Raw genomic sequence first — 57,379 nt, 5'->3', positions numbered from 1 at the left:
ATGGCCCGCGAGGCAGCCGAACAGGCCGCCGCCGCAACGGTCGAGGAGGTTGAGGCACCGCGCAGCATCGTCGCCCTGCCGACGCCTTACCGCCGCCTGCCGGTGACCACCCCGGAGTTCTCCGGTCAGGTCACCCAGGATCTCGAGGACATGATCGTCATCGTCGGTGTCGGCGAGCTGGGCCCCCTGGGCTCCGCACGTACCCGCTTCGACGCCGAGCTCAACGGCGAGCTCTCCGCCGCCGGTGTCACCGAGCTGGCCTGGACCATGGGTCTGATCCACTGGGACACCGACCCCAAGCCCGGCTGGTACGACGCCGAGGACAATGAGGTCCCGGAGGAGGAGATCTACGAGCGCTTCCACGAGGAGGTCATGGCCAAGGTCGGTGTCCGTCGCTACCACGACGACTTCGGCATGGTCAACAACCTCGCACCGGAACTGACCACCGTCTACCTCGACCGCGACCTGACCTTCAACGTGTCCGACAAGGCCACCGCGAAGACCTTCGTGGACTCCGAGCCGGACAACACCTCCGCCTACTTCGACGCCGAAGCAGGGGAGTGGACCGTGGTCCGCCACGCCGGTTCCGCCATCCGCGTGCCGCGCCGCATGGCCATGTCCCGCTTCGTCGGTGGCCAGATCCCGGAGGGCTTCGACCCCGCCGTCTACGGCATCCCGGCCGACATGATCGACAACCTCGATCGTCTTGCCCTGTGGAACCTGGTCTGCACCGTCGACGCCTTCCTCTCCTCCGGCTTCACCCCGGCGGAACTGCTCTCCGAGCTGCACCCCGCCCGGGTGTCCTCCACCCAGGGCACCGGCATGGGTGGCGTGGAATCCATGCGTTCGCTCTACATCGACGGTCTCCTGGCTGAGCCGCGTGCCAACGACATCCTGCAGGAAGCCCTGCCGAACGTCGTTGCCGCACACGTCATGCAGTCCTACGTCGGTGGTTACGGTCAGATGATCCACCCCGTCGCCGCCTGCGCCACCGCAGCGGTATCCGTGGAAGAGGCCATGGACAAGATCCGTGTCGGCAAGGCTGACTTCGTCGTCGCCGGTGGCCTGGATGACCTCTCCATCGAGGGCATCACCGGCTTCGGTGACATGGCGGCCACCGCCGACTCCGCGGAACTCGAGGGCAAGGGTGTCGAGCACCGCTTCTTCTCCCGCGCCAACGACCGTCGTCGTGCCGGCTTCATCGAGTCCGAGGGTGGCGGCACCATCCTGGTCGCCCGCGCCTCCCTGGCCGCCGACCTGGGGCTGCCGGTCCTGGGTGTGCTGGGCTTCGCCGAGTCCTTCGCGGACGGCGCCCACACCTCCATCCCCGCCCCGGGCCTGGGAGCCCTGTCCGCCGCCCGCGGTGGCATGGACTCCCGCCTGGCGCAGTCCCTGGCAGCGGTGGGTGTCGGTGTCAACGAGATCTCCATCATCTCCAAGCACGACACCTCCACCAACGCCAATGACCCGAATGAGTCGGACCTGCACGAGCGCATCGCCGCCTCCATGGGGCGTGCCGAGGGCAACCCGCTCTACGTCATCTCCCAGAAGACGCTGACCGGCCACGCCAAGGGTGGCGCCGCCGCCTTCCAGATGGCTGGACTGCTGCAGGTGCTGCGCACCGGCCAGGTCCCGGCGAACCGTTCCCTGGACTGTGTCGACCCGGTTCTGGCCCGCCACGAGCACCTGGTCTGGCTGCGCAAGCCGCTGGACCTGTCCGCCAAGGCACCCAAGGCCGGTCTGATCACCTCCCTGGGCTTCGGCCACGTCTCCGCCCTGGTCGCCCTGGTCCACCAGGGTGCCTTCGTGGAGGCCCTGCGCCAGGCCCGTGGCGAGGACGCCGTTCAGACCTGGCAGGAACGCGCCGGACAGCGTGAGGACGCCGGCCTGCGCCGCATCCTCTCCGGCATGATCGGCCAGGCCGCCCTCTACGAGCGCCCCGCGGACCGCAACCTGGGTGGTACCGGTGACGCCGTCAAGGAACGCGAGGCAGCGGTCCTGCTGGACGCGGATGCCCGCCTCAAGGACGGCACCCTGCGCACCGGTGATGAGCTGAAGTAAATTTCAGCTGTCCCCCTGTAAGCCCCACCCCGCAGTGAGAATTGGAAGGTTCTCACCGCGGGGTGGGGCTTTCCCGTCGGCTACTCCTCTTCCTGCAGCAGCGCCAGGAAATCCCTGGTGCTGCGGCTACGCACCCAGCAGTAGAAACTCTCCCCATCCGAGATGAGATCGAAGTGGGCGGGGCTGATATTCGCGGCGATCTCCGCAACCACATCCGGATCCCCATGCGGCAGATGCAGCCGGATATGGTGGGTGACCCGGCGCTGGGCGAAGGTGTAGCTCAAAGTGCCACGGCGGGTGTGGGAAAAATCCATCGTGGCACTGACATTACTGAGATACTCGGAGGTCTCCGCCGCCGAAACCGCCTCCCAGAGCAGGTCCACATAGGCATCCTCCTCCCCGGGGGCGTACACATCCGGCAGCAGCACCCGGTTGAACAGCGGCTCCAGCTCCGGGCCACGCAGCTTCAGCAGCTCCCGGCAGGGCTGCGCCATGAAACGGGCAAGCCCGCCCTGGCAGTGGTAGGCCACATATGCGATGTCGATCGGGGTGCCGGGGTGGAAACCGAACTGGCTCAAGTTCTGCAGCGTGTCACTGAGCACCTGCTCCTGCTGCTCGGTGAACACCCAACCGCGTTCCCGCGCATAAGCCTGCGCCCGGGAAATGGCGAGCGTGCTGCGTTTCTGGGACAGCAACGTGGTATCATCGCCCTGCCTGCGGCGGAAGAGTTTTCCCCAGAACCCACTCATGGCTGCCTGATTCCCCTAGATCCGCGGTTATTTCCCTGCAGATGATAGTCCCTCCGTCACACCCCGTGCTTCGGATTCCCCCGCACCGTCATGAAATGATGGACAAGTGACCTATATCGGAGTGGATCTGGTGCACATCCCCGCCTTCGCCGAACAGCTGGCACGGCCGGGCAGCACCTTCGAAAGTGTATTTTCCGCCACCGAGCTGCGGGTGGCAGCCGGAAAACCGGAACGCGCAACCCACCTGGCCGGACGGTGGGCAGCGAAGGAGGCCTTCATCAAAGCCTGGTCCCAGGCCCTCTACGGCCGCCCACCGGTGATGGGCCCGGATCAGGTGCCCTGGCAGGAGCTGGAGGTCCGCCCCGACCGCTGGGGGCGGGTGATGATGGAACCGCGGGGTGCAGTGGCCCGTGCGGTCCACGACTCCCTCGGAGAGATCCACAGCGCCCTCAGCATCAGCCACGACGGGGACTACGCCACCGCCAGCTGCCTGATCACCCTGCAGCACCCCCGCTTGAGCTCAAGCTGAGGCGACGGCGAAGAGGTAGGCGACCAGCATCCGCTTGATTTCCCCGACCACACTATTGAAACGTTCCTCATCCCGGGCCATGTCACGCACCGCATAATTCAACAATGAGGAGACGGTGTGCACCAGCAGACCGGAAAGCTGCATCCGGTCCTCATAACCGGCGTCATGGGCCAGGGGTTCCACCACCGCGGCAATGATCTCCAGCATCTGCTTCTCCGTCGCCGCCGCCGTGGCACGCGTCGCCGGAGTGGACTGAATGGCATGCCACACCGCCCGACGGGAGGGATCATCCCGCCAGAGCACCGCCAGGTGATCGATGAACTCATCGAGGATGTCCGGCCACTGTGGGGTGGGAACCCGCTCCGAGAACATGCGCAGCGCCTCCACATTCTCAGCGGTGTCCACGCGGTCCAGTTCACAGATCAGCACGTATTTATTGGCGAAGAACTGGTACAGCGTGCCGATCGGAACCTCGGCGCGCCGGGCCACCTCATCGAAGGTGAAGGACTCGAAACCGAGGTCGACCAATACCGAGCGGGCGGCGGCGAGGATCCGGTTGAAACGCTCCCGACTGCGCTGCTGGGCAGGGCGTCGCCGCGGGACCAGAATCTCCGAATGATCGGGGGATTCGGTGCCGCTGCTGTCCGCTGGGGCTGGTTTCTCCTTCGTCATGTGCGCAGTCAACCGGTCCTTTAGGGCAGGTCCCGGATGACACGGGCGACGTGTCCGGTGGCGCGCACGTTATACATCGCCAGGCTGAGGGTGCCATCGGCCTCCACCAGGAAGGTCGAACGGATCACGCCCTGCACGATCTTGCCGTAGTTCTTCTTCTCCCCGAAGGCACCGTAGGCCTTCATAACCTCCTTGGATTCATCGGAGAGCAGCGGGAAGTTCAGGTCGTGGTCCCCGCGGAACTTCTCCAGCTTGTCTGCCTGGTCCGGTGAAATACCGACAACCTTGATGCCGAGGTCATTGAGCTGGTCCAGGGAATCCCGGAAATCGCAGGCCTGTTTCGTACAGCCCGGGGTGTTGGCCCGCGGGTAGAAATAAACCAATACACGCTCACCGGCGGCAGCGAAGTCCGACAGCGAGGTCGTGCTTCCGGAGTCATTGGGCAGTGAGAACTCGGGGGCCTGGTCCCCGACGTTGAGGCGGATCGATTCAGTCATACCCACCAGCTTAGCGCCCCAAAAGCCCCGTGATCGCCGTGTGGACCTCATGCGCGGGGTGGCTGGGTTAAACTACCGTGAGGTGTGACAGACTAAAGATCACAATCTGAACTGATGAAACCGGGAGAAATTCGTGGCACGCAATATCGATGACATCCAGCGCGAGATTGAGCGCACCCGCCGTCAGCTGGCCAGCACCCTTGATGAACTGGCTGACCGCACCAAGCCCCAGAACCTGATGGATGATGCTAAGCGGCAGGCCAACAACAGGCTGCAGGATCCGAACGTACAGAAGATCCTGGCTGGTGTCGGTGCCTTGGTCGTCGGTGGCATTGTCTTCGCCGTGTTCCGTTCCCGCAAGAAGTCCAATGATCTCAAGGAGATCCAGCGCATGCTCTCCGAGCGCGTTCTCCCGTAGTCTCCCGGTGATCTCCCCCTACTTCCATGGGCGGGACGATTTCACTACTCAGCGGATGCCCACCTTTTGGTGGGACATCCGCTTTTATATTTCCGGGGGGGCTGCGGCTCGGAGCTTTCTCATTCCACCCCGCCCCACCTGTGATCTGCATTAGGCTCTACCCCAAACGTGATATATGTTACGCCCTTCTGTGAAGGGGGGCGTCGTGGAAACTGAGGGACTTTGAGTCCCTTTCGGAGAAAGGTTGAGCCCACCATGGAAACCAAGCTGATCATCGACAACCAGGCCAGAGATTCCGCCAACGGTGAAACTTTCACCAGGCAGCATCCCCTGAGTGGGGAAGTGGTGACCACCGCTGCAGCAGGCACCGTGGACGATGCCGTGGCCGCTGTGGAATCAGCTGCTGAGGCCTTCAAGGAGTGGTCACAGACCGGTCCGAGTCAGCGCCGCGCCATCCTCAACACCGCCGCTGACATTCTGGAGCTGCGGGCTGAGGAATTCGTGGCCGCCATGGTGGCTGAGGTCGGCGCGGCCGCCGGCTGGGCCCACTTCAATGTCTTCCTCAGCACGCAGTGCCTCCGGGAGGCCGCCAGTCTCGCCTCCCACATCACCGGTGAAACCATCCCCACCGATCGTCCCGGAGTCTTCTCCATGACGGTTCGGCAGGCCGCCGGTGTGGTCTACAGCATGGCGCCCTGGAACGCTCCCGGCGTGCTCGGCATGCGTTCCATCGCCTACCCGCTGGTCTGTGGCAACACCGTGGTCTTCCGCGCCTCTGAGGGCAGTCCCCGTTCCCATCAGATCATCACCGAGGTGCTCCATGAGGCTGGTCTGCCCGCCGGAGCGCTGAACTACATCTCCAGTGCCCCGGAGGATGCTGCCGCAGTTGCGGAGGCGGTCATCGGCCATCCGGCGGTGCGGCGGGTCAATTTCACCGGTTCCACCGCGGTGGGTCGCAAAATCGCCGAGACCTGTGGCCGTCACCTGAAGAAGCCCCTGCTGGAGCTCGGCGGTAAGGCACCCCTGGTGCTGCTCGATGATGCTGATGTTGACGGCGCCGTCAAGGCGGCGGTCTTCGGTGCCTTCATGTATCAGGGGCAGATCTGCATGTCCACGGAACGCATCATCGTCGATGAATCCATCGCGGATGAGTTCGTGGCCAAGTTCAGCGCCCGGGTGGCGGAACTGAAGGCGGGGGATCCCCGCCAGGATGAGGCGGTGGCCATCGGCCCGATGTACCGTGCCGAATCCGGGGAGCGGATCAACACGATGATCGATGATGCTCTGGCCAAGGGTGCGGAGCTGATCAACGGGGACAAGGCCGATGGGGCCGCGATGGCGGCCACGGTGGTGGATCGGGTCACCCCGGGGATGAGCATCTACCGGGAGGAGACCTTCGGTCCGATCACCACCATCGTCCGGGTCAATGGTTTCGAAGAGGCCATCAACACCGCCAATGACACTGAATATGGTTTGGCGGCGGCGGTTCATGGCCGGGATTCCACCCGGGCTCTGGCGGCTGCGATGCGGATCGAGGCCGGGCACGTCCATGTCAATGGTGCCACCGTGCAGAATGACGCCAATGCCCCCTTCGGCGGGGTGAAGCAGAGCGGTTACGGGCACTTCGATGGTCGTCAGGTTATTGAAGAATTCACTGAGTTAAAGTGGGTCACCATTGAATCTGCGAATCAGGATTATCCCCTGTAAATAGGGGCTTGAACATTTTTATACTGCTGTTATAGGAAGAAGTGGAACCTGAGAGGAAACTTGGCTAAGCTAAGCGAGACCTTAACCTAGCGATAACTCAAGGTGTCCCAAAGTGAAGTGTGTGTTCGCCTCAGGGTTCTTGGCCATCATGGCTGCGTTCTCTTTTTCCGCCTGTGCTGCCGAAGCTCCCATTCTGCCCGGTAGTGCTTCAAGCAGCGCTGCTGCACCCGGCATTATGGCGAACACTGCGGACCTGGAGTTCATGGTCCGGGCTCTGCCGGTCCTACATTCCTCCGTTGACCTGGGGGAGCGGATCCTGGAGGATGAGAACCTCAGTCCCGGGGTCCGGATCATCGCGGAAAAAGCTGTCGCCCGCCCCCAGGATGAGATCATCCAGCTTAATGAGCTGAAAGGACAGTGGGGAAACAGCCCCCTGGATCTGGAGACCCACGCCAAGGAGGCCATGCAGGTCACTGACCCCACCGGCGCCAAGGCGGTCCCCCAGAGCCAGGGGGATCTGCAGCACCTCAATGACAGCTGGGGCGGCGAGCATGAACTGACTTACCTGCTGCTGCTCCGGCAGCAGCTCGGTGACTCCATTGAACTGGCGGAGGAGCTGATGGCTGAGGGGGAGTCCCTGCGGCTGCGTGATATCGCCGAGCAGATGGTGCAGGTCAAGTCCAGGCGGATCAATGAAATAGACGAGTACCTCAACACCGTCAATGAGGAACCCCGCGAACTGCGCTGATCCCCGGGGATCAGCGCAGGGTGACTCCGGCGCGGGAAAGTTCCCGGAAAGTCGCCAAGCTACGTTCCTCATCCACCGGGGCACACAGCTGCCTGATCACCCGGACATTGAAACCCTCGTTGAGGGCATCCAGGGCGGTGGCCCGGACACAGTGGTCGGTGGCGATCCCGACCACGTCCACGGCGGTGATGTTGCGGGCCTCCAGCCATTCAGCCATGCTCACCCCATCGCTGATGCCCTCGAAACCGGAGTATGCGGCGTCATAGGCGCCCTTGCGGAAGACCGCGGACAGTTCCCGGCGGTGGATGCTGGGATGCAGCTGTGCACCCAGGGTGCCGGCCACACAATGTGGGGGCCAGGAATCCTGGAAATCCGGTTCCTCCGAAAAGTGTTCACCGGGATCGACGTGGTAGTCCTGGGTGGCCACCTGAAAACTATAGGCGGCGCCCTTTTCCTGTTGGTAGGCGGCGATCAGCTCCGCCACCTCATGGCCACGCTGGGTGGCCAGGGTGCCGCCGGGGCAGAAATCATTCTGGACATCGACAATGACAAGCGCTCTCATTTTTTCTCCCTGCACGATTAGAACAGCCTCTTGTCCAGTCTAGGTGGGGTGGGGTGGATCTGGGGCTGGGGGCGTCGCAAAGCGAAAGGTCCCCCGGCCCTGTGACATCACAAGGGGGAGGGGACCTTCAACGGTGCGGGGAGGAGTCAGCTGCGGAGCCAGGTGGCAGCCTCGGCGACAATCTCTTCCGGTGGGAGGGAGATGTCGAAGACCTCGCCGGCTTCCTCCGGGGCGAGCTCCTCCAGGGTGGCGAACTGGGAGTCGAGCAGCTCCGGGGGCATGAAGTGGCCCTCGCGGTGGGACATCCGCTCCCACAGCACCTCCCGGGTGCCGTGGACGTGGACGAATCGGACACCCGGGACGAACGTGCGGATCAGGTCCCGGTAGGAGCGCCTGAGGGCGCTGCAGCCGATGATCCCACCCTCCGGGTGATCGCTGAGCCAGCGCCCGATCAGCTCCAGCCAGGGCCAGCGGTCCTCGTCGTTGAGGGCCTGACCGGAGGCCATTTTGTCGATATTGGCCCGGGGGTGCAGGTCATCACCATCGGCGTAGGGCACGCCGAGTTCCTCGCTGAGGAGCTGGCCGGTGGTGGTCTTGCCGGATCCGGAGACCCCCATCACCACCACGTGGTGCGGAGTGTCGTGCGCAGGCATCAGTATCACGCTTTCTTGATCGCAGGGGACCGGTTAATCACCAGTTGTGGACGGTGCCGTCATTGAGACGGTTGTAGGGTAGGTAGGCCTGCTCGTAGGGGAACTTGGCGGCTGCTTCCTCATCGAACTCGACACCCAGGCCCGGCTTGTCGCTGGGGTGCAGGTAACCGTCCTCGAAGGTCAGGGACTCGTGGAAGACCTCCTTGGTGAGCTTGGAGTGCGGCATGTACTCCTGCAGGCCGTAGTTGTGGATGGACAGTCCGAGGTGCAGCTGGGCGGCGAAGCCGATCGGGGAGACATCGGTGGGGCCGTGGAAGCCCGACTTGATCTGGTACATCTCGGCGAAGTTCATGACCTTCTTCAGAGGGGAGATGCCACCGAAGTGGGTGGAGGCGCAGCGCACGTAGTCGATGAGCTGCTCCTGGATCAGGTCCTTGATGTCGTAGATGGAGTTGAAGACCTCACCGATGGCCAGCGGGGTGGTGGTCTGGCTACGGACGTAGCGCAGGGCCTCCTGGTTTTCCGCCGGGGTGCAGTCCTCGAGCCAGTAGAGGTTGTAGGGCTCCAGGGACTTGCCCAGCTGGGCTGCCTCCCGGGGGGTCATGCGGTGGTGGCCGTCGTGCAGCAGCGGCAGGTCGGGGCCGAACTCATTGCGGACGGCCTCGAAGACGGTGGGGACGTGGCGCAGGTAGGCGCGGGTGTCCCAGTCCTCCTCGACGGGCCACCCGCCGCGGTTGGCGGGCTCGAAGTCATAGCGCTCGCCGGAGGACTGAGCCTGGGCGGCCACGCCGTAGAGCTTCTCGATGCCGGGGACGGAGGTCTGCACGCGGATGGACTTGTAGCCCAGTTCCATCTCATAGCGGATGGAGTCGAAGAGCGACTCGGTGTCGGTGCCGGAGGCGTGGCCGTAGGCGCGGCAGCCGCGGCGGGAGGCGCCACCGAGCAGCTCATAGACCGGCATGTTGGCCATCTTGCCCTTGATGTCCCACAGGGCCATGTCGACGGCGGCGATGGCGGCCATGGTGACCGGGCCGCGGCGCCAGTAGGCGGAGCGGTAGAGGAACTGCCAGGTGTCCTCGATATTGCCGGCTTCGCGACCGACCATCAGCTGGCAGACGTGCTCCTTGAGATAGGTGGCCACGGACAGTTCGCGGCCGTTGAGGGTGGCGTCACCGATACCGACCACGCCGTCTTCGGTGGTCAGGCGGAGGGTGACGAAGTTGCGGGAAGGGGAGGTGACGAAGACCTCGGCCTTGGCGATCTTGACGCTCATGGGACTGATCCTTTCGGGAATCACGTGGGAAATGTGGTTGATCCTGGTCCGTCGGTTAAAGAAAAACCTGGGACAATGGTCATATCTTATCTCTTGTGGGTGGGGAGGGGAGGTTTTCTCCTCCGTGTCTCCCAGGGCGCCTGTGTCTTCACCCTGGTGGGGGGAGCTTTCCACCGGAATCTTGTGGGAAATATCATCTGCGCAGCTCTTCCTCCCCTGGTTCAGGATTCCCCGGCCGGCGCAGCATTCCCGGAATTCTCGGGATATTTGCTGCGGTAGGTGTCGACGATGACATTTACGATCTGCCCATAGGTCATCGAAGCGGTGTTGATCACCAGGTCGTAGTTCTCATCCCGGTTCGGGTTCCACTGGTACAGCGCCCAGGACATCTCCTGGCGCAGACGATCCTCCAGCTCACACTGCTCCGTGGCCGCTGCCGCGGAAAGCCCCGTCTTGTGCACCACCCGCTCGATCCGCTTACTCAAGGGCGCGATCAGACGGACATGGAGCGTGCCGACGACCGGACCCAGGATCAGGGCACCGTTGCGGCCCAGCAGCACCCCACCGTCGGCGACCGAGGTGAGCACCGTGGCAGTGTTGTTCTCGGCGATCTTGCGGTTGGCGGAGAGGTTGCTGGCCGCCGCCAGATCCGCATCCTGGGAGGAACCGAAGGAGACGGTACGCAGCCAGCGGGAGAACTGACTGTCGCTGATCAGGGTGGTCTTGTCCACCTGGGCGAGTTCATCGGAGCTGAAGGCCTGACCGATGTAGGTGACCCCGAGCTTCGCCGCCAGCAGCGGGGCGATGTCGGTGGCACCGGAACCGCGTTGCCCGAAGAGGGTGATGATCGGGGGGTGATCATCCTCCGGGCTGCGGATGGTCATGGTGCGGCCATCACCGCTCTGCTCCACCCGGACCCGGTCGGTGGAGACCCCGTGCTGGTCAGCGACGGTGTTCCGGGTGCGGCGCTGGTTGAGCACATCGATGATCCGGGCGTGCTCATCAGAATCCAGCTTATAGGCCAGCATGATCAGCAGGGCGATGATGGCGAGAACCGCCGGTGCTGCGCCGGTGGCCAGTCGGATGCCCTGGATCGCATCATCGCTCTGGGTGGTGGACATGGAGACATATCCGAAGGCCCCGATGATGGCGGCCCCGGCCCAGCCACCCAGACCCTGACCACACTTACGGATGAAAGAGAGGATCGAGTAGGACCCACCCTCGGAACGGATACCGGACTTCCACTCGCCATAGTCCACGGTGTCAGCCTGCATGGAGAAGATCAGGGCGTTGGTGCCACCGACGCCGATGCCCAGCAGGAACCAGGCGACGACAGCCAACGGCAGGCTGGCACCCGGCAGGAAGAAGATCATGATGGCGGCGATCACCAGGACACCACAGGCGGAGACATAACCGTTGCGTTTGCCGATCCGCACCGTGATGGAGGGGACAAAGGTGGCGATCAGCACCGACCCCGCGGTCTGCGCGGCCATCAGCCAGGTGAACCAGGTGGCGCTGCCGAGCACGAAACGGGAGAAGTACATGCCCACCGCATTCATCGTGAAGATGGCGGAGAGCAGGAAGAAGGTGCCTGCGCAGAGGATCAGCAGGGGACGGTTCTGGCGCAGCATCCGGAAGGTGGACCTGAAGGAGATCTTGCCCTGGCCACGCGGCACCGTCTCCCGCGAGTTGGCGAAACAGATCAGGTAGAGCACCACGGCGATCCCCCCGAGGATCAGGCAGGTGAGGGTGAACTTCAGGCGCACCCCATCCGCGCTGGTGTCCTGGAACTGCGGGGCCACCACTGCGGAGAGGATCACGCTGCTCAATGAGGAGGTGACGGAACGGGCACCGGAGAGCCGGGAACGGTCAACCGGGTCCTGGGTCATCGCCGCAGAGAGCGAACCGTAGGGGATGTTGACGAAGGAGTAGGCCAGCTGGAAGGCGGCGTCCAGCAGGAAGATCCAGGCCACGGTGGCCGCCATCGGCAACCCGGCGGGGGCGCTGAAGAGCAGGACGAAAACCACGGCCAGGGGGGTACTGCCGAAGAGGACCCAGGGCCGCAGCCTGCCCCAGCGGGTGTCGAAGCGGTCCACGGTCTGGCCGGCAATCAGGTCGGCGGCACCCGCCCAGACCTTGGTCACACCGTAGATGACACCGGCGATGCCCGCCGAGAGCCCCGCGATCTCCGTCATGTAGATCATCAGGAACATCGACGTCATCATGAACGTCAGGTTGTTGGCGACATCACCCAGCGCATAGGTGATGACACGGTGCCCGGGTAGGCGGTTGGAGGTGGCGGGTGGCTGAGCTGTGGTTGTGGTGCTCATCATCAGTTCCTTGACGTTGACAACAGGGGGTGTCAACATCCCCGGGGAGGTCTGGGATCAGCCGGGAATAGACCTGTGGGGAGTGACACTGCGGGGGGGGGTGGGTGGCTCAGGCGGAATGGGAATCGCGCCTGCCGTAGGCTGCCGGAGCGAGACTGTGCCACCTCCCCCGCAGATAACGGGCCGCCGCCTTGGGACGACGGTCCCGGGTGAAGGCGCCCTTCTTATTACCGTCGACCCGGGCGTAACCGGTCTTGGTCTGGAAATCCGCGAAATTCCACATCTGTTCACCGATGACCGAGTCGAACTTGTCGAAGACCCGGGAGTTCATCTCCAGGTAGGCGACCTGGTAGTCCTCAGTGAAGGGCTGGTCGAAGATGGAGTGCAGCCCGGCGACCGTGTCAGCACCATATTCGGTGATGATGATCGGCTTCGCCGGGTATTTCTGCGTCCACCCCTCCAGCTCCGCGGTCCAGTTGATCTCGGCGGACTCCAGGTCACCGGAGTTGACGTACCAACCCCAGTAGCGGTTGAGCATGAGCACATCGAAAAGATCGGAGATGGTGCACCTGTCATAGGGGGCGAACATCACGTTGACATAACCGACGGGGCGGGTCGGATCCAGTTCACGGGTCAGCTCCACCAGGGGTTCGAAGTAGTCCCGAGCCTCGGGGACCGCGGTGTCCGGTTCATTGGCGATCGACCAGAGCACCACACAGGGGTGGTTCTTGTCGCGGGCGATCAAACGCTCGATCTCCAGTCGGTGCTGGGCGGCGGTCCCGGCATCGACATGGCCCTCCTCATAGGTGCCACCGGTGGAACCTCCGATGATGCCCCCGGTGATGCCCCAGTTCAGGCCCACCGCTGGAGTTTCATCGATGACCACGATGCCGTGGCGGTCACAGTAGTCCATGAACTCTTCGGCGTAGGGATAGTGGGAGGTGCGCAGGGAGTTCGCCCCGATCCAGCTCAGCAGCTCAAAATCCTGGACCATGTGGGCATTGGAATGACCCTTGCCGATGGTCTCGTGGTCCTCGTGCATGCCGAAACCGGTGAAGTAGAACTCCCTGCCATTGATCAGGAATTTGCCCTCCCGGACCTCCACGGTCCGGATGCCGAAGGGCTGGATGTACTCATCACGAACCTCGCCATCCTGGAGCAGCCGCAACCGCAACTGATACATGCCGCCCACCCCGGGGGTCCAGAAGGTGGCGTCCGCGATGCGTAGGCTGCCCTGATTTTCCGAACCTCCCTCAGCCACCAGATTGCCGGCCTCATCGAGCACCGTGACCTCCAGGTCCTGGCGCCCGCAGGCCTGATCATCGGTGCACTTCACCTCGACGGACCAGTTCACCACACCCGTGCCGCCCTCGATATCGGTGCTGACCGTGACATCCTCGATGAATTTGTGGGGGCGGGTGTACAGGTACACCGAACGGTGGATGCCGGCGTAGTTGTAGAAGTCGTGCTTGTACTCCTGGGAAGGTTTGCCCGCAGCATTGACACCCAGTTCACCCGGCGGGATGGAGGTGTTGTCCAGGCGGTTGTCCACTGCCACGCTCAGCCGGAAGCTCGCCCCGGGGGAAACCTGCTCGGTGACATCCACCTCGAAGGGCATATAACCCCCCTTGAACTCGGTGACCAGCTCATCATCGATGAACACCGCCGCAGACTGGGTGACGGAACCGAATCGGAGAATCACCCTTTCGCCAGCCCAGGAGTGGGGGACCAGTGCGGACCGCTGATACCAGTAACGGCCCACATGATCACGCACCGCGGGGTCCGCGAAAAGGTCATTGAGTGAGGCCGGGACCGGCACCTCCCGGGTACCGGGCAGCGCACCCTGCTGCAGGGCAAGCGCATCCTCAGCGGGGGACGGGACATAGAGCCGCCATAATCCATCGAGTACCCGAACCTCCCGGGTGGTGGACTCTCTCACGCTGAGCATCTTTTCTCCTTCTCCCTTCTCGGTGAATCAGGCCAGCAGAATCAGGACAGTGCCTCGACCTGGCTGCGTACCCTGGCAAGCACCTGCTCCTCATTGGCCAGATCTTCATCCAGGGCAGCCAGCAGCGCCTTGACCGGGTCCGCGTTCTTCCGGGCGGCCGTCAGCTCCGCAGCGCGGGTATCGGCGATCTCATCAGCGGCCAGCAGATAGGCGATCCAGGCGGCGATGGAGAAGGTGGCACCGGGGCCCTCCCGGCCGTCGCCAAGCTCCGCCTTGAGGATCGGCACCGCACGCATCCGCTGCTTCGTGCCACCATCAATGGCGATCTGGGCCAGGTTGTGACGGATCCGGGGGTTCTCGAAACGCTCAATCAGGGAGTCCCGATAAGCCGGGACCTGCAACTCCTCGGCGGTCAGCTGATTCGCGGCCTCATCCCAGAGCAGCCCCACCTGACGACGAACCTCGGGATCTGCGATCGCCTCAGCGACTGTCTCATGCCCCCGCAGCTGCCCGTAGTAAGCCATCAGCGAATGGGAACCGTTGAGCAGCCAGAGTTTGCGGGACTCAAAGGCATCGATATCGGAGACAAACTCCACCCCGGCGCGCTCCCACTCCGGGCGTCCGGCCGGGAACTCACCCTCGATCACCCAGCTGGCGAAGGGTTCGGTGACCACCGGGGAGGCGTCGGCGAAACCGGTTTCCCGGGCCACCTCCGCCAGCAGCTCCTCCTCGGTTCTGGGGGTGATGCGGTCAATGGAAGTGGAGGGGAAGGTGACCTCCGCCTCGACCCAGGCAGCCAGTTCGGCATCGACCTCGCGGGCCATGTCGCACACCGCGGCCCGGGTGACCGGACCATTGGCGGCAACATTGTCGCAGCTCATGATTGCGATTCCCCCGGCATTGGCGGCGCGGCGGGCAGCTAGGCCACTGATCAGACGGCCGGTGGCGGTGGCCAGACTCGCCGGGCTCAGATCCTCCCTGAGCTTGGCGACGTCCCCGGCAACCTCCGGGTCGGCGGTGTCCAGGGAACCATCGGCCGCCAGGTGGTAACCGGCCTCGGTGATGGTCAGGGTGACCACGGCAACCTCGGGGCGGACCATCAATTCCCGCAGTGCGGGGACATCACTTGCCGGGTGGGCCTCCACCAGGGAGCTCATCAGGGTGGGGGAGTCCCCTTCACCGGAGCGGGTGACCAGGGTGTACAGCCCATCCTGGGCGCTGAGCAGTTCCGCCATCCCCGGGCCGCGCCCGGTGAAGGAGGCATAACCCCACTGCGGCTGCTGCGGATCAGTTTCAGCCTGCTGGGTGTAGTACACCTGGTGGGCGCGGTGGAAGGCGCCGAGACCCAGGTGGATCAGTCTCACCGGGGCGGGGCCGGGGGCCTGGGCGGTGTCGCGGTTGAGTGGCTTGGGGTTGTTCACAGCTTGAACACTCTCCTCGGGGAAGCGTCGATAAGGTCCACAATAATTTCGGCGGCACGGTCCTCGGAGAGGCGGTGCTCAGCGACCAGGCGTGCCAGATAACCGGCTTCGACGCGCCGGGAGGTGTTGTGGCGGGCGGGGATGGAGCAGTAGGCGCGGGTGTCGTCGATGAAGCCGGAGTAGCGGGAGAAACCGGTGATGCCGGTGGTGGCTGCCCGGAAGCGGTTCATGGCATCGATCTCGTCGATGAACCACCAGGGGGCGCCGACGAAGGTGGAGGGGTAATAACCGGCCAGGGGGGCCAGTTCCCGGGAGAAGACGGTTTCATCGATGCTGAAGAGCACCAGGTGGAAGTCCGGGTTTTCGCCGAAGTCACTGAGCAGGGGCTGCATGCCGCGGGTGTATTCCAGTTGGAAGGGAATGTCGTGGCCGGTGTCGGCACCGAATTTCTCAGCTGCGGAGGAGGAGTGGTTGCGGTAGACACCGGGGTGGATGGTCATCACCAGGCCATCCTCCTGGGCCATTTCGGCGAAGCGGTAGGTCATGTTCGCCTCGAAGGCCAGTGCCTCAGCGAAGGTGGCCTCGCCCCTGAGTCCCTTGTCCAGCAGGGCCTGGGCCTCAGCGGGGGAGAGGGGTGCGGTATCGGCGTTGTGGGTGCCGTGGTCGGAGGAGGTGGCACCGTGGTCGATGAAGTACTGGCGGCGGCTGCGCATCGCCTGCAGATAGCCTTCATAACCACCCTTGCCCTCACCGGCGCTGTCGATGAGCTTCTCGACGTTCGCGGCGAAGTCCGGGCGGTACATCTTGGTGTAGGCATCGGGGCGGAAGGTGGGCAGCACCCGTGGGGAGAAGGTGGGGTCCTCGGCCAGGGCCCGGTGATGCTCCAGGGTGTCCATCGGATCATCGGTGGTGGCCAGGACCTCCAGGTCGAACTCCTCCGCCAGGGCGCGGGGACGAAAGTCCGGCCGGGCGATGATGGCGGAGAGTTCATCGTAGATCTCATCGGCGTTCTCGGCGCTGATGCGGTCCGGGTTGATCTGGAAGACATGCTCAAATTCCTGCTCCAGCCAGTATCCGGAGGCGGTGCCTGGGAAGAGTCCCCAGTTGCGGCAGAAGATGCGCCACGCTTCGCGGGGGTCACATTCATGACCTCCCACGCCCAGGTCAGCCAGGTCCACACCGGCGGAATGCAGCACCCGGGTGACATAGTGATCGGGGCTGATCAGGAGCGAGGTGGGGTCCGGGAAAGCTTCGTCGCTGGTGAACATCGCCGGGTCGAGGTGCCCATGAGGGGAGATGATGGGCAGTTCCTCGACGTTGGCCAGTAACCGCCGGGCGATGTCGCGGGTGGCGGGATCGGCCGGGAGCAGCCGGTCCGGATGCGAGGCATGTGACGTACTCATATCTCAATTCAAGGTTGTCTGTCACTCCACATTCAAGAAGTTGCCAGAAGTTTCCGTGGGTTCATCTGGTGCACACCTGGGATTAAAGTTTCAGGCTAGAGAACACTGCTCCCCGAGCTGACCCACCCCACCACGCATGGGGACCAGGGAAGACCTCAAGAAGAAAGAGAATCGATGGACACCATGCACATGGACTTCCTGCACATCGTGTGGGTGGTCCTCGGCATCGGCCTCATGCTGCTGCTGAACATCAAGTGGAAGATCAACGCGATGGTGGCGCTGCTGCTGGCAGCGCTGTTGATCGGCATCCTGGAGGGCTTCCCCCTCATGGATCTGCTGGACACCATCCAGATGGGCTTCGGTTCCACCCTGGGATCTTTGGCCATCATCGTGGTCTTCGGCGCGGTGATCGGCAAACTCATGGTCGACTCGGGTGCGGCGGCACAGATCGCAGACACCCTGATCGCGAAGATGGGCATCGGCAAGGTGAAGATCGCCATGGTGATCGCCGGCACCGTCTTCGGCCTGGCCATGTTCTATGAGGTGGCCTTCATCATCCTCGCCCCGCTGATCATCGCGGTGGCGGTGGAGGCGAAGGTCCCGTTCATGAAGATCGCCATCCCCGCGGTCGCGGCCACCACCACCGCCCACTCCCTCTTCCCGCCGCAGCCCGGTCCCGTCGCCCTGGTCGACGCCTATAACGCCGATATCGGCATGGTCTACATCCTGGGCATCGTCATCGCCATCCCGACCGTCGCCATCACCGGTTGGGTGCTGCCGAAGTTCCTGGGCAACCTGGACTACCCCGTCCCGAAGCTGCTGCGTTCCGAGGACCCGGTCCCGGTGGGGGAGCGCCCCTCCTTCGCCATCTCCATGTTCGTCCCCCTGATCCCCGCGATCCTGATGATCGGCGCCACCATCGCCAATATCTGGCTCAGCGAGGGCAGCATGTCCCACAGCATCATCAACTTCCTGGGATCCTCGGTGATCTCGGTGTCACTGGCGATGGCCGCCGCCATCTACTTCTTCGCCATCCGCCCGGGCCGCGGCATTCATTGGGGCATGGACACCTTCGAGGGGGCGATCAAGGGCATCGCCATGGTGGTGCTGATCATCGGTGCCGGAGGTGCCCTCAAGCAGGTCATCATCGACACGGGCATCGGTGACTACATCGGCACCCTGATGAACGCCGGTTCCCTCTCCCCCTACCTCATGGCCTGGTTGATCACCGTGCTGATCCGACTGGCCACCGGCCAGGGCGTGGTCTCCGCGATCACCGCCGCCGGCATCATCTCCGGTGCCCTGATGGACCCCAGTGGTGTTCTGGTCGGTGTGAACCCCGCCCTGCTGGTGCTGGCCACCGCCGCCGGCTCCAACACCCTCACCCACGTCAATGACGCCTCTTTCTGGCTCTTCAAGGGCTACTTCGATCTCTCGGTCAAGGACACCCTGAAGACCTGGGGCCTGCTGCAGCTGTGCAACTCCCTGGTCGGCCTGGGAATGGTCATGCTGCTGAGCGTCTTCATCGGTTAAGGATCGATCCGCCGGGCCCGCGGTGTCCGCCGCATGCTCGACTCCCGCACAATCAGCCGGGTGGGCAACACCCTGGGCCTGGCCAGCGGCAACTCAACCCCCTTGATCAGGGCGATCAGGTTGGCGGTGGCCACCCGGCCCACCGTGGTCAGCGGCCCCGCCACCGTGGTCAGGGAAGGGGAGATGATGGTGGTCAGCTCCGTGTTGTCGAAACCGACGACCGCCACATCCTCCGGAATCCGCAGTCCCGCATGCTGCGCCTGCTTCATGAAACCGATCGCCACCAGATCATTGAAACAAAGCACCGCATCAGTGGGATTCTTCCGCCAACTCTCAAAGACACGACGCCCACCCCGGATGGTCGGCTCATCCACCAGCATGCGGTGCACACTGATCCGCGCCAAGCGACGTACCTGCTCCAGACTCAGAGTGGTGGAACGGGTGAAGGTGACGGTGGGGGAGGAAGCCTCGGTATTGCCCACCGCCTCGATCAGACCCCGCCAGCGGGTGGCATCCGCCCAGGAATTCTCCGGGCCAGCCAGATAAGTGATCGAGCGCGAACCCTGATCCTCCAGGTGGATGGCAGCCTTGATCGCCCCCTCATAATTGTCCACCATCACGCTGGGCACCCCCGGCACCGGGCGGTTGAGCACCACCGTCGGCACCGAACGGGCGATCTTCTGTACCTCCCCCGAACTCAACCGGGAAGAAGCCAGCAACAGACCGTCAACATGCGGCAACAACCTCTCCACCGCCTGCTGGGAACGGGGCAGAGACTCACTGCTGTCCGCCACCGTCACCACCATCTTCTGGGTCAGCGCAGCGTGCTCCGCACCCCGGAGCAACTCCAGGAAAAAAGGGTTCTGAATATCAGCGGAAATCATGCCGATGAGATTGAAACGCTCACCCGCCTCCCGGGCATCCAAGCGCCGGGTCGCCAGCTCAGTGCGATAACCCAGCTCCGCGGCGGCGGCCCGGATCTTCTCCGCCGTCTTGAAGCTGACCCGGTCGGGACGCGAGAAAGTCCGCGACACCGTCGAGGCGGCAACCCCCGCCTTTTCCGCCACGTCATAGATGGTCACTTCCCGGCCGGCGGAGGGATCCCCCTCGGTCTGCTTCATGTTTCTCAGTATAGGTAGGCTCAGGAAGGTCAGCCTGAGAAGCAACTACAAGGAGAGACCCACGCGGTGAAGACCCCGATCCCGGATTACCTCGAAACCCTGCTCGATTCAGTCCGGGAAGACACCTCCGGGGAAGTCGCCGACTACATCCCCGAGTTGGCGGCCGCAGACCCGGACCCCCTCGGCATGGCACTGTGCACCATGAGCGGCCGGATCTACGGTGCCGGTGATGACCGCCGCATGTTCAGCATCCAATCGGTGTCCAAACCCTTCGTCTATGCCCTGGCGCTGCAGCAGCGCGGCTGGGACAAGGTGCAGGAAACCGTGAGTGCCGAACCCTCCGGGGAAGCCTTCCACGAACTCTCCCTCGAAAGCGGCACCAACCGGCCGATGAACCCCATGATCAACGCCGGCGCCATCGCCGTGAACCAGCTGATCAACGGGGAGGATTCCAGCGTGGATGATCGGGTGGAAGTGATCCGGGAGTTCTTCTGTGAACTCGCTGGCCGGGAACTCCAGATCAACCGCCAGCTGTGCTACTCCGAACTGGAGGACGCCGAACGCAACCTCTCCATCGCCCACATGCTGCGCAACTACAAGGTGATCCAGGATGAAGCCCACGACGCGGTGCTCAGCTACACCCTGCAGTGCGCCACCGAGATCAACGCCCGCGACCTCGCCGTCATGTCCGCCACCCTCGCCGGCGGTGGAATCCAACCAGTCACCGGAAAACGCATCCTCAACCCTGATGTCTGTCGCATGGCACTGGCCGTAATGGCCTCAGCCGGCATGTACGATGCCGCCGGCCGCTGGATGACAACCGTCGGCATCCCCGCGAAATCCGGGGTCAGCGGCGGACTGATCGGCAGCCTGCCCGGACAGCTCGGCATCGCCACCTTCTCACCCCGCCTCGATGCCCAGGGCAATAGTGTGCGCGGCGTCGGAATCTTCCAGAAACTCTCCGCAGACATGGGCCTGCACCTCATGGCCGCCGACCCCTACGGCGATTCCGCACTGCGCAACATCCACACTGAAGGTGACGCCACGGTCATCCGCCTACAGGGCAAGGTCAACTTCTCCGCCGCCGAAAACATCCTCAACGAAATGGAGACCGAGGACTTCGGTGGCCGCCGCATCGTACTCGACATCGAAAGAGTCTCCAGCTTCAACAAGGTCGGCCGCCGCATGATCAAGGAAGCCCTCCGCCGCTACCGCGAACAAGGCCACGACGTCGCCATCTACGACCCCGAAAACATCCTCACCGACCTGGTATACAGCGACGGCACCGAAGCCGAAACCCTTGACTCCCTCAAGGAACACTCCCTGGAGGAAAAGGACTAACCGCTTAGCGACGCCCCCGGAACCAGGATTCCGAGATGGCTATCAGCCACACAGAACTCACCGACCCCCGGGGTGGGCCTCAGCTGCAGCGACTCACCGCCCCCAACCACCGAGACAAACACCTGGTTCAACCCCGCCACAAGGGGCACCAGGCTCGGCTCCCCATCAAGGGAGAGCTCCACAGCACCAGGGTGTTCCGCAAAATAGTTGAACTCCACCACCCAATCCCGCTCCAACAACGGACCATCCAGCCCCATCGAAACACCCTCCGCACCCACCAGGGTGCCGCAACCCGGGGTCTCGCCCGGCAGCGTGGAACGCGAGCCTGACAACACGGCGTCGATAAGCATTCCCTGGGCATCAACCAACACCGGGGTAGTGGTGGTCGGGGCAGTCGCGCCGGGCAACAGGTGGGAGAGCTGGTTGTGGGGGTGCACGACCGGCAGCAACACCTCCAGGGGCACCGCCTGATCCAGGATGGGTTCCCCGCGTGCGGAGAGTTGGGTGCGCAGGTTGCTGAAATAGGTGCGGCCCGGCTGATCCGCCCACACCGCGGTATAACTCAGCGTGCTCAGCAGGGCGGAGACCAGGAAAATCAGCAGCGGGACACCTGCCCCGGGATGGAACGGCCGGGTGCGGTGATTGAGCACGACAGCCAGGGCCAGTGCTGCCAGAACCGCCACCTCGGAAAGGTGACGCAACGTCTGGGTGATTTCCGCCGCGGTCTCCGGACCGGAGCGCACCAACAGCAGCGCAAGCAGAGGCAGCAGGGGATAGAGGAGCGTCGGAAGCCAGACCAGGAGCAGCCTGGGGTACTGCCGGGCGGTCCAGATGGCGATGCCCAGAACCACCACCAGACCTGCGATGATCGCCCACCCTCCCGGGGAGGCAAAGGGCGGTCCGGGGTGCCAGCGTTCCCACTGCCAGGGACCACCAACGGCGGTGGGCAGCAGGGAATGGAGATAACCGTGCTCCAGAAGATCAGGGAAAGAGGTGTGCCCGGTGGTGGATTCGCCATTGGGGAGTTCGCGGGGGTTGCCCAGAAGCCGCAGATAGAGCAGCGCCCAACAGATGCTCGGAATCGCCAGAACGACACTGAGCAGGGTCATGCCTTTCCTGGCTCTAACTGGGGTTATCGGGCTGGACAGAGTGAAACAGCACAGGGTGAAAATCACCACTGGGCCGAGTAAAAGAGCCCGCTCATTGAATATCAGCGCGAAGAACAACCAAGCGATGATCGCGAAAAGATGGACGTTACGCCGGGCCCCATGGGCGGTGTAGCTGCGGAACCAGAGCACCGCATGACCCATCATCATCGCTAACCCGGCATGCATAGGCAGAGCATTGACAACTGCCGCCAACCAGGTACTTGCGGAGAGGGTCAACGGGGTGACCAGGTAACACAACAACGGCAATCCAGCCCAGGGGAGGCGTAGCCTGCAGACCCGGAAACTTCTCGGACACAACACCCAACTGGCCCAACCCACCGCCGCAGCTGCCACGGTCTGCAGCACAGCCAACAAGATCACCGCCACCGGCCAATCCAAGGGGGCATGGTGGGCGAGCAACCACTCCAGGAACCATGCGGCCGGCATGAGATGGCCATCATGACCACTGAAAAGCAGCTCGAGATCTGGGCTGGGGTGAAGCCTGGCCTGGCTCTGCAAAGTGAGGTCATCCCAGTAAAACCAACCGCGGGAAGCCACCAGCGTTCGGGCGACCACGCCCAGGAATATCAGGAGCACGAAGACCCAGAAAGTGGAGCCTGGTGTTGGCTCCGGGGGTGCGGTTCTGCGGACAGGATTATTCCTGATGGCCTGAATCCTCCTGGAGTGAGCTGCGCTATGACGCTGTCATGCTAGCGAGCTGAAGCGGGGAAGAGGGGGCGGCACTCACGAAGCGGGCAAAAAGAAAACTCCCGGAAACCTGTTGTGGCAGGCCGCCGGGAGTAATCCGTGCGCCATCAGGGAATCGAACCCCGAACCCTCTGATTAAGAGTCAGATGCTCTACCAATTGAGCTAATGGCGCGTATTTATTTTTTAGAAAACTCCTCAAAACCTGTTGTGGCAAATTAAGAGGAGTAATCCGTGCGCCATCAGGGAATCGAACCCCGAACCCTCTGATTAAGAGTCAGATGCTCTACCAATTGAGCTAATGGCGCATGTTCATCGAGTGGTTTTATTCTCTGGGGAATGCCCCGCTCGGCAACGAAGAAAACAATACCAACCTAGCTGGGTGCAAGCAAAATCGCCTGTTCAGAGGGCATGTTTAAGCTCAAGTGAATTAAGGGTCGCCAAGGAGGCCGATTGCTGGGCCGGCGATGATGCTGGATGAGCTCGGGGAGCTCTTCCGTCCTGAGCTTCGATGGTGGCTGTCCAGGAACGCTGATCCGCTCTGGTTTAGAAGGGTGGTTCCTCCTCCCGGGTTGTCTCCTCCGGGGTCGGGGCGGTACGGCGTTTGTTGACCCGTTGGGCACGACGTTGCATAAACGACTGTGCATTCATCACCAGGTTCAGGTCCCCACGGGTTTTCCTCAGATGATGCCTACGACACAGGCACTGCAGGTTACTGGGGGTGGTGGGACCCCCGTCGGTGTGGTTGAGCACGTGATCGACATCGCAGGCCTCGGCATCGATCCCGCAGTCCTCCGGTCCCCGACAGGTCCCGTCCCTGCTTTTCACGGCCCGGATGATTTCCTCGGTGGGTCGGTAGGCCAGGGTGGTGGTGTGGGCGGGGGGTGTCCATGGTGCGGGTGTGGGTGATCCGTTCGGCCCAGCGTCGGGCCTGGCGGTCATCGAGGTAGCCGGCTCCTGCGAGATAGGTCGGGGTGTCACCGTCTGGTCCGTAGAGGTTGTACACCACCTTCGGGCTGTGCATCGTCCCGCGGAGCAGCCCCAGCAGGGCGTCATGCAGGGTGGTGTCCTCGGCGGTGGCGGTGGTTTTGAGGATGGTGTGGATGTCCAGGGCGTCATCGGCGGCGAGCACCGCCTGGATCTGGGTGTGTCCGGTGCCGGTGGTGCGGAAGTGGATGCCCAGGGCTCTTGGGTGGGTGTCGTGTTCGGCGGCCGGGGGGTCGAGTTCGGTGAGGAGGTGGCGTAAGGAACCGGCGGATGGTTGTCGGCCCCGGGGGGGCTTCCGCTGGCCGGGTGGGGGTGAGGAAGGTGGTGAGGTGCTTATCGATCTCGGTGATGATGTCGGGGTCGTCCACGGCGATCAAGGGCGTGTTCGATGGCGCGCAGCCTGGGGTAGTCGAGCAGGCCGAGGTTGTGGTTGGGGGCAGCCAGCACCGGGTAGTGGCGCAGGAGTTGGACAATCGACAGCCAGGTCAGTGTGGTGGTTGTGCTCAAGGAGGTGCGGGCGGCGAGGTGGGAGGTGGTGGTGTCGATATCGGCGTCGTCGTCTGGGGTGACACTTGTCCAGAAGGTGAGGTCCTGGCGGTTGCGGTGGGTGGTCCAGTGTGCGGCGGGGTCGGTGGGGCGGTAGTAGGGGTGTGGGGTGGTGTGCATAGGTGTTCCTGGGCAGGCTCGTGCATGGAATGTGTGTTCGATATCGAAGCTGGGGCATGGCCCGGACATGCCCACCACACTGGGGGCGGTTCAGCTACATAAGACCATGTGGGAAGATGATCTGAAGGGGCACCCGTTCGGCAAATTGTGAACAAATGCACATTCGAACACCCCCCGGGGAAATTGTGCCCAATCCGCGTTTCGGAGATTTGCCGGGGAATGCATCCCTGCCCAGATCCCTCTAACCCTGCCTGGGAAATGTTCCTTTCCGGGCAGGAGTCGCCCCTTCGGTGCTTTAAATCTCAGATCCCTTCAGGGGACGTGTTCCCGGTAAGGTTCTCAGCCTTTAATCAGTTAAGGTGATGGGTGGGATGATGCCTCGATTATGGCGCAGGAATTGACGCGTGGGCGCGGAAAGTCGGACCGGTAATTTTGCGGCCCAATTTATGGCTCAATGGCTTAGGTCACAAGGTGTTTTTGCTTTGGAGTGTCCGAATTCCCATGTTTATTTCTGATCTCCCTGAAGTGGAGATGAAACATTGTTGACTTTACAACGATTGTATTAATGTCAGGTGTTTCTAATGTGTTTGTGGAGTCATTGTCGGTTGAGGCCGATATGTTGGTCTCAGTGTCAATAATGAGTGAAAGTGTGGAGATTATGGCGAAGCGGGTACAGGTGTCGCGCGGATTCCGTCAGATGATGGCGGCTGTGGCGGCGTCTTCGCTATTGCTGGTGGGATGCACCATTGATCGTGATGGTGACTCTGGGGCCGCCGATACCTCCGGTGCTCATGTGGCCGACACCTATTCTCCACCGCAGTTCTCCGTGAAGGATGGCGCCACCGACATCAGCCCCGGTGTTCCCATAACCGTCGAGTCTGAGAGTGGCCTGGAGAAGGTCACCATGACCAATGAGGAGGGCGGTCAGGTTGAGGCTGAGCTCGCCTCAGATGGTCGTAGCTGGACCACCACTGAGGAACTCGGTTATAGCCGCACCTACACGGTGGCGGTCACTGACGCTCGGGGCGAAAGCACTAGCATCACTTTCCAGACTGCAACTCCGGTAGCCACCTCCGGGGTGGCTCTTTCCCCGTTGGCGGACTCCACTGTCGGTGTCGGCCAGGCCATTGGTTTCCGTTTCGCCAATCCGGTCGATGATCGACAGGCCGCGCAGGATGCCATCGAGGTCAAGACCGAGCCGGCGGTTGAGGGCGAATTCTTCTGGCTCAATAATTCTGAGGTTCGTTGGCGCCCCGCCGAGTACTGGGAGCCGGGCACGAAGGTTTCCGTCACCGCTGATATCTACGGTGTTGATCTCGGCAATGGCTATTACGGCGGCGAAGACAACGCCACCAACTTCACCATCGGTGACCGGGTGATCACTGAGATCGATGACAACACCAAAACCATGACGGTCTACCGCAATGGTGAGGCACTGCGCACCATTCCGGTTTCCCTGGGCCGCGATAACGCCACCTGGGCAACCCCGAATGGCACCTATATCATCGGCGATGAATATGAGCAGCTGCTGATGGACTCCACCACCTTCGGGCTGGGCTATGACCAGGGTGGATATAGCACCATGGTGGATTACGCCACCCAGATGTCCTACTCCGGCATCTATGTTCACGCGGCTCCCTGGTCGGTGGGACAGCAGGGGCACAGCAACACCTCCCATGGTTGCATCAATGTCTCCACTGAGGCTGCCGCCTGGTTCCAGGATGTGGTCAAACGTGGCGACATTGTCACCGTGAAGAACACCGTGGGTGAGACCCTCTCCGGATATGACGGGCTGGGCGATTGGAATATTCCCTGGTCGGTCTGGGGTAAGGGCAACGTCGACGAAACCTCTGCCTGGTAGAGCGGTGAAATCCGGAACAAAGGGTTGAGTTCGGGTTCCGCGCGTTTGGGATACCCTCCCTGCTTTCCCCCAACATGGGGGCAGGTGGGAGGGTATTTTTATTTTCACATCTCCCTCAGTTTGACCGAGGTTCAGGCATTTTGACCGGGGATCTGACCCCTTGGTGTCCCATTTGATGGAGAGGGTTGCCCTCTCGAGCATTTGGTCCTGGGTGTGAGCGGGGTCCCTGAGGTATGGCATTGTGGCTTACTTTGCCCAGATTTGGTGAGCCAATGCTAACCTAACGACGTTCGCCTCCTGCGGGCTGTTGTGCCGAGTGGGAGGCCCTCATTCCACGTTGTCTCCCATCGAGAATGGAGTTCTTCTTGAGCACTTCGACCCGAAAGATCCTCGCCGCAGCACTGGCGGGCATCACCGCACTGGCCCTGGTGTCCTGCTCTGCTGAGGAGAACACCGCCGAGGAAAACACCGCCACCGTCACCGACAGCAGCGGGGATTCGGACAGCTCCGATGAGCAGGGCACCTGGCCCCGCACCGTTACCCATGAGCTGGGGGAGACCGTCATCGAGGAGAAGCCGGAGCGGATCGCCAACACCGCCCTCTCCATCACCGGCATCATGCTCGCGATGGATGCCCCGCTGGCCGCCAGTGCTGCCGCCGGTGTCAGTGGGATGACCGATGACAAGGGTTTTTTCACCCAGTGGGCTGATATCGCAGATGAGCGAAACGTTGAGGTGCTCTATGACAGCCTCGAGTTCGACATGGAATCCCTGATCGCCGCCGACCCGGATCTGGTGATTCTCTCGGTCTCCGGCAATGACTCCGTCGCTGACCAGTATGAGGAGATTTCCGCGGAATTCCCGACCATCGCGGTGGACTATTCCAAGCAGACCTGGCAGGAACTGGCCACTGAGCTGGGTGAGGCTCTGGGCCTGGAGACAGAGGCCGAGGAGGCCATCGCCGAGTTCGATGACTATGTCGCCGCCGGTGCCGAGAAGATCCAGGCCCCGGAGGGTGGCGTGTCCATCGTCTCCTATAACGGCCCGGGTGGGGATCAGGGCATCGGCAAGGTCACCGGTCCGCACGCTGAGCTGTTGGAGGCCCTGGGACTGAGCATCGTCGAGGCTCCGGAGGATCTGGACACCAGTGAGCAGAAGCGTTCCGACTTCGCCTTCGTCAGCTTCGAAAACCTCTCCCAGTCCGCCACCGGTGACGCCGTCTTCCTGCTCCGCGGCACCGAGCAGACCGTCGATGAGTTCAAGGGGGAAGCTGTCCTGGCGAACCTTCCGGCGGTGCAGAACGATGCCGTCTACCCGCTGGGTGAGAATTCCTTCCGCGTGGACCCCTTCTCCGGCCGTGAGATCGTCGACGCTGTCGTCGCCGCACTCTCCTGAGCCGTTGTGGAAAGCCGAATTTAAGTAGTGTCCCCCCATCCTCAACATCCTGCTGCCCCGGGCTCCGAGACTTTCTCGGCCCCCGGGGCAGCAGGATTTGCCGCCAACCCCCGCAGCCCCCGTAACTCGCTTATCGACGCCCCCGCAAGCCCGGCGACCCAGGGCGCGGGACGGGCCGGTTTCCGTTCCCTGGGGCTGATCATTCTGGCGGTGCTGATCCTGCCGCTGGCGGTGTTGAGTCTGATGGTCGGCTCCCGGGTCATTGAGCCGACTGTGGTCATCGACGCCCTCCGGAACTTCCAGGCAGGCGATGATGAGCACCTGATCATCCGGGAACTGCGCCTGCCGCGTACCATTCTCGCGGTGCTGGCCGGGGCCTGTCTGGGTCTGGCCGGTGCGCTGATGCAGTCCCTGACCCGCAATGCTCTGGCAGAACCCGGCACTCTGGGGGTCAACGCCGGCGCCGCCGCAGGTGTGGTGCTGGGTCTGGCCTTCACGGGTGCCGCCAGCATCTTCGTCTACGTCTGGTTCGCTTTCCTGGGTGCCGGCATCGCCTCGGTGATCGTGCATCGCCTGGGGCGGGCGGGGGAGCAGGGTGTCAACCCGGTGCGTCTGGTTCTGGCAGGGGCCGGGCTCTCGGTGATGGTGCAGTCTCTGACCACGATCATGGTGCTCGCGGATCCGGAGGGGATCTATGATTCCTTCCGCTCCTGGATGACGGGTTCCCTGGAGGGCCGCGGCTGGGAGTCCCTGCCGGTGGTGGCTGCTTCGTTGCTCTTCGGCGCAGTACTCTGCCTCTGGCTCAGCGGACCTTTGAATTCGGTGTCGCTGGGTACGGACTTGGCTGCCTCACTCGGGGTGAATATCCGCCTGACCTGGTCGGGTACTAACCTGGCGATACTCATTTTGGCGGGTGCGGCCACCGCAGCGGTCGGGCCGATCGCCTTTGTCGGTCTGGCGGCACCGCATATCGCCCGTTACCTGGTGGGACCCGATCACCGCTGGTTGCTGCCCTATTCTGCGCTGATCGCTGCACTGGTGCTGCTGTTGGCGGATATTCTCGGCCGGGTGGTGGTCTTTCCCGGTGAGCTGGGAGCGGGCATCATGACGGCCCTGATTGGGGCACCCTTCTTCATTCTGCTGGTCCGACGTGGCAAGGTGGCTGGCCTGTGATCAGCACTGACACCCGAGAACGTGCGGCACCGGGCATGCTGCGGCTGCGGTTCGGCCGCGCCCATCTGGGCACCAGCCGCCGCACCCTGATCCTGGGGGTGGTGCTGTTGGCCGCACTCCTGGGCCTGACGCTGGGTTCCCTGGCCTCGGGCAGCATCACCCTGGGTTTCGGGGAGATATTCGCGGCCCTCGGGCATCAGGCTGGGGAGGCGCGCACCGAGAAGATCATCTGGGATATCCGCCTGCCCCGGGTTGTCACCGGGATTACGGTGGGCCTGGCGTTGGGTGCGGCCGGTTGTGTCTTCCAGTCAGTGTCCCGTAATGCGCTGGGCTCCCCGGACATCATCGGTTTCACCACCGGGGCCGCGACCGGGGCGGTGGTGCAGATCGTGTTCTTCGACCGCGGTTCCACCGCCACGGCCCTGGCCGCGGTGACCACCGGCATGATCACCGCGCTGGTGGTGTACCTGTTGTCCCGGAAGCGGGGCAGCAGTGGCGGCAGTCGGTTGGTGCTCATCGGCATTGGTGTGGGTGCGATGCTCAGTGCGGTCAACACCATGGTGCTGGCGTACGGGGAGTTGGATCTGACGGTCAAGGCCCGGATCTGGTTGTCTGGTTCGCTGAACTCCCGGGCCTGGTCGGATGCCATGCCGGTGTTGCTCACGCTGTTGATTGCACTGCCGCTGCTGATCTGGTTGAGTCGGAGTCTCGATGTCCTCGAGATGGGCGATGATCAGGCTCAGCAGTTGGGGGTCAACACCGAGAAGGTGCGTCTGGCCACCATGGTTCTGGGTGTCGCCCTGACTGCGGCGGCGGTGGCGGCCGCCGGCCCGATCGCCTTCATTGCGCTGGCTGCGCCGCAGCTGGTGCGCCAACTGACCCGCGCCGCCAAGGTGCAGGTCATCTCCTCAGCCCTGGTGGGTGCTGTTCTGCTGGTCGCCGCTGACCTGGTGTCGGTGCATCTGCCGGTCAACATCGCCATGCCGGTGGGCCTTACCACCGGTCTGATCGGTGGGCTTTATCTTCTTCTGCTGCTCAGCCGACAAAAGGCGGTGTGATGCAGTTTCACTTTTCCCGAAAGGACCCCCACATGGAAGAACTGGCACTCAAACACACCCCGGTGCAGGACCCGCTGCAGGCGGTCGACGTGGTGCTGGGCTATGACAACCACACTGTCAGCCAGGGGCTCAATGTCTCGATCCCGGACCGTTCCTTCACCGTGATCATCGGCCCCAACGCCTGCGGCAAATCCACCCTCCTGCGTTCCCTGGCGCGGTTGCTGAGCCCCAAGGCCGGCACCGTGCTTCTCGACGGCCGGGACATCGCCACCCAGCCCTCCCGGGACGTCGCCAAGCGACTCGGCCTGCTACCGCAGAGCTCGGTCAGCCCCTCCGGCATCACCGTCCGCGATCTGGTGGCCCGGGGCCGTTACCCGCACCAGTCCATGCTGCGGCAGTGGTCCGCCACCGATGACACCGCCATCAACGCCGCCCTTGAGGCCACCGGTGTCAGTGAACTGCGGGACCGCAAGGTTGATGAGCTTTCCGGCGGCCAGCGGCAGCGGGTCTGGCTCTCCCTGGTGCTGGCGCAGGAAACCCCGTTGCTGCTGCTGGATGAACCGACCACCTACCTCGACATCACCCATCAGCTGGAGGTACTCAACCTCTGCCGTCGTCTCCACAACACCGGGGACTACACCCTGGTGGCGGTGCTGCATGACCTCAACCTGGCTTTCCGCTACGCCACCCACCTGATCGTGATGAAGGATGGCAGGGTGATCACCGAGGGGCTGCCGGAGGACATCGTCACCGCTGAGCTGATGGAGGAGGTCTACGGCATCAAGTCGATCTGCATCCCGGACCCGGTGACCGGTCGCCCCATGATCGTGCCCACCGAGGAAGCTCCGACCCGGTGAATCAGGACCCTCAGGCAGCCCAGGTCACCCCGCCGCACACCCTGCGTCCCTGGTCGCTGCCCCAGGCACAGTCACCTGCGCTGGTGGAGTTGCAGCGCCGCCTGGCTGCCGGGGAAAGTGCGACCGAGCTGGTGGCGGAGTTCCTGGCTGGGGGAACCCCGGTGTTGGAGGATGCTGAGGAAGCCGGACAGGTGCTGGTGACCTTCGCCTGGCAGGGGCAGGCACCGCACGGTGTACTACTGCAGAGCAACCGGCTGAATGACATCCTCGATCCCGGGGACACCCTCATGGCGCAGCTCCCCGGCACCGACCTGCATGTTCTCACCCTCAGTCTCCCCGAGGACTGGATCGGTGGCTACCAGTTCCTGGTCCTGCCGGAAGCTCTCCGGACCCCGAAACTGCACACCGGGGCGGACCGCCCCTACCTCGCGCGCCTGCGTGCCGGACTCTGTGGGGACCCCCATGCCCGGGAAACCGCGCAGGCAAAGCGTGGCACGGTGGCCCAGGCGGTGGGGAGGGGGCCTGCCGCCACCACCTTTCGCCTTGATCAGGGGGAGCGTCCCGGAGCGGAGCTGAGGGTGGAAAGCAGCAGCGTGTCGAGCGTGGCCAACGGGATTGAGCTGACGCTGCATCGCTGGTCCCACCCTGAGGCACCGGAGGACGGCCCCACCTGTCTCTTCCTGGACGGGGAGGTGTGGCAGCGTCAGTACCCGATCCTGCCGGCCCTGTTGGCGGAGATGGAAAGTGGACACCTGCCACCCATGCATGTGCTCCTGCTGGAATCGGGTGGACCCCGGCAGCGCCAATTGGACTACCTGGGCACCCCCGAGCAGATTCGCCAGTTCCTGCTCACCATATCGGCGGCCGGTGGGGTGGGGGAGAAGTCCCCGCTGATCATCTGCGGCCAGAGTCTGGGTGGGCTTTTCGCGATGCGGGCCACTACCTTCCATCCGGACCTGGTGGCCGCCGGTATCGCCCAATCACCCTCCCTCTGGTGGCCCATCGGTGGACAGTTCCGGGAGCACCGCGGGCAGTGGTTCCGGGAGCGTGCCGCAGCGGTCAAGGCCGCTCGTGAAGGAAAGGGGCAGGCGCCTACACCCTTGGTGCTGCACAATGGTCTGCTGGAATGGGATCTGGCTGATGATGTCCGTCATGCCGCCGCCCTCCTGGAGATCGAGGGGACGTTGATCGAACACCGCCAGTTCTCCGCTGGGCATGAAGTGCTGTGGTGGCAGCAGGCCCTCCCGGAGGCACTGGTGGCGACCACCACCCACCTGCACCTCTAGGGCAGGCACCGGAGGGAGCTGCGCCGAGTTCAACAGGCATGATGGGGGTATGGCTTCCTCCTTACAGCTGTCCATACTCGACCGCGCGAATCTCCGTAAGGGCGCTGATGATACCTCCGCCCTGCATTCTGCGGTGGCTCGGGCACAACAGGCGGAGACGTTGGGGTACCACCGTTTCCTGCTCGCCGAACATCATGGTGTGCCCGGTATCGCCGGATCCACCCCGACCCTGCTGGCCACCGCCGTGGCTGCGGCAACCAGCACCATCCGGGTCGGTACCGCCGGGATCATGATGGCGGCCCACCAACCTCTGGTGATCGCGGAGCAGATCCTCACCCTGGCGGCACTCTTCCCGGGGCGTATCGACGCCGGGATCGGTCGCTCCCTCGGCTTCACCCCTAAGGTTCGTCAGGCACTGCACCAGGCAGATGACGCCGATGGGAACTTCCCGGCGGAGCTGGCAGAGCTCAAGGATTTTCTGCAGGGCAGGGGCACGGTGCGTGCCATGCCGGAACTCAGGCAGGTACCACCGCTCTATGTGCTGGCCAACAGCCACTCCATCAAGGCTGCGGCAGAAGCCGGCCTGGGTGTCATTGTCGGGGGTCCCAAACTCTTTCAACGTGACACCACCAGGCATGAGGGGTTGGAGAATTATCGCCGGCACTTCCGTCCCTCCGCCATGCTGGACACACCCCATGCGATCATCGCCGCCAATATTGCGGTGGCCGACAGCAGGGAGGAGGCCCGGCAGTTGCTGCTGCCGGAGGCCTGGGCCTTGGCCATGTCACGACGCAGCGGCACCTTTGAACCCCTGCAGTCTGCAACGGAGCTGAATCTGGATCTGGTGTCCCCGCGGGACCGGGAAAGAATCGAGGCCAACATCAGCTCTGCCGTCTACGGCACCCAGGGTGAGGTGGGTGCCCAGTTGGCGGATCTGCTGGAATTCACCGGGGTGGAGGAGGTCGTGCTCACCGGCGGGATGTGGGATGAAGTAGGACAGGCCCGCTCGGATGAACTCCTCGCGGGCCTGCTGTGATTTCTGCTGCGCTGCTTAGTCGCTGAGCAGCTGGCGGGAGGCCAGTTCACGGTAGAGATCACTGCGTTGCAGCAGTTCACGGTGGGTGCCGCGGGATTCGACCTGCCCATCCTGCATGACGATGATCTGGTCGGCATCGGTCACCGTGGAGAGTCGGTGCGCGACCACGATGAGGGTGCGTCCCCGGGCGGTGGTGTTGATCGCGTCGAGAATCAACTGCTCATTCTGGGAGTCCACGGCTGCCGTAGGTTCATCAAGCAGCATGATCGGGGCATCACTGAGCAGCACCCTGGCCAGGGCCAGCCGCTGACGCTCACCCCCGGAGAGGCTGACGCCACGTTCCCCGAGAGGGGTGTCCAGGCCTTCATCACCTTCGAAGCGTTTCTCCAGATTCACGTGCCGCAGTGCATCCCAGCACTGCTCATCGCTGGCATCAGGGGCAGCCAAGTGGAGGTTATAACGCACCGAACCAGCCAGCACCGGCGCGTCCTGCTCGACATAGCCGATGGCGCCACGTAGGCTTTCCCGACTGATCTCGGTGATCGGGTGGCCGTCGATGATGATTTGCCCGGCGTTGGGATCATAGAAACGTTCCAGCAGGGATAAGGTGGTGGATTTTCCGGCACCGGAAGGCCCGACCAGGGCGGTCATGGTGCCAGCGGGAACGGTGAAGGAGACATCCTTGAGGATGGGCCCATTTTCCTCATAGCCGAACTCAACCCCATCGAAGATGACCTCACCCTCGGTGAGCTGGACCTCCCTGCCGTCGACGGGTTCCGCCGCGCTATCCAGAACCTGGTGGATACGGGTCAGGGCACCGAGTGCACTGCGCACGGTGGTGACTGCGCCGAAAAGTGTGCCCAGGGGCATCGCCACCATGAAGAGGAAAAGGACGAAGGTGACCAGGTCTGCGACGGCGATATCTCCATTGGCCACCCGCACACCACCGATTCCGAGCACCGCCAGGAAAGAAATCTGCATGGCGGCGCCGGCCATCGGCCAGAGCAGTGCCTCGATCTTGGCGATCTTCAGACTGGCCCGGAAGGCCTTGTGTGCCTGGCCGTCCAATTCCTCATTCATCCGGCCCTGTGCATTGTGCGCACGGATGGTTCGAATGGCCCCCAGGGAGCGTTCCATGTCGGCGCCGAGATCGCCCAGGGCTTCCTGGGTCTGCACGGTGTATTTCTGGATCAGGGAGCTGACCGAGACCATCACTGTCATGGTCAACACCAGCACCCCGAGAACCACACCCAACATCAGGGGATCCAGCAACGCCATGAGGATGACGGCACCGACGATGGTGACCACCGAACCGAGGGCATCGACCAGTCCGCCGGTGATCGCGGTACGGACCAGGGTGGTGTCCGAACCGATGCGGGTGACCAGGTCACCGGTGCGCTGATTATCGAAGGTCTGGATCGGTAGTCGCAGCATCCGGGATATCAGCTGACGGCGGGTGGTGAAGACCGCGGACTCCGCGGTGCGTCCCAAGAGATACATCTGTACCGCGCCGAGCACGCTGGCGACGATGAGCAGACCGATCAGGGTCCAGACATAAGGGGCGATCGCATTCTCACCGACCGAGCTGATCAGCCTGTTGATCACCATCGGCTGGGCCAGGCTGACCGCTGCGGAGACCGCCGAGAGAATGATCGCGGCGATCAGCGGCACCTTGTGGTTGCGCAGCATCAGCCAGAGTGCCCGCAGCGGTGGGGTGGTGGATGGTGGGAGGTTGAGCTTCTTCTTGTCCGCAGCCGTCGGGGTATGTCCGGTTGGGGTGCTTTGAGCTGGGGTGTCAGCCACGGCGATCCTGTTCAGGGGTAGTTCGGAGACATGAAACAGTCATGTTACTAGATGATGACGTGTCAATCATTTTGGTGAATCTCCGCTACCGCGAACCCGTGGCGTCCCCCGGGTAACTGCTGCCCTGTTTAATGGGCGGTGATGGCTTCCACCGGCATCCAGATCTCACAGGTGGCCTGGGTGAAATCGGCATTGTGTTCCAGCAGCGTCATGAGGGAGGGGCCGGGGCGCAGCTGCCAGGGGTTCGAGGGGAACCAATTGGTGGCGCTGGCGGCCCAGGCATTCTGCACGGTCTCCGGATGCGGCCCGGAGGTCTGGAACACCACCCATTCACCGGCAGCCACCCGGTGAGTATCCAGATCCGCTGGTGGGGTAGCGGGGGAGACCACGCAAGCGCCATGCAGATAGGTCAGTTCGGTGCCCTCTGGGGAGTCCTGCTCAGTGCCGATGGTCACCCCGAAGACCCCAGGTGGCACACCCTCCGGCGCATTAGCCGCCAACTCACGAAGACGTTGGTGCTGCTCCGCGCTCAACGCACGGACATGCTCGAGGATATGCGGATTGGCTCCCTCGTAGATCAACGGAACGGTTGCTGCGTAACCGGCGAAAGTGATCTCCGGGCAGGTGAGGATTCGGACATTCATGGGGGTGCTTCCTTCCACGGTGAGAGAAAATCTCAGAACTTGTTGGTTGCTGATCGGTCCACCCTGCTCCCGCACCATGGCCGGGCTTTTCCCGTGCACCGTGCGGAAAGCACGGTTGAAAGCCTCGGTGGAGCCATAACCGTGGCGGACCGCGACGTCGAGAAGCGAATCGCCGGTGGTCAGCAGATCCCCGGCGGCCCGGGTCATATGACGACGCCGCAAGTACTCCGAGACGGGCATACCGGACAATGCGGAGAACATCCGCCGTAGATGATAACCGGTGATCCCGTGCTCCCGGGCGATCTGCTCGATATCGATCTCGGCATCAGCTCCCTGGGAAAGTTGTGCCTCGATGTGCTCGATGAGGTGATTGAGTGAACTGATCATGAACACCATTGTCTCCTCTTCCGCAGGGGGTGAACCCGATCATCGGCGACGGGTTGGATCGGAAAGCCCGAAGGGCCTGGGAAGGCAAAAGGTCCACATCTCCGGAAACGCCTAGGCGTACCAGAGATGTGGACCGGGGGGATCCCAGCGCTCAAGCCCCCAGATATGGGCCAGGTGTGTTAATTCTCGCGGTAGTCAGCCGGGTTGCTCAGCTTCGAGGCCGCAGCCTCATCCAGGTAGACCACGACATTGGGGTGGCGCTGCAGGATGGTGACCGGCCACTCCCGGCGGGCCTTGCCCTCCACCAGTTCACGCACCGCATCAGCTTTGCCCTCACCCAGTGCAATCATGACGATGCTGCGGGCCTCCATGATGGTGCCCAGCCCCTGGGTCAGTGCCAGCTTGGGAACCTGGGAGACATCGCCATCGAAGAAACGGGCGTTATCGTGCCGGGTCTGCTCGGTCAGCGCAATCGTCCGGGTGCGGCTGTCCTGGGTGGAGCCGGGTTCATTGAAGGCGATGTGGCCGTTGGAGCCCACGCCCAGGATCTGAAAGTCCACACCCCCGGCAGCTTCAATGGAATCGTCATAGTCCCGGGCCTCGAGCTCGGGGATCTCCGCCAGGCCGTTCGGACCATGGACTGCACCCTCGGCGAAATCCACCTGGGAGGAGAAATGACGGTCAATGAAGTTGAAGTAGCGCTCCGGATGATCAGCCCTGATGTTGACGTATTCGTCAAGCATGAATGCCTGGGAATCGGCGAAGCTCAGGCCCTCTTCCCGGTGGCGGCGGATCAGCTCTGCGTAGACCGGCAGCGGACTGGAACCGGTGGCGACACCCAGCACTGCGGCAGGCTTTTCCTTCAGCAGTGCCTCGATGGTGTCAGCGACCTCGGAGCCGATGGCCTGGGCGTTGGGCTTGATGAGAACCTTCACGGATTTTCTCCTGCACCAGAGGGGAGCCGCCTCGAAGCGGATCTGCACCGGTGGTGTCCTGTTGTTGGGGGGGGTGGTGTGGGCAGTTGAAGTGAGACAACGCGGAATGTCCGGGACCGTAGGATCGCGGTGATTCCCACGTCGGAATTTGCTTAGTTTAACACCGCTCTTATCGACGCCTCCCTGATACCCGGCGGCAGTCCCCGGGCAGGGGGAGTCACCCGCCATGCCGCTGCAGAAAAAGGGAAAGAAAAAACGAAGCCCGGACATTAAAAATAATGTCCGGACCTCGTCCGTAGGGGTGGCTGACGGGGCTCGAACCCGCGACACCCAGGATCACAACCTGGTGCTCTACCAGCTGAACTACAGCCACCATTGCTGCTCTCGGCAGCGAGAACAAGCTTAACTCATGGCCGCCGAATCACAAAAACCGCTGGTAGGACGCGGTTGCGGCCCGGGCTGCCTCATGCGCTTCGGTGGAGGTGGGGCCGGGGTATGGGACGAAGGTGCTGCGGCGGTAATAGTCCAGCTCGCGGATCGACTCGACGATATCGGCCAGGGCGCGGTGGGCCAGGCCCTTCGGGGGCTGGTTGTAGTACACCTTGGGGTACCAGCGGCGTGCCAGCTCCTTGATGGAGGATACGTCGATCATGCGGTAATGCAGGGCCTGGTCCAGTCGGGGCATCTGCTCCCGGAGGAAGGCGCGGTCCGTGGCGATGGAGTTGCCGGCCAGGGGGGCGGGGCGGTCTGGATCGCAGTGCTCGGCGATCAATTCCAGAACCGCATCCTCGGCCTCTGTCATGGTGATGCTGGACTCGCGGATCTGGGCCGCCAGACCATTCTCATTGTGCATATTGGTGACGAAGTCATCCATCTCCGCCAGCTCTTCCTCGGTCGCGTGCACCACCAGGTCCACACCTTCGCCGAGAATATTCAGATCAGCATCGGTGATCAGGGCGGCGATCTCCACGATCACGTGCCGGTGGATGTCCAGGCCGGTCATCTCCAGGTCGATCCAGGCCAGGCGGTCATTCTTGGCGGGAGTGGTGGCCGGGGTTGTTTCAGTCATCTTCATCCGTTCTCGCAGTTCCGGGCAAGGCACCCTCGATCTAATCATGGCCCCACAAAAAAGGGTCCACAAATCGGCAATCCTGAAAATAGATTTTATTTAGGCTTAAATAGTGATGAGTTTCTGCTTGATTCCCCAGCTGGGGTGGACAAGGCTGGCTCTATGAAGAACCCCACCTGGCCGCTCCTTCCCGGGATACTGGTCTCCGTCATCGCCCTTTCCACGGTCTCAACCGCCACCGCTGACACCCCACGGCGGTCGAGCCATGGATCCTCCGTTTCGACCCTGGTGCCCGCCACCGAAAGCAGGGAGGATGCCAGACTCCGCGATTCCATCCTGGACTACCACCTTCGCAATGGCCACGAGCTCAACCCCCAGCTTCAGGAACTGGCCGATGTCTGGCTACGGCAAACCCTCGAAGGGAAGACCAACTTCGATGACTGGGACCAGTCCCTGGTCTACAGCGACGAGGGGGAAGCGGTGGGGTATATCGCCCGGCAATATCTGCGACATGCGGATGCGAGTATCGCTCGACTCAATAAACGCACCCCGACATACCCTCAGCTCATGCAGGTGGGCGTGGCCACCGGCCAAGATGCGCGCTACGTCTACGCCGTGGAAACCTTCCTGCTCGCAGAACAATGACACTTCCTTTGCCGAAGGGGTGCGTCGATACCCTTTCTGCGGGGCTTAACCCATCTTGGAGTAGAACCAGCCCATCACCGGAGAGAGCAACCCGATCGGGGCATAAGCGGAGACGGTGTTCATCGCCTTTGACAGCGGACCAGGCACCACCCGACGTTTATTCTTCGACATCGCCTCCAGGGTCTCCGCCGAACAGGACTCATAGGTGGTCCACAAGAAATCAGGAACCACCTTATCCACGATCGACTGTTCTGCTGCCGGGATCTCATTCGCCCGCACCGGACCCGGGGCCAGCAAGGTGCAGTGCACGCCGGTGCCCTTGAGTTCATAATGCAGAGCTTCGGTGAAAGCATTCACCCCAGCCTTGGTGAGCACATACGTGGCGTTATTCGGGATCGGCACATTGCCTGCCGCGGAGCCCACATTGCAGATCGCACCCTCGCCCCGCTCCACCATGGCGGGCAACACCGCATGGGTCAGCTCAAATACCGCGGTGGCGTTGAGATGGAACTGGGTCTGCTCAAACTCCCAATCCTGCTTCAGGAAAGGACCGAAACTGGCCACCCCGGCCGAATTGACCAGAATGTTGATCTCCCTTTCCTGAATCACCTCGACCAGACCAGCGAGCTCATCCGACTTCGACAGGTCCGCAGCATGAACCTCAACAATCACCCCATGCGCCGCCTGCAGCTCATCCGCCAGTTCCTGCAGCACCTGCTCGCGGCGGGCAACGATGATCAGGTTATGGCCGAACCTGGCCAGATCGCGGGCCATGGCCTCGCCGATACCCTGACTGGCGCCGGTGATCAGGGCTCGGGTATTCGCGCCGGGAGTGGGAAGCGGCATGGGTTAAATCCTTCGGGTCGATGACTGGGTCGTGCTCTGTCCAACGCTAATCGACACCGCGCTGGTGTGGGGAGAGGCGGGGTGCGGGAGGACTTCTCGGGAAAAGGAAAACAGGTCACGGGGGAGTTGTGAACATCCCCTGGTGACCTGTATTTGGGTGCCCCCAGCAGGATTCGAACCCGCGACCTGAAGGGTAGAAACCTTTTGCTCTAATCCACTGAGCTATGGGGGCTGTAGGAACCATGCATCTAAGGCTGCATGGTTTCCGAGCAATCACTTTAGCGCACTGAATCAAGTGGGGGCCAAATGGTCGTGGTGACCTGTATCTCCTCCATGTCACTGACTAGGGATTAATCAGTTCTGAACACTAGGGTGAAAACCATGGTGGAACCTGAAGGCAGCGGCTCCCGGCCCACCGCCGGGAACGGTGCAGAAGTAAATTCAACATCCAGTCCGCAGGCTGTGCCTGCCCCGAAGAAGACCCAGATACCGGATAGCCCGCCCCCGAAAAAGCCTGGTGGGTCGAAGGTGCGGGGCAGTTGGCCGCTGTACCTGATCATCGTGGCGGTTGCCGGGATCGTCGGCACGCTCATTTCCTGGGGTTTCCTGGCCGGCAACCTCGCTGCCCTGGGACTACCGGACCCGGGTCCGATCACCACTGCAGGTCTGCCCTTCTTCCGGGCGGCAGGATGGATCTTCGCTTCCCTGGCGGCTGGTTCCTTCCTCTTCTCCGCCTTCCTCATCTCCCCGAAGGTCCCGGCGCAGTCACCTGCCGCGGGAGGGAAGAAGAACAGACGTTCCTTCTTCGCCCCTCCCTCCGACCAGACAGCCGGGGAGGATGAGAATGAAACCCCGGCGACCCCGGAGTCCGTGGTAGCGGCCCGCGACCGGGACACCGCAGCCCGACTCAGTGCCGCCCCACTGACGGTGGATGGTCACCTGGCGTCCCGGGCAGGTTCGATCGCGGCGATCTGCTTCGGACTGATCGGCATACTCATGATCCCCCTGGTGCTTTCCGACGTCTCGGGTCAGCCCTTCAGCGTGGCGGTACAGCCTGCAGGCTGGGGCACCGCCCTGGATCAGGTCGCTGAGGCAGTGGCCTGGCAGTGGGCGGCGATCTTCGCCCTGATCACCGGTGTGGCCGGACTATTCACCCGAAAGTGGATCACCCAGCCGCTGCTCTTCCTCGGTTCGATCCTGATGATCATTCCCCTGGGCCTGGAGGGACACTCCGCTTCAGGCGGAAACCATGACTACGGCACCAACTCACTGCTCTTCCACATGCTTTTCCTGGTGCTGTGGATCGGTGGTCTGATGGCACTGCTGGCGCATGGCCGTCGCCTCGGCCCGGATCTGGATCTGGCGCTGGAACGCTACTCCAAGATCGCCTTCGTGGCGATCATCGCGATGGCGGCATCCGGCCTGGTCAACGCCGGCGTCCGAATCCAATGGTCGGACTGGTTCACCAGTAACTACGGCCTGCTGGTGGTGGCCAAGACCGTCGGTGTGATCATCCTGGGACTCTTCGGCCTGCTGCACCGCCAGCGCACCATCCCCCGGATCAAGGCTGCCGCAGATAAGCGAGGCCTTTTCCTGCAGGTGGCTTTTGTGGAGCTGCTGGTCATGGCCGCAGTCACAGGTGTGGCCATCTCCATGGGCCGCACCCCGCCGCCCGCCCCGGAGAACATGGACCTTTCGGTGATGGCCATCGCGGTGGGTTGGGACCTGCCCAAGGAACCGACGCTGAGCAGTGTGTGGACGATGTGGCGTTTCGACCTCATGCTGGGCACCATCGCCATTCTCATGGCGGCCGCCTATATCCGGGGACTGATCAAACTGCGCCGCAAGGGGATGCCCTGGAAGAACTCCCGCACCGCCTGGTTCCTGGCGGGTTGCATCACCCTCGGGGTGTGCATGAGCTCCGGCATCGGAATGGCCATGCCGGCGACCTTCTCCATGCACATGGTCGCCCACATGATCCTGTCGATGGTGGTCCCGGTATTCCTGGTGCTCGGTGCCCCGTTGTCTCTGCTGCTGGTCGCTGCGGAACCCGGCGCGCCGGGCCGCCCGGGGCTGCGGGAGTGGGTCCTGGTGGCGGTGGATAACCCCATCCTGAAGTTCCTGACGCACCCCGCCTTCAACACGATCCAGTTCATCGTCATCTTCTACATTCTCTACATGACCCCCTTCTACGAGACGATGATCTCGGAGCATGCGGGTCACCTTTCGATGAACTTCGTCTTCCTGATCTCCGGTTATATCTACTTCTGGGAGATGATCGGCCCGGATCCGACCCCGGAGGACCGTTCCACCCTGGGCAAGTTGGGTTGGCTGGTTTTCTCCATGCCTTTCCACCTGTTCTTCGGGGTGTATCTGATGCAGCTGAATGTGATTCTGGGTGAGGTTTTCTACTCTCGCCTGGAGCTGCCCTGGGAGATTGATCTGCTTGCCGACCAGAAGGTCGGTGGTGGTATCGCCTGGGGTTCCGGTTCTTTCCCGATGGCCATTGTCTTCGGTGTCCTGTTCAACAATCTCCGCAAGGAGGACCGGCAGAAGGAGAAGGAGATCGATGCCAAAGCCGAGGGGGACGGTTATGAGGATCTCGATGCCTATAACGCCATGCTCTCGCAGATGAGCAACCGGGATCAGCAGTCCTAGCCACTTCTGCCCTTCGCTTTGCGACGCCCCCGCCCTGGGGGTGGCGGTGTTGCTTTGACGGCATGGACGGGCAAAAGGTTCCCGGGAGTTTTTCCCGGAGGTTTGAAGCTGTGGATAAGTGGAGTTCTCCACAGGTGGGGCAGGAACGCAGGTGACAGGGACGTTCAGTGGTTGGCAGGGTCTGTGGTGACAGGAGAAAACCTCAGACTCAAGGAGAAAAGATCATGCCTCAGATTCCCGCCACCATTGCCGGCAACCTCACCGGGGAGGTGCACCTTCGGCAGCTGGCCAATGGCTCCCGGGTGGCTCGCTTCCGGCTGGCAGCCAACCGTTCCTACCGGGATGCAGAAGACAAGTGGCAGAGCACCGATGCTCTCTTCATCACCGTGGACTGTTGGAACCAGCTGGCCAATAACGTCAAGGCCTCCCTGGCACAGGGAATGCCGGTCCTGGCGGTGGGCACCCTGCTGACTAATGAATGGATTGATGGGGAAGGCAAGAAACAGCAGCAGATCCTGCTCAAGGCGAACCATGTCGGGCTGGACATGAACCGCTTCGTGGTCAGTTCCGCACGCAACCAGGAGGCGGGTGTCACCGTGGAGGGTGTGGAGCGTCCAGATCCGCGTTTCAATCCGGAACCGGATGAGGTGGTCCCCTCCTCGGAGGCGCAGGTGGCGCACTCCGGTGGAGCTGAGACCGCCGGTGATGGGGGAGGGGAACGGGGGCTGGTGGGTGCCGGGGTATCCGGCGGTGCTGAGAATCACGCTGGGGAAGGAGACAGGGAACCTCCGTTTTAAGGGGCGTGATGTACCCTTTGGGGTGAATTAGTAATCAACAAAGGGGAACAATGGGCGAGTTCATCTACACGATGCGGAACGTTCGCAAGGTCATCGGCGACAAGGTCATTCTGGACAATGTCACCATGGCTTTCTACCCGGGCGCCAAGATCGGTGTGGTCGGCCCCAACGGTGCAGGTAAGTCCTCCATCCTGAAGATCATGGCGGGGATGGATCAGCCCTCCAACGGAGACGCTTTCATCGATCCAGGCTCCACCGTCGGCATCCTGCTCCAGGAGCCGCCGCTGAATGAGGAGAAGACCGTTCGGGAGAACGTCGAGGAAGGCCTCGGCGAGATCTTCGAGAAGAAGCAGCGCTTTGAGGCGATTGCTGAAGAGATGGCCACCAACTACACCGATGAGCTGATGGAAGAGATGGGCGTCCTGCAGGAGGCCCTCGACGCTGCTGACGCCTGGGAGGTCGACTCCAAGATCGAGCAGGCCATGGAGGCACTGCGCTGCCCGCCTTCTGATGAGCAGGTGACCCACCTCTCCGGTGGTGAGCGTCGCCGCGTGGCACTGGCCAAGCTGCTGCTCTCTGAGCCGGATCTGCTCCTGCTCGATGAGCCCACCAACCACCTGGACGCTGAGTCCGTGCTGTGGCTGGAGAAGCACCTGGCGGACTACAAGGGTGCCGTCCTGGCGGTCACACACGACCGTTACTTCCTGGATCACGTCGCACAGTGGATCTGTGAGGTGGACCGCGGAAAGCTGCACCCCTACGAGGGTAACTACTCCACCTACCTGGAGAAGAAGGCGGAGCGTCTCGAGGTTTCGGGCAAGAAGGATCAGAAGCTCCAGAAGCGTCTGAAGGACGAGCTGGCTTGGGTCCGTTCCGGTGCGAAGGCACGTCAGGCCAAGAACAAGGCCCGTCTGCAGCGCTACGAGGAGATGGTCACCGAGGCCGAGAAGTACAAGAAGCTTGACTTCGAGGAGATCCAGATCCCGACCCCGCCGCGCCTGGGCAGCAAGGTTGTGGAGGTTGCGGACCTGGGTAAGGGCTTCGATGGCCGTACCCTGATCAAGGATCTTTCCTTCACCCTGCCGCGTAACGGCATCGTCGGTGTCATCGGCCCGAACGGTGTGGGTAAGACCACCCTCTTCAAGACCATCGTCGGTCTGGAGGAGCCGGATTCCGGCAAGGTCACCATCGGTGACACCGTCAAGCTGTCCTATGTTGACCAGGGCCGTGAGAACATCGACCCGGAGAAGACCGTCTGGCAGGTTGTCTCTGATGGTCTGGACTACATCATCGTCGGTCAGAACGAGATGCCTTCCCGCGCCTACCTCTCCGCCTTCGGTTTCAAGGGTGCGGACCAGCAGAAGCCCTCGAAGGTGCTGTCCGGTGGTGAGCGCAACCGGTTGAACCTGGCGCTGACCCTGAAGCAGGGCGGAAACCTGATCCTGCTTGATGAGCCGACTAACGACCTTGATGTCGAAACCCTCGGTTCCCTGGAAAATGCCCTGGTCAACTTCCCGGGCTGTGCCGTGGTCATTTCTCACGACCGTTGGTTCCTGGACCGTACCTGTACCCACATCCTCGCCTGGGAGGGCAATGTTGCTGAGGGCCAGTGGTACTGGTTCGAGGGCAACTTCGAGGACTACGAGAAGAACAAGGTGGAGCGCCTCGGCGCTGATGCAGCACGTCCGTCCCGCGTCACCCACCGCAAGCTGAGCCGCTAAACAACTCAGCGAAGATCCCGGCCCACGCTGCCTCCGACAAGGGGTGCCGCGTGGGCTTTTTCATGCCCAGGGGGTGCCGAGACTTTAAAGCCACAGGTCCTGGATTGGGGTTCTACCTGGTGGCTTCCACCGTCAGGCCGGCTGCGAGCAGAACCTGCACCGTGGTCTCATAATGCACCCGCAGGGCAGCCCCAGCTTTATCCCGGTCACGGGTGAGGACGGCATCCAGGATCTCCTGGTGTTCTCCTGCCACGTCCCGGGCGTCAGGAGTGACATGTTGGGCGGCCCAGCAGCGATAAAGCTCGGTGGAGTCGAAGAGGTCCGAGGCGATCTTCAGCATCGGCTCACAGTCACAGGCCTCGAGCAGTTTGAGGTGGAAAGCCTTGTGCAGGGTCTGCCAGGTCAGATTCATCCGGTTGGGGTCTTCGGGGGAGTGGAGCGGGGTGCGGGTCAGCTGGTGGTGGAGCGCAATGAGTTCGGATTCCCAGTCCAGATCGCCGCGTTCGATGGCTAATTTCAGTGCCAGGGTTTCGGTCTGGATGCGTAACTCGGTCAGGTCGACCAATTCCTGGAGTTTGAGTTCACGGAGGAAGAAACCGCGGTTCGGCTGGGAAACCACCAGCCCATTTCCACTGAGCTGTACCAGGGATTCCCGGATCACGGTGGTGCTGGTGTCCAGCTGTTTGGCCAGGTGGGTGGGTTGCAGGCGGGTTCCGGGCTGCCAGGCGCCGGAAAGGATCAGTTCCCGCAGTGCCTCGAGGACCCGGGTTCCTGCACCAGCCATCTGAGACTCCCTTTATCGCCGAACAGATGCCCTCACCTTAACTCAAAAATACTTCTGTCGAGTAAAAATATATTTTATGTTGACCAGGATATTATTTGGGAATAATCTTGTTCAGGCACCAGTATTCATGTCTTAACTCACAACTATTTTCATCCCCGGCACAAATCACAGTGGGGTAGGGATTGGCCAATGACCCATCCCTTGGCTCCCCATTCTTCTGAAAGGCAACTCCCATGAACTACATCTCCTTCCGCAATGCAGCAGGTTCTGACACCTGGGGTATCTCAGTTGACGGCACTGTCCATGATCTCGGCCCCTCCGGTCTGAATCTGGCGGCCTCCCTGAAAGCGGCGATTGAGGAGGGCATCTTCGGCAAGGTCTCCGATGCTCAGCTCCGGGAGGCTCCCACCCTGGCTGAGGCTGAGGTTGAGTTTCTTCCGGCCGTCACCGACCCCCTCAAGATCCTGTGCATCGGTGTCAACTACCGCACCCATCAGGAGGAAACCGGCAAGGGACTGGACATGAAGGCGCCCACCGTGTTCACCCGTTTCGCCGACAGCCAGATCGGTCACCTGCAGCCTGCCCAGAAATCCGCCAGCACCACCCAATTCGATTATGAGGGAGAGCTGGCGGTGGTCATCTCCAGGCCGGCGCACCGCCTGAACGTCGATGAGGCGATGGACCATGTCGCCGGTTATGGCATCTACAACGACTTCAGCTGCCGGGACTGGCAACTGGAGGGTGCACAGTGGATTCCGGGTAAGAATTTCCCCGGCACCGGCGCCTTCGGCCCTTATCTGGTGCCCCTGGCTGATATCGAGGATTTCCAGAGCATGACCCTGGAGACCCGTGTCAACGGAGAGGTTCGTCAGCACGCCGTGATGAGCGACCTCTATTTCACGGTGCCCGAACTGATCGCCTATATCACCGGATTCACCAGGCTCAACCCGGGTGATGTCATCATCACCGGCACTCCCGGGGGCGTCGGTCTCTTCATGGAACCGCCGGCGCTGCTCAGCGATGGGGACCAGGTGGAGGTTGAGATCAGCGGCCTCGGAATTCTCCGCAATACCGTCAAGGACGTGGCCTAGGAGGGTGTCCCGACCCGTGTTGGCGGACTGGCGCTGCGGGTCGGTTATGCTCATCTGATACTTGCCCCTCCGAAACCACTCGGCATGCCTGCCGCTACCTGGGAGACAGCTTGTCCCTGAACTCCAGTTAGCGGGATCCGGGTTGTTGCGTAAGATCGGGTAGGTGTTATTTCCGGGCTGGATGAAGTCATCCGCAGAACCCCGGCCCAGCCGTCCATATGTAATAAGGAATAGAGACTCAACTTCATGGTTGCCCCCGCAGACTCCACGCTTCACACGATGCAGATCCCGGTCCGCTGGTCTGACTTTGACCGTTACGGTCACATCATGAACGCCTCCTACATTGAGATCGCCCAGGAGGCTCGACTGGCTTTCGCTGAGGAAGAGTTCACTGCCCGCGGCATGGATTTCGCGGTTTTCGTCCGCCACCTCGATGTGGACTACCTCCGCCCGGTGCTGCCCGACACCACCGAGCTGACCGTGGAAACCCAGGTCGTGGAGCTGGGCAACACCAGCTTCACCACCCGCCAGGAGCTCAAGGACCGCCAGAACCGCGTGGCCTGCGTCGTCGAGTGCGTCCAGGTGGCAGTCGACACCGACACCTCCCGCCCCCGGGAGCTCAACCAGGCGGAGCGCAAGGTCCTCACCCAGACCGCCGACTCCGTTGAAAAGCAGGAGAGTTGATCCCGGAGACACTGGCCCTGCGCGGGGGTTCCCCCGGCCTTCAGGCGTTGCTCGGCCGGGCTGTCGGTCTGGATGCCTCCTCCTCCGCACGCCTGCGCCAGCGGGGGGAGGACTTCGAGGTGTTCGTGACCACCCCCTTCGAGGTGGTGGCCTCCCGTCGTGCCACTGGCACCATCGGTCGTGATGGTGCGGTGGTCGGTGCCCATGACCTGCTTGAGGCACTCCAGAATGAGTCCTCCGAAATCGGCATGCCCCGGGACCCCAATTGGCCGGGCGCGCTGCCCCCGATGGAGGGTTTTTCCCTGGTGGACACCATCCCGGTGACGGTGGTGCGGGAATTAGCGGATCAGGGTCAGGCTCTGGCACGCCAGTTCTCCGGCCCCCTGGGACCCCCGGCCAGCCTGCTCAATCAGACGGTACTGACCGTCAACAGCGAGGAGCATGAGGCGGAGATCCCGATGCGGATGATCTTCACCTGCACCGCCCTGGGACTGATCCCCGGTTTTGCCGCCCCCATCGACATCCCCCGCCATCTGCGGGTTTCGGTCAGTGGGCGTTGGGTGCGTGTCGACGCCCCCTTCGGCAGCGTCTACCGCTCCACCGGGCTTTCCCTCTTCTAGCCTGGGGTTAGAGCAGCAGCCCGCCCGCTGCCGCGGCCCCCGCCGCGATCAGCCAGGGCGGGTTCTGCCATTTCGCCAGCCCCAACCAGCAGAAGGCTGCGATCGCCAGGCTTGTCAGGTTGGTGATCCCGTGAGTGAATACCGGATCATAGAGGGCTGCGCCGAGCAGTCCCACCACCGCGGCATTGACCCCCTGCAGGGCGCGACGGAGCCAGGGCAGGGCCCGCCAGCGGTGCCAGAAATGCAGCCCCGAAATGATCAGCAGGGCCGCGGGCAGGAAAATCGCGATGGTGGCCAGGCAGGCGCCGCCGATCCCACCGATTACCGCCCCGAGGTAGGTGGCGAAGGTGAACATCGGTCCGGGTACCCCCTGAGCCAGGGAATAACCGGCCAGGAACTCATCCAGGCCCAACCAGCCGGGTGCCACCATCAGTTGTTCCAGCAGGGGCAGCACCACATGCCCGCCCCCGAATACCAGGGAACCGGCCTGGATGAAGGCGGCGGCCTGGGCCACCCACCCGGTGGCGTCGCTGGTTCCGATGAACACCGCCCCACCGAGTAAGAGCAGGAACAGTCCCAGGCTGAGCCCGGCCGCCCGGGCCGAGACCTGCCGGATTCCCTCCCCCTCAGGTTCTTTCTTCCCGGTGTCCGGGGAGAGGAAGAGGGCGCCCAGAATCCCGGCACCCAGGATTAGCGCCAGATGGGTCCAGGGGGTGGGTGCCAGCAGCACCAGCACCCCGCTGAGCACGGCAATGCTGGCGGTACCCCGACCAGCGGCCATGTTCTTCGCCATGCCGGACACCGCATGGAAAACCACGGCGACGGCCGCGGCCAACAACCCCGCGATCCAGCCCTGCCCGGTGGTGAGTCCCGCGGCGTCGATAAGCAGGGCCGCCACTCCCAGCAGTACCGCGGAGGGGAGGGTGAACATCAGCCAGGCCAGGAACATCCCGGCGTAACCGGCCCGGTGGTAACCCAGCGCCATGCCCACCTGGGAGGAGGAGGGGCCGGGCAGGAAATGACTCAGGGCGATCAGCTCGGCGTAGCTGTCCTCCCTCAACCAGGCACGGCGGCGAACGAACTCCTCCCGGAAATAACCCAGGTGCGCGGTGGGCCCGCCGAAGGAGGTGAGCCCCAGGAGACCAAAGGAGCGGAAGACCTCGGAGAGGCGGGTGGTGCGCATGGGCAGATTCTAAGCCGGGGTGGGGGTGAGTGCAGGTCGGGATTAGATTGGGGGCATGAAACATATCGCGGTGGTTGATGGCGTGGAATATGAATTCGAATGGCCGGCGGACATGACGCTGCTGGATGCGATGCTGGCCGTGGATATCCCCGCCCATTACTCCTGTATGGAGGGTCATTGCGGCACGTCCCAGCTGACCTTGAGTGGGGGTCCCTCTCACATGCTGGCCAATGAGGTGCTAGGGAAATTCGAGGTGGCCCAGGAGTCTCAGGTGTTGGCCTGCCAGGCGATCCGTGACGGTGAGGGACCATATCGTGCGGTCTATGAGTAAATGAACCCTCACTTATGAAAGAATGAATGTTAAAAACATCACAGCTGTGATCCTGAAGGAGTTCCCCATGCGTATCGGTATCCCCCGTGAGGTCATGAATAACGAAGGCCGCGTCGCCCTCAGCCCGGAAGGTGCCCGAGCCCTGGTGGAAGCTGGGCACCGGGTTCTCGTGGAGGCCGGGGCGGGAGTGCGCTCCTCCATGCCGGATGAGGAATACCAGGCCGCTGGGGTGGAGCTGGTGGCTGAAGCTGCCGAGGTCTGGGAGGACTCCGACCTGGTGCTCAAGGTCAAGGAACCCCAGGAATCCGAATTCGGCTACCTGCGGGAAGATCTCATGCTCTTCACCTACCTCCACCTGGCGGCCTCCCTGCCCGTCACCCAGGTCCTGCTGGATTCCGGCATCACTTCCATCGCCTATGAGACCATCACCGATGAAGCCGGTGGCCTGCCGCTGCTGACCCCGATGAGCCAGACCGCGGGCCGACTCGCCGTGATGGAGGGCGCCCACCACCTGCTCAGCCCCATGGGAGGTCGTGGCGTGCTGCTACCCGGGGTGCCCGGCACCCAGGCCGGTCGGGTGGTGGTGCTCGGTGGTGGCCAGGTGGGCGCCTCCGCCGTGGCGATGGCTGTGGGGCTGCGTGCCGAGGTGACCGTCATGGACCTCAACCCGAAGGTACTGCAGACCTTCGACGATCTCTACCAGGGCAGGGTACGCACCCTGGTCTCCACCCCACAGGCGGTGGAGGAGGCCCTGATCGACGCTGACCTGGTGATCGGTGCGGTGCTGGTCGCCGGCGCCCGCACCCCGGTGCTGGTGCCGGATGCCCTGGTGGCGAAGATGAAGCCTGGTTCAGTGCTGGTCGATGTCGCGGTGGACCAGGGCGGCTGTTTTGAATCCTCCCGCCTCACCTCCCACGAAAACCCCACCTTCAAGGTGTCGAACTCCATCTTCTACTGCGTGCCCAACATGCCCGGCGCGGTGGCCAACACCTCCACCAGGGCATTGACCTCGGCGACCCTGCCCTTCGTGAAGGCGGTGGCTGAGCTGGGCTTTGCCGGGGCCGTCGAGAAGCTTCCCGGTCTGGCTGGTGGGCTGATGACCAGTGGAGGCAAGCTGCGTAGCCGGGCGGTGGCGCAGGCCCATGACCTGCCTTTCGTGGAGATTTCCTAGACGGGCCGGTTGATCAGCATGGCGGCGACGCGCTCCATGTGCTCCCAGAGTGCGGCGCGGTAGGCGGGGGGAAGGGTCTCCTCCTCGATCTGGTCGAGGGAGACCTTCATCATCTCCAGCCAACGCTCCGCCTCCGGGGTGCCGATGGAGTAGGTGACGTGCCGCATCCGCAGGCGGGGGTGGCCGCGCTGGGCGGAGAAGGTCTGCGGCCCGCCCCAGTACTGGGCGAGGAACCACTTGAGGCGTTGCTCCGCGCCCTCCCAGTCCTGATCGGGGTAGAGCGGGCCGATCAGGTCATCATCCCGGACCTGCTGGTAGAAGCCGCGGACGATGCGGGCGAAGGTCTCCTCACCGCCGATCGCCTCATAGAAATTCTGCTGACCGGGCGGATTGGAAGATGGGGTAGGCATGGCCCCAGTCTAGGCAGTCAGGTCCGGCCGGGGTTAAGTCGCGCTGCTCCGGGGGAGTGTGCAGGTCAGACATCATAGTTTTCGCGGGAGATGCCGCCGATGCCATGCGGATAAGGGGTGGTGATCCCCGCTTCGCGCATGTCATTGAGGACCCGGGCCTGCAGGAAACGCTGAACCTCCCATTGGCGACCGGGCAGGGTTTTCACCGAGATCCGGTAGGAGATGTGATCGGGCTGGAAATCGGTGACACCGTTCATCACGGGCTCCTCGATCACGCCTTCGCGGATGCGTTCCTCCTCCACACCGCGGTTCACGGAGTCGAGGATGACATTCCAGGCTTCCTCGGAGTCATTGGACAGTCCCACCGGGACCTGCAGGCGGGCGATGGAGAAGTCATCGCTGAGGTTACCCACCCGCAGGATTTCACCGTTGCGGACGTACCAGACGGTGCCATCGATATCGCGCAGTGTGGTCAGTCGCAGGCTGATGTCCTCGACATCACCGACGATCCCTTCCCCCAGGTCGACGGTGTCACCGACCCCGTACTGGTCCTCCAGGAGCATGAAGATGCCGGAGAGGAAGTCCTTGACCAGGGATTGGGCGCCGAAGCCGATGGCCAGGCCGATCACACCGGCGGAGGCGATGATGGGGCCGACGTTGATGTTGACGGTCTGCAGCATGGCCAGGACCGCCCAGGCCCAGATCAGGATGCCGGCGGCGGATTTACCCACCGCCGCCAGGGTTCTGATCCGGGCCTTGCGGCGGTCCTCATGAGCCCGGTTCATCGCCGCCACATGCGGCGGGATCTCCTCCGGGGCATTGGGCCGGCGGCCGAGTTTTCCGGGCAGCCGGGGGGCCTTGAAGCGGGCGTTGATATTGCGTCGGGCGAGCTTGTCGATGCCGCGTCGGGCCAGCCAGTGCATCACCAGGGCCACGATGATGGTCAGCAGGATCTCGATGGGTTTTTGGATCAGCCATTCCTGGGTGGTGGGTTGCTGCCACCAGTCCGTGGCCTCGGACACGGACTCTCCCAATGTGGTGGGGGAGAGCTCCGGGGAGTCGGGGTTTTCGCTTGCGGGGGTGTTTTCTGTGGAAATTGTCATCTCCGCCGGAGTGTAGGGGCGGAGTCTGATTCTGGGCTGATGGTTGACTGTGAAGCCACTGGCCGGTGGGGGGTGGCCTCCACAGGACGCAGGGGGAGGGGCGTGAATAAAAGTCACCACCCGGAATGGGGAAACTATACCGCTTGGTCTAGAGTGGCTGGAGGTATGGTCCTGACACAGGGTCCGCAACGTTGATTTTCAAGGAGCAGCATCATGAGCGCCGCAGGTAACCCGGGTTTTTCCACGCAGAGCATTCACGCCGGTTATGAACCGGATTCCCTGTACGGCCCGATCAACACCCCGATCTACGCCTCGACCACCTTCGCTCAGGATGGCCTGAATGAGCTGCGCGGCGGTTATGAGTACACCCGCGTCGCCAACCCCACCATCACCGCCTTGGAGCGCACCGTCGCAGCCCTGGAGAACGCCGAGTTCGGCAAGGCCTTCTCCTCCGGCATGGCCGCCACCGACATCGTGCTGCGCGTCCTGCTGCAGCCGGGTGACCATCTGATCCTCGGCCACGACGCCTATGGCGGCACCTGGCGTCTGATCGACTCTGTCTTCAAGCCCTGGGGTGTGGACTACAGCGTCGTCGACACCACCGATGCCCAGGCCGTGGCCGATGCCATCACCGAGAAGACCAAGGTCATCTGGTTGGAGACCCCCACCAACCCGGCCCTGGCGATCTCCGATATCGCCGCCATCGCAGACATCAAGGGCGCTGCCAGCCTCGTGGTGGACAACACCTTTGCCTCCCCCTACCTGCAGCGCCCCCTGGCACTGGGCGCCGATGTGGTCCTGCACTCCACCACCAAGTACCTCGGCGGCCACTCCGACGTGGTCGGGGGCGTCGTGGTGACCAATGACGCCGAGGTTGATGAGCAGCTGCACTTCATGCAGGGCGGGGTCGGCCCGATCCCCAGTGTCTTCGACGCCTACCTCACCGCCCGGGGCATCAAAACCCTCGCGGTGCGCATGGACCGCCACTGCGATAACGCCGAGAAGATCGCCGAGTTCCTGGACTCCCGCGCAGAGATCTCCCAGGTGCTCTACCCGGGCCTGGAATCCCACCCCGGCCATGAGGTGGCCAAGAAGCAGATGGACCGTTTCGGCGCCATGATCTCCGTCCGCTTCGCCGGTGGCGAGGAAGCCGCCCGCAAGTTCTGCACCTCCACCAAGCTGATCTGCCTGGCGGAGTCCCTCGGCGGCGTGGAATCCCTGGTGGAGCACCCCGCCACCATGACCCACCAGTCCGCCGCCGGCTCCCAGCTGGAGGTCCCGCGTGACCTGGTCCGCATCTCCATCGGCATCGAAGACATCGCCGACCTGCTGACAGATGTGGAGCAGGCCCTGGCACAGATCTAGGCTTCTGTGCCCTGGGTTGAAAACTGATGCCCTGACCTACCTGGTGCTGTTGAGCCCAGGGGGTCAGGGCATGTTCGTGCCCTGCGGGGAGTGGTTGCAGCCTAGAGTGGGGAAACTGGCACTTAAAGGACCTGGTCAGCGACCTTAAGTGCTGGTTTCCCCACTCTAGAATGCCGTGAAGTTGTAGCGGACCCCCTGTCCAGCCCCCACCGGCCGGACTACACTCGCGTCCATGAGTGAGAAGATTGCAGTCATCACCGGCGCCACCGGCGGCATGGGCCGCGAGATGGTGAGCGAACTGGCCAAGGACCACAAGGTCTACGCACTCGGAAGGAATTCCGGGATCCTGGCCGAGTTGGCCCAGCTTGATAACGTGACCGCCATCGGGGGAGACCTGGTGGCGGGTCTCCTGCATGGTGCGGACCAGCAGGCCTACCGCGAACTCAAGGAACTCAAGCAGGTGGATGTGCTGGTCCATTCTGCCGCCATCGCACACCGTCACACCGTGGCCAGTGCCCAACCCCTGGACTGGCGCAGTCAATTCGAGGTGAATGTTTTCGCAGCCGCGGAACTGACCCGGGAACTGCTGCCCGCCCTACAGCAGGCGGCCGGCCTGGTGGTGTTCATCAACTCCGGGGCAGGGAAGGGCGCACACCCCGGCAATATCGTTTACGCCGCCACCAAGCATGCCCTCTATGCTCTGGCGGATGGGCTGCGTAAGGAGCAGGCCAACACCGGGGTACGGGTATCCACCATCGCGCCGGGCCCGACCGACACCCCCATGCTTCAGGGACTGCGTACCCAGGCGGGGGCAGATTATGAACCCGAGCACTATATCGAGCCCGAGGAGGTCGCCAAAGCCTTGCGCCTGGTGGTGGATGCCGGCCCCAGCACCCAGATCACGGACCTGGCGGTACGCCCCCGAATTGAACTCGCGGACCGTAACTAGTACCGGCCAGGAGCTACATTTCGCCGAATACGGTGGCCAGAGCATGTCGGGCCGCCTTATCGGTTTCCTGGAGCAGCAGCGCATCAGTGCCTGGAATCGGTGAGATGGTGGTGTCCGGCAGCTGGCTATACGTCGGGATACCCACCAGGTAGAGACGGGGGTCGAGCTGCTGGTCCGCCCGGATCATCCGGCCGCTGGAGACATCGACCTCAGGGGAGCCGGTGGCCAGTCGCTGACTGTCGGTAGTGGTTTCATGGAAGGAACGGACCCGGCCTTCCTCGTGGAGACTGATCGACAGGGGGTCCGCGGGGCGGCGAACATCAGGTTTGTGCATCCAGGCATCCACCAGGGTGGGGGCGGACACCGGGGTATCAGCGGTGTTGGGGGATGTCATCACGAATTCCCCCGCGACCTCATCGACCCGGAGTTCCGGATCCCCACCCAGGAAGTGGACGATCCCGGCGTCCACCAGGGCCAGCAGCTGGCGGGTGCGGAACAGGGGCGGGCCGGATCCTGCCATCTGACCGATCGCCATCAGGGTGGCGTAGTGGTTGGAGCGTGACTCGAAGGTGTAGCGTCCCTGGGCGCCCAGAATCTGGGCGGGTTTGCGGGAGGCACTGATGGCCCAGAGTCCCGCCTTGAGCGGGGAATCCAACCCGGCCTCTGCTTCGAGGATGTCGCAGCTCATGCGCTGGGCGATGTGCTCGGTGAATTCCTTCGGGGTGCCCACCACTTCCTGGAGGGGGTGCTTCCAGGCGAAGAGGTCGAATCTCTCGCTCTTCTCCGGGATGAAGCGAGCCATTTTTTCGTTAATGTTCTCCGGGGTGGCTCTATCAATGATCTCGACGAGTTCACCCAGGGTGCCGGTGATGGCTTCGGGGCGCAGACGATGCAGGGTCCGGTAGTAGGCCTCATAGGAGTCGCGGATGATGGCGGGCCATACCTGCCGGTCGAAGTCGATGCTGGCGGGCCCCAGTTTCGCGGTGGGCAGCGAGTCGATCACCGTGCACAACCGGGCGAGTTCCGGGGTGGGTGGGAGCCCGCCGTAATTGGATTTCGGCAGGTAGGGGTAGCCGCGGAGGGAGGAGACCACCAACTTTGGTTCCCGCCCTGAAGGCAGGTAGCGCAACCCGGCGCGGGCGCTGGGGTCCTTGATGAACTGTCCGCCCCTTTCGAAGCTGAGCAGTGCGATGAGATCGAAGAATCCCATGCCCAGTCCGCGGACCAGGACGGTACCGGTGTCGGGGATGTCTCCGATGGGTTGTTCCACGGGGTTGCCGGGCTGGATCCAGGTCATCCCGGGGTGTTTTTCCACCGCCGCGGCCACCTCCTGTTCCTCCGGGTTCAGTCCGGGGGTGACCCATCCGGCGGCCAGGAGAGTGACGTCGGCCGTGATCTCGGTGCCGTTGTCCAGGATGAGGAGATCATGGTCTTCAGCCTCCCGGATGCTGTTGAGGCGGGTGTTGTGGACGGTGACCGTCACCTCTTCCGGGAGGCGCGCCAGAGCGATGTCGTAGCACCAGCGGAGGTAGGCCCCATAGAAGGCGCGGGAGGGGTGGGACTGTGCCTGGGAGGCGGCGATTTCCTCGGCGAAGTCTTCGGCGACCTGGGGATCTGGCGGGTAGGTGTCGAAGGTGGCGCGTTTGGCTGGGGCGATGCCTTCATGATCCCCGCGGAGCAGGCGGATCCATTCGTATTGGGTGGGGCCTTCGAAGACCGGGGCGTTGACGGTGGCACCTGGTTCGGCGAAGAGGGTGACTGCCCCGGCGAGGGTGTTCATGCAGAGGGTGCGGGGCTGTCGGGGATCCCAGATGCGTCCGGCACCGATGACGGAGTCCTCGATCAGGTGCAGGTCGAGGGGGCCGCGGGGATGTGCGGCGAGTTCTGCGGCGATTCTCTCGATGAGGGAGATTCCGCGGGGGCCCAGGCCAAGGATTGCTAGGGCAGGGGTGTTTCCTGGCATGGTCAATGATCATACCCATAGGCAGAACCTGTGTTCCCCGCTGAAGGTACCGTGGCGTTGAATTCAGGACCGGTTTCGGAGAATGGAGAATCATGGCGGACATCATCAATCTGCTCAGCGCACTGCCCCCTGGCAGTGATCTGGCGGCCTTGCGGAACCGACGCCCCGAGGCACAGGTCAATGCCCAATGCAGTTTCGAGTCCCTGCTGGAGCCGGTGAATCCTGGGACCTTCTCCTTCGGGGAACGCTATGCGGTGGCCACATATGTGGCGGGGGTACACCGTTCGGCCAATGCCGGAACCTTTTATGCGGAACTGCTGCTTGACGACGCCCCCGCCACCCTCCGCGATGCGGTGCTGGCGGCGGTGGAGCAGGGGTTGAGCAGTGGGCCGCATGGGGACGGCGGGGTCATCCGTCATGATCCCCGGGCCCTGGGGCATCGGCTGGCCTCGGCTCTTGATGTGGCGCACCTGATGGTTTTCCATCCCCGGGATGCCCGCCCGGAGATGCTGGGCCATCTTTCTGCTGCGGGGTGGAGTGCCGATGACACGGTCAGTCTGACCCAGCTGGTCGCCTTCCTCTCTTTCCAGCTGCGACTGATCCACGGGATGCAGGTCCTGAACGATCAGGCGAAGATATCTGAGGTGGAGCAGGCGGCAGGGGTGGCCGCCCAGTGGGAATTGGCTGCCCGCAGCTTTGAGATCACCACCTACCCGGATGTGGTGGGTCCGGCGGGGTTCGTCTCCCATCCCCTGGAGTGGAAACCCTGGGTGCCACCGATGGCGGGGGAGGAGTTGGAGACACCCTATTTCCGGCTGCTGGCCCGCAACCCGGCGGCTCTGAAGGCCCACACCCTGATTGAGCTGGATATCTTCCACACCCTGGATGGTGGGATCGGTCGTGCGGAGCGGGAGTTGGCGGCCGCGGTCACCTCCCGGCTCAATGGCTGTGTCTACTGCACGTCCGTGCATGCCGGCCGGGTGAAGGAGGAGGTGGGTCGAGCTCGGGACCTTGAGCGCCTCCTCGCTGAGGGCGTAGCTGCTGATCTGGGGGATCAGCTGTGGAATGCGGTGGCTGAGGCT

General features: G+C 63.1%; 51 protein-coding genes and 4 tRNA genes (2 of these 55 cut by a window edge). 27 read left to right on the top strand and 28 right to left on the bottom strand.

Annotated elements, in window-relative coordinates; all coding sequences use genetic code 11:
* Positions 1-2,061, top strand: the 3' portion of a protein-coding gene (locus COCCU_RS11070; protein WP_156231556.1) for a type I polyketide synthase. Its footprint begins 7,026 nt before the window's first position; the window shows 2,061 of its 9,087 coding nt (coding positions 7,027-9,087); its start codon lies beyond the left edge, outside the window; the stop codon is at positions 2,059-2,061.
* 80 nt (positions 2,062-2,141) lie between these two features.
* Here COCCU_RS11070 and COCCU_RS11065 read toward each other — a convergent pair whose 3' ends face one another.
* Entirely contained in the window at positions 2,142-2,810 is a 669-nt protein-coding gene (locus COCCU_RS11065; RefSeq protein WP_156231555.1) for a hypothetical protein, read from the bottom strand.
* A gap of 106 nt (positions 2,811-2,916) precedes the next feature.
* Between COCCU_RS11065 and acpS the strand changes: the two genes are divergently transcribed.
* Positions 2,917-3,339 carry a holo-ACP synthase AcpS gene (gene acpS / locus COCCU_RS11060; RefSeq protein ID WP_156231554.1) on the top strand — a complete coding sequence of 141 codons (423 nt, stop codon included), beginning with the start codon at positions 2,917-2,919 and terminating at the stop codon, positions 3,337-3,339.
* Here the strand turns inward: acpS and COCCU_RS11055 are convergent.
* Positions 3,331-4,011: a TetR/AcrR family transcriptional regulator gene (locus tag COCCU_RS11055; RefSeq protein WP_156231553.1), complete on the bottom strand. Its 681-nt coding sequence runs from the start codon at positions 4,009-4,011 to the stop codon at positions 3,331-3,333. The two genes, acpS and COCCU_RS11055, sit on opposite strands and share 9 nt — an antisense overlap.
* Before the next feature lie 20 nt (positions 4,012-4,031).
* Positions 4,032-4,508: a thioredoxin-dependent thiol peroxidase gene (bcp, locus tag COCCU_RS11050; RefSeq protein WP_156231552.1), complete on the bottom strand. Its 477-nt coding sequence runs from the start codon at positions 4,506-4,508 to the stop codon at positions 4,032-4,034.
* A gap of 133 nt (positions 4,509-4,641) precedes the next feature.
* Between bcp and COCCU_RS11045 the strand changes: the two genes are divergently transcribed.
* From COCCU_RS11045 to COCCU_RS11035, 3 genes are all read left to right on the top strand, one after another.
* Entirely contained in the window at positions 4,642-4,926 is a 285-nt protein-coding gene (locus COCCU_RS11045) for a DUF3618 domain-containing protein (RefSeq protein ID WP_156231551.1), read from the top strand.
* 255 nt (positions 4,927-5,181) lie between these two features.
* Positions 5,182-6,633, top strand: coding sequence for an aldehyde dehydrogenase (locus tag COCCU_RS11040; protein WP_156231550.1), 1,452 nt, complete (start codon positions 5,182-5,184; stop codon positions 6,631-6,633).
* A 235-nt stretch (positions 6,634-6,868) separates the two neighbouring features.
* Positions 6,869-7,381, top strand: a complete 513-nt coding sequence (locus COCCU_RS11035; RefSeq protein ID WP_197088348.1) for a DUF305 domain-containing protein — start codon at positions 6,869-6,871, stop codon at positions 7,379-7,381.
* A gap of 10 nt (positions 7,382-7,391) precedes the next feature.
* On the opposite strand, the gene COCCU_RS11030 is transcribed toward COCCU_RS11035, so the two are convergent.
* The 7 genes from COCCU_RS11030 to uxaC all read right to left on the bottom strand — a co-directional run bounded on the left by COCCU_RS11030 (position 7,392) and on the right by uxaC (position 16,971).
* Positions 7,392-7,943: an isochorismatase family protein gene (locus COCCU_RS11030; RefSeq protein ID WP_156231548.1), complete on the bottom strand. Its 552-nt coding sequence runs from the start codon at positions 7,941-7,943 to the stop codon at positions 7,392-7,394.
* Between the two features lie 146 nt (positions 7,944-8,089).
* Positions 8,090-8,560, bottom strand: a complete 471-nt coding sequence (locus COCCU_RS11025; RefSeq protein ID WP_156232816.1) for a gluconokinase — start codon at positions 8,558-8,560, stop codon at positions 8,090-8,092.
* Positions 8,561-8,633: 73 nt separating this feature from the next.
* Positions 8,634-9,869, bottom strand: coding sequence for a D-mannonate dehydratase ManD (gene manD / locus COCCU_RS11020; RefSeq protein ID WP_156231547.1), 1,236 nt, complete (start codon positions 9,867-9,869; stop codon positions 8,634-8,636).
* 221 nt (positions 9,870-10,090) lie between these two features.
* Entirely contained in the window at positions 10,091-12,199 is a 2,109-nt protein-coding gene (locus tag COCCU_RS11015) for a cytidylate kinase family protein (protein WP_156231546.1), read from the bottom strand.
* Between the two features lie 109 nt (positions 12,200-12,308).
* A complete protein-coding gene (gene uidA / locus COCCU_RS11010) occupies positions 12,309-14,147 on the bottom strand; it encodes a beta-glucuronidase (RefSeq protein ID WP_156231545.1) in 1,839 nt (612 codons plus the stop codon).
* Positions 14,148-14,188: 41 nt separating this feature from the next.
* Positions 14,189-15,568 carry a mannitol dehydrogenase family protein gene (locus COCCU_RS11005; protein WP_156231544.1) on the bottom strand — a complete coding sequence of 460 codons (1,380 nt, stop codon included), beginning with the start codon at positions 15,566-15,568 and terminating at the stop codon, positions 14,189-14,191.
* On the bottom strand, positions 15,565-16,971 hold the full coding sequence (gene uxaC / locus COCCU_RS11000) for a glucuronate isomerase (protein WP_156231543.1): 1,407 nt from the start codon (positions 16,969-16,971) through the stop codon (positions 15,565-15,567). Before uxaC ends, COCCU_RS11005 begins: the two co-directional genes overlap by 4 nt.
* A 174-nt stretch (positions 16,972-17,145) precedes the next feature.
* On the opposite strand from uxaC, the gene gntP reads away from it, so the two are divergent.
* Entirely contained in the window at positions 17,146-18,504 is a 1,359-nt protein-coding gene (gene gntP / locus COCCU_RS10995; RefSeq protein WP_231598753.1) for a gluconate permease GntP, read from the top strand.
* Here the strand turns inward: gntP and COCCU_RS10990 are convergent.
* The gene (locus COCCU_RS10990) at positions 18,501-19,625 is read right to left on the bottom strand and encodes a LacI family DNA-binding transcriptional regulator (RefSeq protein WP_156231542.1); all 1,125 of its coding nucleotides are present in this window, start codon (positions 19,623-19,625) and stop codon (positions 18,501-18,503) included. The two genes, gntP and COCCU_RS10990, sit on opposite strands and share 4 nt — an antisense overlap.
* A gap of 66 nt (positions 19,626-19,691) precedes the next feature.
* On the opposite strand from COCCU_RS10990, the gene COCCU_RS10985 reads away from it, so the two are divergent.
* Entirely contained in the window at positions 19,692-20,966 is a 1,275-nt protein-coding gene (locus COCCU_RS10985; RefSeq protein ID WP_156231541.1) for a glutaminase, read from the top strand.
* Here the strand turns inward: COCCU_RS10985 and COCCU_RS10980 are convergent.
* The 4 genes from COCCU_RS10980 to COCCU_RS14730 all read right to left on the bottom strand — a co-directional run bounded on the left by COCCU_RS10980 (position 20,963) and on the right by COCCU_RS14730 (position 23,648).
* Positions 20,963-22,690, bottom strand: a complete 1,728-nt coding sequence (locus COCCU_RS10980; protein WP_156231540.1) for a hypothetical protein — start codon at positions 22,688-22,690, stop codon at positions 20,963-20,965. The genes COCCU_RS10985 and COCCU_RS10980 overlap by 4 nt on opposite strands.
* Before the next feature lie 232 nt (positions 22,691-22,922).
* Positions 22,923-22,995 (bottom strand) — tRNA-Lys (locus COCCU_RS10975).
* Between the two features lie 60 nt (positions 22,996-23,055).
* Positions 23,056-23,128 (bottom strand) — tRNA-Lys (locus COCCU_RS10970).
* Between the two features lie 238 nt (positions 23,129-23,366).
* Complete coding sequence (locus COCCU_RS14730) at positions 23,367-23,648, bottom strand: HNH endonuclease signature motif containing protein (RefSeq protein WP_231598752.1); 282 nt, start codon at positions 23,646-23,648, stop codon at positions 23,367-23,369.
* Between the two features lie 73 nt (positions 23,649-23,721).
* On the opposite strand from COCCU_RS14730, the gene COCCU_RS14725 reads away from it, so the two are divergent.
* On the top strand, positions 23,722-24,066 hold the full coding sequence (locus COCCU_RS14725; protein WP_231598751.1) for a hypothetical protein: 345 nt from the start codon (positions 23,722-23,724) through the stop codon (positions 24,064-24,066).
* Positions 24,067-24,140: 74 nt separating this feature from the next.
* Here COCCU_RS14725 and COCCU_RS10955 read toward each other — a convergent pair whose 3' ends face one another.
* A complete protein-coding gene (locus COCCU_RS10955; RefSeq protein WP_156230824.1) occupies positions 24,141-24,473 on the bottom strand; it encodes a hypothetical protein in 333 nt (110 codons plus the stop codon).
* A gap of 658 nt (positions 24,474-25,131) precedes the next feature.
* Between COCCU_RS10955 and COCCU_RS10950 the strand changes: the two genes are divergently transcribed.
* From COCCU_RS10950 to COCCU_RS10920, 7 genes are all read left to right on the top strand, one after another.
* On the top strand, positions 25,132-26,334 hold the full coding sequence (locus COCCU_RS10950; RefSeq protein WP_231598750.1) for a L,D-transpeptidase: 1,203 nt from the start codon (positions 25,132-25,134) through the stop codon (positions 26,332-26,334).
* Between the two features lie 365 nt (positions 26,335-26,699).
* Positions 26,700-27,728 carry a Fe2+-enterobactin ABC transporter substrate-binding protein gene (gene fepB, locus COCCU_RS10945; RefSeq protein WP_231598749.1) on the top strand — a complete coding sequence of 343 codons (1,029 nt, stop codon included), beginning with the start codon at positions 26,700-26,702 and terminating at the stop codon, positions 27,726-27,728.
* 27 nt (positions 27,729-27,755) lie between these two features.
* The gene (locus COCCU_RS10940) at positions 27,756-28,901 is read left to right on the top strand and encodes a FecCD family ABC transporter permease (RefSeq protein ID WP_231598748.1); all 1,146 of its coding nucleotides are present in this window, start codon (positions 27,756-27,758) and stop codon (positions 28,899-28,901) included.
* Entirely contained in the window at positions 28,898-29,959 is a 1,062-nt protein-coding gene (locus tag COCCU_RS10935; protein WP_231598747.1) for a FecCD family ABC transporter permease, read from the top strand. The genes COCCU_RS10940 and COCCU_RS10935 overlap by 4 nt, the downstream gene beginning before the upstream one ends.
* Before the next feature lie 32 nt (positions 29,960-29,991).
* On the top strand, positions 29,992-30,816 hold the full coding sequence (locus COCCU_RS10930; RefSeq protein WP_197088347.1) for an ABC transporter ATP-binding protein: 825 nt from the start codon (positions 29,992-29,994) through the stop codon (positions 30,814-30,816).
* Complete coding sequence (locus COCCU_RS10925; RefSeq protein ID WP_156231536.1) at positions 30,813-32,102, top strand: enterochelin esterase domain-containing protein; 1,290 nt, start codon at positions 30,813-30,815, stop codon at positions 32,100-32,102. The genes COCCU_RS10930 and COCCU_RS10925 overlap by 4 nt, the downstream gene beginning before the upstream one ends.
* Positions 32,103-32,151: 49 nt before the next feature.
* Positions 32,152-33,138: an MsnO8 family LLM class oxidoreductase gene (locus COCCU_RS10920; RefSeq protein WP_156231535.1), complete on the top strand. Its 987-nt coding sequence runs from the start codon at positions 32,152-32,154 to the stop codon at positions 33,136-33,138.
* Between the two features lie 15 nt (positions 33,139-33,153).
* Here COCCU_RS10920 and COCCU_RS10915 read toward each other — a convergent pair whose 3' ends face one another.
* From COCCU_RS10915 to orn, 5 genes are all read right to left on the bottom strand, one after another.
* On the bottom strand, positions 33,154-34,941 hold the full coding sequence (locus COCCU_RS10915; protein ID WP_231598746.1) for an ABC transporter ATP-binding protein: 1,788 nt from the start codon (positions 34,939-34,941) through the stop codon (positions 33,154-33,156).
* Positions 34,942-35,069: 128 nt separating this feature from the next.
* A complete protein-coding gene (locus COCCU_RS10910; protein WP_156231534.1) occupies positions 35,070-35,972 on the bottom strand; it encodes an AraC family transcriptional regulator in 903 nt (300 codons plus the stop codon).
* Positions 35,973-36,151: 179 nt separating this feature from the next.
* Positions 36,152-36,907 carry a glucosamine-6-phosphate deaminase gene (nagB, locus tag COCCU_RS10905; RefSeq protein ID WP_156231533.1) on the bottom strand — a complete coding sequence of 252 codons (756 nt, stop codon included), beginning with the start codon at positions 36,905-36,907 and terminating at the stop codon, positions 36,152-36,154.
* A 300-nt stretch (positions 36,908-37,207) separates the two neighbouring features.
* Positions 37,208-37,280: transfer RNA gene (locus COCCU_RS10900), tRNA-His, on the bottom strand.
* A gap of 48 nt (positions 37,281-37,328) precedes the next feature.
* Positions 37,329-37,976, bottom strand: coding sequence for an oligoribonuclease (orn, locus tag COCCU_RS10895; protein ID WP_156231532.1), 648 nt, complete (start codon positions 37,974-37,976; stop codon positions 37,329-37,331).
* A 162-nt stretch (positions 37,977-38,138) separates the two neighbouring features.
* Here orn and COCCU_RS10890 point away from each other — a divergent pair, with 162 nt between their 5' ends.
* Positions 38,139-38,621: a hypothetical protein gene (locus tag COCCU_RS10890; RefSeq protein WP_156231531.1), complete on the top strand. Its 483-nt coding sequence runs from the start codon at positions 38,139-38,141 to the stop codon at positions 38,619-38,621.
* Positions 38,622-38,666: 45 nt separating this feature from the next.
* Here the strand turns inward: COCCU_RS10890 and cmrA are convergent, their stop codons facing one another.
* Together cmrA and COCCU_RS10880 are read right to left on the bottom strand one after the other, a co-directional pair.
* Entirely contained in the window at positions 38,667-39,467 is an 801-nt protein-coding gene (cmrA, locus tag COCCU_RS10885) for a mycolate reductase (protein ID WP_156231530.1), read from the bottom strand.
* Between the two features lie 158 nt (positions 39,468-39,625).
* Positions 39,626-39,699 (bottom strand) — tRNA-Arg (locus COCCU_RS10880).
* A 149-nt stretch (positions 39,700-39,848) separates the two neighbouring features.
* On the opposite strand from COCCU_RS10880, the gene COCCU_RS10875 reads away from it, so the two are divergent.
* The 3 genes from COCCU_RS10875 to ettA all read left to right on the top strand — a co-directional run bounded on the left by COCCU_RS10875 (position 39,849) and on the right by ettA (position 44,643).
* On the top strand, positions 39,849-42,125 hold the full coding sequence (locus COCCU_RS10875; RefSeq protein ID WP_231598745.1) for a cytochrome c oxidase assembly protein: 2,277 nt from the start codon (positions 39,849-39,851) through the stop codon (positions 42,123-42,125).
* Between the two features lie 224 nt (positions 42,126-42,349).
* Complete coding sequence (locus COCCU_RS10870; RefSeq protein ID WP_156231529.1) at positions 42,350-42,922, top strand: single-stranded DNA-binding protein; 573 nt, start codon at positions 42,350-42,352, stop codon at positions 42,920-42,922.
* A gap of 50 nt (positions 42,923-42,972) precedes the next feature.
* Positions 42,973-44,643 carry an energy-dependent translational throttle protein EttA gene (gene ettA, locus COCCU_RS10865; RefSeq protein WP_156231528.1) on the top strand — a complete coding sequence of 557 codons (1,671 nt, stop codon included), beginning with the start codon at positions 42,973-42,975 and terminating at the stop codon, positions 44,641-44,643.
* Between the two features lie 112 nt (positions 44,644-44,755).
* On the opposite strand, the gene COCCU_RS10860 is transcribed toward ettA, so the two are convergent.
* Positions 44,756-45,427 carry a GntR family transcriptional regulator gene (locus tag COCCU_RS10860; protein WP_156231527.1) on the bottom strand — a complete coding sequence of 224 codons (672 nt, stop codon included), beginning with the start codon at positions 45,425-45,427 and terminating at the stop codon, positions 44,756-44,758.
* Positions 45,428-45,660: 233 nt separating this feature from the next.
* Here COCCU_RS10860 and COCCU_RS10855 point away from each other — a divergent pair, with 233 nt between their 5' ends.
* The 3 genes from COCCU_RS10855 to COCCU_RS10845 all read left to right on the top strand — a co-directional run bounded on the left by COCCU_RS10855 (position 45,661) and on the right by COCCU_RS10845 (position 47,822).
* Positions 45,661-46,518, top strand: a complete 858-nt coding sequence (locus COCCU_RS10855) for a fumarylacetoacetate hydrolase family protein (RefSeq protein ID WP_156231526.1) — start codon at positions 45,661-45,663, stop codon at positions 46,516-46,518.
* A 246-nt stretch (positions 46,519-46,764) separates the two neighbouring features.
* Positions 46,765-47,202: an acyl-CoA thioesterase gene (locus COCCU_RS10850; protein WP_156231525.1), complete on the top strand. Its 438-nt coding sequence runs from the start codon at positions 46,765-46,767 to the stop codon at positions 47,200-47,202.
* The gene (locus COCCU_RS10845) at positions 47,199-47,822 is read left to right on the top strand and encodes a hypothetical protein (protein ID WP_156231524.1); all 624 of its coding nucleotides are present in this window, start codon (positions 47,199-47,201) and stop codon (positions 47,820-47,822) included. The genes COCCU_RS10850 and COCCU_RS10845 overlap by 4 nt, the downstream gene beginning before the upstream one ends.
* 7 nt (positions 47,823-47,829) lie before the next feature.
* Here the strand turns inward: COCCU_RS10845 and chrA are convergent, their stop codons facing one another.
* On the bottom strand, positions 47,830-49,005 hold the full coding sequence (gene chrA / locus COCCU_RS10840) for a chromate efflux transporter (RefSeq protein WP_156231523.1): 1,176 nt from the start codon (positions 49,003-49,005) through the stop codon (positions 47,830-47,832).
* A gap of 55 nt (positions 49,006-49,060) precedes the next feature.
* On the opposite strand from chrA, the gene COCCU_RS10835 reads away from it, so the two are divergent.
* Together COCCU_RS10835 and ald are read left to right on the top strand one after the other, a co-directional pair.
* Complete coding sequence (locus tag COCCU_RS10835) at positions 49,061-49,336, top strand: 2Fe-2S iron-sulfur cluster-binding protein (protein ID WP_156231522.1); 276 nt, start codon at positions 49,061-49,063, stop codon at positions 49,334-49,336.
* A 67-nt stretch (positions 49,337-49,403) separates the two neighbouring features.
* Positions 49,404-50,507 carry an alanine dehydrogenase gene (ald, locus tag COCCU_RS10830; protein WP_156231521.1) on the top strand — a complete coding sequence of 368 codons (1,104 nt, stop codon included), beginning with the start codon at positions 49,404-49,406 and terminating at the stop codon, positions 50,505-50,507.
* On the opposite strand, the gene COCCU_RS10825 is transcribed toward ald, so the two are convergent.
* On the bottom strand, positions 50,504-50,917 hold the full coding sequence (locus COCCU_RS10825) for a globin (protein WP_156231520.1): 414 nt from the start codon (positions 50,915-50,917) through the stop codon (positions 50,504-50,506). The genes ald and COCCU_RS10825 overlap by 4 nt on opposite strands.
* Before the next feature lie 65 nt (positions 50,918-50,982).
* Positions 50,983-52,020: a mechanosensitive ion channel family protein gene (locus COCCU_RS10820; protein WP_156231519.1), complete on the bottom strand. Its 1,038-nt coding sequence runs from the start codon at positions 52,018-52,020 to the stop codon at positions 50,983-50,985.
* Between the two features lie 213 nt (positions 52,021-52,233).
* Between COCCU_RS10820 and COCCU_RS10815 the strand changes: the two genes are divergently transcribed.
* Entirely contained in the window at positions 52,234-53,385 is a 1,152-nt protein-coding gene (locus tag COCCU_RS10815; RefSeq protein ID WP_156231518.1) for a cystathionine gamma-synthase, read from the top strand.
* 232 nt (positions 53,386-53,617) lie between these two features.
* A complete protein-coding gene (locus tag COCCU_RS10810; RefSeq protein ID WP_156231517.1) occupies positions 53,618-54,334 on the top strand; it encodes an SDR family oxidoreductase in 717 nt (238 codons plus the stop codon).
* Between the two features lie 13 nt (positions 54,335-54,347).
* Here COCCU_RS10810 and COCCU_RS10805 read toward each other — a convergent pair whose 3' ends face one another.
* On the bottom strand, positions 54,348-56,297 hold the full coding sequence (locus tag COCCU_RS10805; protein ID WP_156231516.1) for an FAD/NAD(P)-binding protein: 1,950 nt from the start codon (positions 56,295-56,297) through the stop codon (positions 54,348-54,350).
* Positions 56,298-56,389: 92 nt separating this feature from the next.
* On the opposite strand from COCCU_RS10805, the gene COCCU_RS10800 reads away from it, so the two are divergent.
* Positions 56,390-57,379: the 5' portion of a CMD domain protein gene (locus COCCU_RS10800; protein ID WP_156231515.1), read on the top strand. The gene runs 180 nt beyond the window's last position; only the first 990 of its 1,170 coding nucleotides appear in the window; the start codon lies at positions 56,390-56,392; its stop codon lies off the right edge, out of view.

Origin of the sequence: Corynebacterium occultum, from assembly GCF_009734425.1 — a bacterium.
Taxonomy (GTDB): domain Bacteria; phylum Actinomycetota; class Actinomycetes; order Mycobacteriales; family Mycobacteriaceae; genus Corynebacterium; species Corynebacterium occultum.
This window is presented reverse-complemented; position numbering and strand designations above follow the sequence as displayed.

Bases quoted from the DNA above. Each gene is read 5' to 3' on its own strand.
- COCCU_RS11065 (WP_156231555.1), bottom strand. From the start codon at position 2,810: ATGAGTGGGTTCTGGGGAAAACTCTTCCGCCGCAGGCAGGGCGATGAT.
- COCCU_RS11055 (WP_156231553.1), bottom strand. From the start codon at position 4,011: ATGACGAAGGAGAAACCAGCCCCAGCGGACAGCAGCGGCACCGAATCC.
- bcp (WP_156231552.1), bottom strand. From the start codon at position 4,508: ATGACTGAATCGATCCGCCTCAACGTCGGGGACCAGGCCCCCGAGTTC.
- COCCU_RS11040 (WP_156231550.1), top strand. From the start codon at position 5,182: ATGGAAACCAAGCTGATCATCGACAACCAGGCCAGAGATTCCGCCAAC.
- COCCU_RS11035 (WP_197088348.1), top strand. From the start codon at position 6,869: ATGGCGAACACTGCGGACCTGGAGTTCATGGTCCGGGCTCTGCCGGTC.
- COCCU_RS11030 (WP_156231548.1), bottom strand. From the start codon at position 7,943: ATGAGAGCGCTTGTCATTGTCGATGTCCAGAATGATTTCTGCCCCGGC.
- COCCU_RS11025 (WP_156232816.1), bottom strand. From the start codon at position 8,560: ATGGGGGTCTCCGGATCCGGCAAGACCACCACCGGCCAGCTCCTCAGC.
- manD (WP_156231547.1), bottom strand. From the start codon at position 9,869: ATGAGCGTCAAGATCGCCAAGGCCGAGGTCTTCGTCACCTCCCCTTCC.
- COCCU_RS11015 (WP_156231546.1), bottom strand. From the start codon at position 12,199: ATGAGCACCACAACCACAGCTCAGCCACCCGCCACCTCCAACCGCCTA.
- uidA (WP_156231545.1), bottom strand. From the start codon at position 14,147: ATGCTCAGCGTGAGAGAGTCCACCACCCGGGAGGTTCGGGTACTCGAT.
- uxaC (WP_156231543.1), bottom strand. From the start codon at position 16,971: ATGAGTACGTCACATGCCTCGCATCCGGACCGGCTGCTCCCGGCCGAT.
- gntP (WP_231598753.1), top strand. From the start codon at position 17,146: ATGGACACCATGCACATGGACTTCCTGCACATCGTGTGGGTGGTCCTC.
- COCCU_RS10990 (WP_156231542.1), bottom strand. From the start codon at position 19,625: ATGAAGCAGACCGAGGGGGATCCCTCCGCCGGCCGGGAAGTGACCATC.
- COCCU_RS10955 (WP_156230824.1), bottom strand. From the start codon at position 24,473: ATGCACACCACCCCACACCCCTACTACCGCCCCACCGACCCCGCCGCA.
- COCCU_RS10950 (WP_231598750.1), top strand. From the start codon at position 25,132: ATGGCGAAGCGGGTACAGGTGTCGCGCGGATTCCGTCAGATGATGGCG.
- COCCU_RS10930 (WP_197088347.1), top strand. From the start codon at position 29,992: ATGGAAGAACTGGCACTCAAACACACCCCGGTGCAGGACCCGCTGCAG.
- COCCU_RS10920 (WP_156231535.1), top strand. From the start codon at position 32,152: ATGGCTTCCTCCTTACAGCTGTCCATACTCGACCGCGCGAATCTCCGT.
- COCCU_RS10910 (WP_156231534.1), bottom strand. From the start codon at position 35,972: ATGATCAGTTCACTCAATCACCTCATCGAGCACATCGAGGCACAACTT.
- orn (WP_156231532.1), bottom strand. From the start codon at position 37,976: ATGACTGAAACAACCCCGGCCACCACTCCCGCCAAGAATGACCGCCTG.
- COCCU_RS10890 (WP_156231531.1), top strand. From the start codon at position 38,139: ATGAAGAACCCCACCTGGCCGCTCCTTCCCGGGATACTGGTCTCCGTC.
- cmrA (WP_156231530.1), bottom strand. From the start codon at position 39,467: ATGCCGCTTCCCACTCCCGGCGCGAATACCCGAGCCCTGATCACCGGC.
- COCCU_RS10875 (WP_231598745.1), top strand. From the start codon at position 39,849: ATGGTGGAACCTGAAGGCAGCGGCTCCCGGCCCACCGCCGGGAACGGT.
- COCCU_RS10870 (WP_156231529.1), top strand. From the start codon at position 42,350: ATGCCTCAGATTCCCGCCACCATTGCCGGCAACCTCACCGGGGAGGTG.
- ettA (WP_156231528.1), top strand. From the start codon at position 42,973: ATGGGCGAGTTCATCTACACGATGCGGAACGTTCGCAAGGTCATCGGC.
- COCCU_RS10860 (WP_156231527.1), bottom strand. From the start codon at position 45,427: ATGGCTGGTGCAGGAACCCGGGTCCTCGAGGCACTGCGGGAACTGATC.
- COCCU_RS10855 (WP_156231526.1), top strand. From the start codon at position 45,661: ATGAACTACATCTCCTTCCGCAATGCAGCAGGTTCTGACACCTGGGGT.
- COCCU_RS10850 (WP_156231525.1), top strand. From the start codon at position 46,765: ATGGTTGCCCCCGCAGACTCCACGCTTCACACGATGCAGATCCCGGTC.
- chrA (WP_156231523.1), bottom strand. From the start codon at position 49,005: ATGCGCACCACCCGCCTCTCCGAGGTCTTCCGCTCCTTTGGTCTCCTG.
- COCCU_RS10835 (WP_156231522.1), top strand. From the start codon at position 49,061: ATGAAACATATCGCGGTGGTTGATGGCGTGGAATATGAATTCGAATGG.
- ald (WP_156231521.1), top strand. From the start codon at position 49,404: ATGCGTATCGGTATCCCCCGTGAGGTCATGAATAACGAAGGCCGCGTC.
- COCCU_RS10825 (WP_156231520.1), bottom strand. From the start codon at position 50,917: ATGCCTACCCCATCTTCCAATCCGCCCGGTCAGCAGAATTTCTATGAG.
- COCCU_RS10820 (WP_156231519.1), bottom strand. From the start codon at position 52,020: ATGACAATTTCCACAGAAAACACCCCCGCAAGCGAAAACCCCGACTCC.
- COCCU_RS10815 (WP_156231518.1), top strand. From the start codon at position 52,234: ATGAGCGCCGCAGGTAACCCGGGTTTTTCCACGCAGAGCATTCACGCC.
- COCCU_RS10810 (WP_156231517.1), top strand. From the start codon at position 53,618: ATGAGTGAGAAGATTGCAGTCATCACCGGCGCCACCGGCGGCATGGGC.
- COCCU_RS10805 (WP_156231516.1), bottom strand. From the start codon at position 56,297: ATGCCAGGAAACACCCCTGCCCTAGCAATCCTTGGCCTGGGCCCCCGC.